Origin of the sequence: Pseudomonas sp. K8, from assembly GCF_014889455.1 — a bacterium.
In the GTDB taxonomy this organism is placed as follows: domain Bacteria; phylum Pseudomonadota; class Gammaproteobacteria; order Pseudomonadales; family Pseudomonadaceae; genus Aquipseudomonas; species Aquipseudomonas veronii.
In genome coordinates this window covers 1-57,671 of record NZ_VJWO01000013.1, presented here as the reverse complement: position 1 = coordinate 57,671, position 57,671 = coordinate 1, and the positions used below count along the sequence as shown (strand labels likewise).

Sequence of the window (57,671 nt, the reverse complement as noted above, 5' to 3'; positions counted from 1 at the left end):
TTCGATGTGGCCGGTCTCGCCACGCCCGGCACGCTGGGCACTGCGCTGGGCAAATTCGAATTGACGCACGGTGGCTTCAGCCTCGACCAGCAGCGCGGCGCCGGCTTCGGTCAGGCTGACTTCGCGCTGCTGACGGATAAACAAGCGCGTGCCCAGGCTGGTTTCCATGTCCTGGATCTGCCGGCTCAAGGTCGGCGGGGCGATGCCCAACTGCTCGGCGGCGCGAGTGAAGTTGCGCTGTCGGGCCACGGCCAGGAAGTAGCGAAAATGGCGGATGTCCATACGAGGATTAGCTCAAAGGTAATGAAGTGCTTCGCCGTGGCTAACAAAGGCAGCAGCGTGCGGGGATAAGCTCAAGGTACTTCAACAGTAGAGAGCCCTTGCGATGTCCGTCAACTGCCTTTTCCATATTGCCTGTAGGGTAATTACAGCATGAGCCGGGTCAGTCCACGCCTGACACTGCTGACCGCTTCCGGCGTCTGCTCGCTGATCGTGCTCGACACCAATATCGTCGCCGTCACCCTGCCGAGTATCGCCCGCGACCTGGGGGCCAACTTCGCGGATATCGAGTGGGTGGTCAGCGCCTATATGCTCGCCTTCTCCGCGCTGTTGTTGCCCGCCGGCAGCGTCGCCGACCGCTTCGGCCGCAAGAGGAGCCTGACCTGGGGCCTGGGTATTTTCATCCTCGCCTCCCTCGGCTGCGGCGCCGCGCCCAGCGCGCTGTGGCTGGATATCGCGCGCGCCGTCAAAGGCGTCGGTGCCGCGCTGCTGCTCACCTCGGCGCTCGCCTCCATTGGCCACACCTTCCACGACGAAGTGGAGCGGGCCAAGGCCTGGGCGTTCTGGGGCGCGTGCATGGGCGTGGCAATGACCGCCGCACCGACCCTCGGCGGCTTGATCACCGAGTACCTGGGCTGGCGCTGGATTTTCTACCTCAACCTGCCGGTGGGCCTGGGGTTGATGGCGCTGGTGCTGCACGCCATCCCCGAGTCCCGCGATACCCTGGCTGCGCGGCTCGACCCGTGGGGCAGCCTGGCGTTCAGCGCCAGCCTGCTGTGTTTGATCTGGGGGTTGATCGAGGCCAACCGCATCGGCTGGGACAACCCGCTGACCTACGCGCGCCTGCTCGGTGGCGGGTTGCTCCTGGGCGTGTTCGTGCTGGTCGAGCGGCTGCAGCAGCGGCCGATGGTCGACCTGCAACTGTTCCGTCACCCGCGCTTTATCGGCGCCCTGCTGGGCATGTTCGCCTACGCCGGCTGCGCCCAAGTGATGATGACGTTGCTGCCGTTTTACCTGCAGAACGGCCTGGGCTTTTCGGCGATTGCCTCGGGCCTGGGCATGCTGCCGTTCGCGCTGACAATGCTGATTGGCCCACGGATCGGCGCACGCCTGGCGCAACGCTTGGCGCCGGCAACCATGATGGCCAGCGGTTTGACCCTCGTCGGCTGCGGCAACCTGTTGAGCGCCTGGGCGCTGAATGTCGGCGGCTACCTGCCCTTTGCCCTGGCGATTGCAGTCACCGGGGCCGGGGCCGGTTTGCTCAACGGCGATACGCAGAAAAACATCATGGCCTGCGTGCCACGGGAGCGTGCGGGGATGGCCTCGGGCATGAGCACCACCATGCGCTTCAGCGCGATCATGCTGGCCATCGGCGTGTATGGGGCACTGCTGAGCAGCCACAGCGAACAGCTGTTGCGCGCAAGTATCGACCCGCAATGGCAGGCGCAGGTGGCGGGAATCGCTTCGCGGGTGGTGGCGGGTGATATGCCTGCGGCGCTGAACCTGGTGCCTGAGTCGGCACGGGTGATGGTGCAACCGCTGGCGCGGCAGGCGTTTGTGGACGGGTTCAGCGGGGTGTTGTGGGTGGCAGGGTTATTGGGATTGCTCGGAGCGCTGGTGGTGGGGAGGCTGATGCGCAAGCCGATACCCACACCGAACTAAATGTGGGAGGGGGTAAGCTCCCTCCCACAGGTATTACCTATACCCCAAAAAGGCTTACCAGAACCGCTGCTGGGTCAACCGGCTCCACCAGGTCAGCAGCACGCGGTCCACCGAACCGCTGGCCGCCAGGCCCACGCGCTCTTGCAGGCTCTTGCGCTCAGAGTAATGCAGGTGGAATACCTCGGCGGTCTTGGCCTTGGTGGCCAGGTATTCGTCGCTGGTTTGCAGCTCGTCGACCAGTTGCTTGTCGAGGGCTGCAACACCCAGCCACACTTCCCCGGTCGCCACTTCGTCGATCGCCAGCTGCGGGCGATAGCGCGACACGAAGTTCTTGAACAACTGGTGGGTGATGTCCAGGTCTTCCTGGAACTTCTCCCGGCCCTTCTCGGTGTTTTCGCCAAACACGGTGAGGGTGCGTTTGTATTCGCCGGCGGTCAGCACTTCAAAGTCGATATCGTGCTTTTTCAACAGGCGGTTGACGTTGGGCAACTGCGCCACCACCCCGATGGAACCGAGGATCGCGAACGGTGCGCTGATGATCTTCTCGCCGATGCACGCCATCATGTAGCCGCCGCTGGCCGCGACCTTGTCGATGCACACGGTCAACGGCACGCCCGCCTGGCGAATCCGCGCCAGTTGCGACGACGCCAAACCGTAGCTGTGAACCATGCCGCCGCCGCTTTCCAGGCGCAGCACCACTTCGTCCTTGGGCGTGGCCAGGCTCAGCAAGCCAGTGATTTCATGACGCAGGCTCTCGGTGGCCGAGGCCTTGATGTCGCCGTCGAAGTCGAGCACGAACACCCGTGGCTTGGCCTCGGGTTTCTTTTTGCTGTTCTTCTTTTCGGCTTTGCTTTCAGACTTGCGCAGGGCCTTGAGCTGATCCTTGTCGAGCACGGTCGATTCAAGGCGCTCGCGCAGGCCTTTGTAGAAATCATTCAGCTTGCTGACCTGCAACTGGCCAGCCGATTTGCGACGGCCTTTGCTGCGCAGTGCCGCGAAGCTGATCAGTACCACCAGAATCGCGACCACCAGGGTGACGGTCTTCGCCAGAAAGCTCGCGTATTCAGCCAAAAAATCCATGTGTCTCCTTAACAATGCACGGCGCCAGGCGCGGATCGCCCAAGCATACCGACGGGACCGCCGGGGAGCCAGTGCTCAAACCGCCAGCAGGCAGGCGCTCTAACACGCTTTTAAAACAAGCGTATGTTTTTTCATTGACAGCTCGCAGGCATCCTCATAACCTCGCCAGACTTTCAACGTACCGGGAAAACGGACGTGGGCAGCATCTATCTGATTCGACATGGCCAGGCCTCCTTCGGTGCAGACGACTATGACGTCCTGTCGCCCGTCGGCGTGGAACAAGCGCAAATCCTCGGTCGCCACCTGGCAGACATGGGCGTGACGTTCGACCGCTGCGTCGCCGGCGACCTACGCCGCCAGCAGCACACCGCCACGGCCGCGTTCGATCAATACAGCGCCCTCGGCCTGGCGGTTCCAGCCCTGGAAGTCGACAGCGCCTTCAACGAATTCGACGCCGACGCGATCATCCGCGCCCTGCTCCCCGACCTGCTCACCCGCGAACCCGACGCCCTGGACATCCTGCGCAACGCCGCGCAGAACCGCAGCGAATTCCAGCGCATCTTCGCCCTGATCATCGAGCGCTGGGTGGCCGGCACTTACGATACGCCGGGGCTGGAAAGCTGGCTGGGGTTTGTCGAGCGCGTCCAGGGTGGCCTGCAGCGTCTGCTGGAAGCGGCCGACAACACGCACAAGATCGCCGTGTTTACCTCCGGCGGCACTATTACCGCCCTGCTCCACCTGATTACCCGGATGCCGGCCGCCCAGGCCTTCGAACTGAACTGGCAAATTGTTAACACCTCGCTCAACCAGCTGAAATTCCGCGGTCGCGAGGTGGCACTGGCTTCCTTCAACAGTCATACCCACTTGCAACTGTTGAAGGCGCCGCAGCTCATCACTTTCCGATGAAGTGCGGCCAACCGTGACCCCAAGGTCGCTGGACTCTACCCTAAAGGATCGAAACCATGACTGACGTAGCTAAAGCCGTAGAAGCAATGAAAGCCAAATTCAACCCAGCCGCTGCTGCCGGCCTGGACCTGGTATTCGGTTTCTGTATCGATGACAGCAAACACTTCTCGCTGAGCGTCAAAGACGGCACCTGTGAACTGCAGGAAGGCGAAAACCCTGACGCCCAGGTGACCCTGGTCATGAACGGCGAAACACTGGAAGGCATCGTCAGCGGCGACACCGACGGCATGCAGGCCTTCATGAGCGGCAACCTGCGCACCGAAGGCGACATGATGCTGGCGATGAAGCTGAGCGATCTGTTCCCTTCCTGAGAACGCTGGCTGTAACGCACGCATTGAAACGACAAATCCCGCCAATGGCGGGATTTGTCGTTTCTCGGCCGGCGATCAGCGGCGTCGACTTTCTTGAACTGCTCCAAATCTGGTGGGGGATGGCAGCGTTCGCCATGATCTACATCCTTGTAAAACTCGGGGCGGCGAATTTACCCGATTCAAGGCATGGACGGTACATGCAACAGCAACGCCACCAACGCACTCCACCCCGTCTGGTGTGACGCCCCCAACCCGCGCCCGGTCTCCCCATGGAAATACTCATGGAACAACACCAGATCACGGCTGGCCGGGTCCGCCTCCAACTGCGCATACCCGGCCATCGACGGACGCAGGCCATTGTCATCCCTGAGGACCAATCGGCTCAGGCGCTGGCTGAGGCTGTCGGCGACTTCCTCCAGGGACGACAGATAACCACTGCCCGTCGGGTACTCCACCGAGAAGTTATCCGCGTAGTACCGATGAAACTCGCGCAACGATTCGATCAGCATGTAATTCACCGGCATCCACAACGGCCCGCGCCAGTTGGAATTGCCGCCGTACAGACGCGAATCGGACTCACCGGGTTGGTAGCGCGCGCACAACGTGTCGCCGTTCATCTTCAGCGCCAGGGGCTGCTCGGCGAAGGCCTTGGACATTGAGCGCACGCCAAACGCCGAAAGAAACTCACCGTCATCCAGCATCCGCCGCAGCAAGTCCTTGGTGCGCTCGCCGCGCAATAACGCCAGCAACAGGCGATTGCCCTGCCCCGGTTCGTTCCAGCGCGAGACCAGCTTGGCCAGGTCCGGCCGGTGGTGCATGAAGCCCAACAACCGCTCACGCAAGCCTTCGAGGCCCTCATGCTCGCGCTGTTCCAGTACCAGCACGGCGAACAGCGGCATCAGGCCGACGATGGAACGCAGGCGCACCGGTTCGTTCTGACCGTCGGGACGGTGCAGTACGTCGTAGAAGAACAGGTCCTGTTCGTCCCACAGGCCCTCGGCGCTGTCGTCGACACGGTTGATCGCGCCGGCGATATACAGGAAGTGCTCGAAAAACTTCACCGCGATATCGACGTACACGACATTGCGCTTGGCCAGTTCCAGCGCGATACGCATCAGGTCCAGCGCATACGCCGCCACCCACGCCGTGCCGTCGGCCTGATCCAGTTGGTAGCCCGGCGGCAGCGCGGCCGAGCGGTCGAACAAGGCGATATTGTCCAGGCCGAGGAACCCACCCTGGAACAGGTTGCGCCCTTCGGCATCCTTGCGGTTGACCCACCAGGAGAAATTCAACAGCAACTTGTGGAAGATCCGCTCCAGGAAATCCATGTCGCCGACGCCGGTCAACGCCTTGTCCTGCTGATACACCCGCCAACAGGCCCAGGCATGCACCGGCGGGTTGGCGTCGTCGAAGCGCCATTCATAGGCCGGCAACTGGCCGTTGGGGTGCATGAAGCGGTCCTTCACCAGCAGCAACAGTTGTTGCTTGGCATACCCCGGATCGATCAGCGCCATGGCCACCGCCTGAAAGCCCTGGTCCCAGGAGGCATACCACGGGTATTCCCAGGTGTCGGGCATGGAGAGGATGTCGAAGTTGGACAGGTGCCGCCAATGGCTATTGCGCCGTTGCAGGCGTTCGGGCGGCGGCGCGGGTTGGGTCGGGTCGCCGTCGAGCCATTGGTTCACGTCGAAATAATAGAGCTGCTTGGACCACAGCAAACCGGCCAGGGCCTGGCGCTGCACATTGCGCGCATCGGCATCGGCGATACCCTGTTGCAACGCGGCGTAGAAGTCATCGGCTTCCTGGCGGCGCTGTTCAAACAGCTTGCGCGCATTGACCTCGGGCGCGTCCTTGGGCGCAAAACGCAGATACACGACTTTGCGCTCCAGCCCCGCCAACTCCAGGATGAAACGCGCGGCCGCCTTGGTGCCGCTGTCGCGGCGAATCGCGGTTTCCTGCCCCGCCACCACGTAATCGTTGATCCCATCCTTGAACGGCCCCGGCGCCGGTTGCCCGTCCAGCTTGGGGGCGTTGCTTTCGTTTTCGCAGAACAGCCATTCGACGCCGTCCTGGCCCCAGGCACTGAGGTGGCGGTCCGGCAATTCATGATGCCGCGCCAGCACGCGCTCGCCGTCCAGCCGCAACTGCGGTTTCGGCGCGCCGACGGCCCAGCTCCAATCATTGCGCGCCCACACCTGCGGCAGCACTTGCAGGCGTGTCGGCTGGTCGGAGCGGTTGTGGACGCTGACGCGCATGAAGATATCGTCGGGCTGGTGCTTGGCGTATTCGACGCTGACATCGCAATACCGGTTGTCTTCGAACACGCCGGTATCGAGGATTTCGTACTCGGCGTCCGCCAGCCCGCGCTGGGCGTTTTCGGCGATCAGGTCGGCGTAGGGAAACGCCGCGTGGGGATATTTGTAGAGCATACGCATGTAGGCATGACTCGGCACACCGTCGACGAAAAAGTACAGTTCCTTGACGTCCTCACCGTGGTTGCCCTCGGCGTTGTTCAGGCCGAACAGGCGCTCCTTGATGATCGCGTCATGCTCGTTCCACAGCGCCAGGCCCAGGCACCAGCGTTGCGCCTTGTCACTGAACCCGGCCAGGCCATCCTCGCCCCAGCGGTAAGCGCGGCTGCGCGCATGTTCGTGCGGGAAGTAACGCCAGGCATCGCCGTCGGCGCTGTAGTCCTCGCGCACCGTGCCCCATTGGCGTTCGCTCAGGTACGGGCCCCACTCGCGCCAGCACTCGGCGGAATCGGCGGCCAGGCGCTGGCCTTCAGTGGTTTGCACAATAGTGGCGCTCATCCAATCCTCCCTCAGCCATCGCGTAAGGCCAGTGTAGAACCCATTCCCGGCGGGATGCACATGAAGACGGTTTTACCCCACTCATTCGTTTGCAGAATGAAGTCCAGAGGAATCTTCGTTTGCGCGGGCCTGCGGCGCCCAACAGAATCGGGGGTAACGGCATTCATTACTCTTACCGCAGCCAGGAATTTTTCTATGCCCAGCACCGCGTTTATCAGCCCCGACGACATCCGCAAAGGTTTTTCCAAGGCCATGTCCGACATGTACCGCGATGAAGTGCCCCTGTACGGCGCGCTGATGGAGCTGGTGGCCGACATCAACCGCCGCGTGCTCGACGCCGACCCGAGCCTGGCGCAACAACTGCAACGGACCGGCGAAATCCAGCGCCTGGACATGGAACGCCACGGCGCCATTCGCCTGGGTACCGCCGCCGAACTGGCGACCATCCGCCGCCTGTTCGCGGTGATGGGCATGCAACCGGTGGGCTACTACGACCTGACCCCGGCCGGCGTGCCGGTGCATTCCACCGCATTTCGCGCCGTGCATGAATGCGCGCTGCAAACCAGCCCGTTTCGCGTATTCACCTCGTTGCTGCGCCTGGAACTGATCGAGAACCCCGAACTGCGCGCCTTCGCCGAAGCCGCCCTGGCCAAGCGTTCGATCTTCACCTCCGGCGCCCTCGCCCTGATCGAACAAGCGGAACGCGATGGCGGCCTCAACGCTGACGACGCCGAGGCATTCATCCGCCAGGCCCTGGAAACCTTCCGCTGGCACCACACCGCCACCGTCACCGCCGCGCAGTACCGGCAACTGAGCGACCAGCATCGCCTGATCGCCGACGTGGTGGCCTTCAAGGGCCCGCACATCAACCACCTGACCCCGCGCACCCTGGATATCGACCAGGTCCAGGCCGCCATGCCCGACAAAGGCATCACCCCCAAAGCCGTGATCGAAGGCCCGCCGCGCCGCCACTGCCCGATCCTGCTGCGCCAGACCAGCTTCAAGGCCCTCGACGAAACCATCGCCTTCACCGACGCCCAAGGCAGCCACAGCGCACGTTTCGGCGAAATCGAACAACGCGGCGTCGCCCTCACACCCAAAGGCCGCGCGCTGTACGACCAACTGCTGAATGCCGCCCGCGACGCACTCGGCGCCTTCCCCAACGAAGCCAACGCCGCGCATTACATGCACTTGATGGAACAGCACTTCCAGGCCTTCCCGGACGACCACACACAAATGCGCGAACAAGGCCTGGCCTACTTCCGCTACTTCGCCACCGACAAAGGCCTCGCGGCACGCGGCCAAGCCGACCAACCGCGCACGCTGGACGCGCTGATCGCCGCCGGTCACGTCGATGTAGAACCGCTGGTGTATGAGGATTTTCTGCCGGTGAGTGCCGCGGGGATTTTCCAGTCGAACCTGGGGGATGCAGCGCAAAGTCACTACGCAGCCAATTCGAACCAGGCCGAATTCGAACAGGCACTGGGGCGCAAGACCCTTGATGAGTTGGCGCTGTATGCCGAGACGCAACAACGCTCGATGGATGAATGCACTCACACGCTACTGGCCTGAAACAAACTGCCCGCCCGGCTCAGCAGCGCAATCCTCGCGCCCTATAACCCCCCAGAGCCGGGTGGACGGCGGGCATCATAAGTATCGGAGGGAAGGATGTCGTTCAGCCAAATCTGAAAAAATGTGCAAGGGAGCGACTGACGCGCTCCCTGCGGGGTGAATGGATCGCGCGCTTTACTCCAGCAAACCCTTGATCTCATCTTTAACCAACAAGCGTTTTTCCTTTAACTTCTTCAGCTCCTCATCGCTGCCGGCCGCCTTTTCAGCGCTCACCACCAGTTCGTCGACGGCGTTGTATTTATCAAACAGCGCGTTCAGACGCGGATTTTTCGCCCGGTGTCCATCGACTTCGTCCTTGCTCAAACCCAAGTCCTGATACAGGTCGTGTTTCACTGGCATGGCCTACCTCCGCAAGTTGATCAATGATTACGCCCTTGAAGCTAGCCCATTCCAGGGGGTCTTGTCATGTTTGCGGGCAAACCAATTCCGTTCGTCGCTACACCGGCGATGGAATCAAACCTTTGCCGCGCCCTGCCCTCCACTGTAGATCGCCACCCGAGGGAGACCGGTTTCATGAATCACGCCGCCACCGCTGTCGACACCCAATGCATCAACACCCTGCGCACCCTGGCCATGGATGCCGTGCAGAAGGCCAATTCCGGCCACCCCGGCACGCCCATGGGCCTGGCGCCGGTGGGGTATACGTTGTGGAGTCGCTTCCTGCGTTATCACCCGGAGCATCCCGACTGGCCCAACCGCGACCGTTTTGTATTGTCGGTGGGGCATGCGTCGATGCTGCTGTATTCGTTGCTGCACCTGGCCGGCGTGGTCGAGATCGATGCCCAGGGCCAGCGCTCGGGGCAGCCGGCGATCAGCCTGGACGATATCAAGCAGTTCCGGCAGATGGGCTCCAAGACCCCAGGCCACCCCGAGTACCGCATGACCACCGGCGTAGAAACCACCACTGGCCCCCTCGGCCAGGGGTGCGCCAACAGCGTCGGCATGGCCATGGCCGGGCGCTGGTTGGGCGAGCGCTTCAACCGCGACGGCCAGGTGCTGTTCGACTACAACGTCTACACCCTGTGCGGCGACGGCGACATGATGGAAGGCATCAGCAGCGAAGCCGCCTCCCTGGCCGGGCATTTGCGGTTGGACAACCTGTGTTGGATCTATGACAACAACACCATCAGCATCGAAGGCCACACCGAACTGGCCTTCAGCGAGGACGTGATCCAGCGCTTCCAGGCCTATGGCTGGCACACCTTGCATGTGACCGATGCCAACGATCTGAGTGCTCTGAGCACGGCGCTGCAGACCTTCCAGCGCAATACCGGTGCGCCGACCCTGATCGTGGTCGACAGCGTGATCGGCTACGGCTCGCCGCACAAACACAACACCGCCGCCGCCCATGGCGAGCCGCTGGGCGAGGCGGAGATCCGCCTGACCAAGGCCGCGTATGGCTGGCCGGAAGACGCCAGCTTCCTGGTGCCCGAGGAGGCGCGCACGGTGTTGCGTGATGCATTGCACGCGCGGGCCGAGCCGTTGTACCGACAGTGGCAGCAAACCCTGGCGTCCCTCGACCCGCAACTGGCCGACGAACTGCAACGCATGCGCGCCGGGAACATGCCCGAGCAATGGCAAGCTGAACTGCCCAGCTTCGACCCCGACGCCAAGGGCGTGGCCAGCCGTGCCGCCGGCGGCGCGGTGCTGAATGCCTTCGCCCGGCAGATTCCCTGGCTGCTGGGCGGCTCGGCGGATTTGTCGCCGTCGACCAAAACCAACCTGACCTTCGACGGCGCCGGACGTTTCAGTGCCGACGACTACAGCGGACGCAACCTGCACTTCGGCATCCGTGAACATGCCATGGGGGCGATCGCCAATGGCATGGCGCTGTCCTACCTGCGCCCGTACACCTCGACGTTCCTGGTGTTCAGCGACTACATGAAGCCGCCGATCCGCCTCGCGGCAATCATGGAATTGCCGGTGGTGTTCGTGTTTACCCATGACTCGATCGGCGTCGGCGAAGACGGCCCGACGCACCAGCCGATCGAACACCTGAGCCAACTGCGCGCCACGCCGGGGTTGCTGACCCTGCGTCCCGGCGACGCGAATGAAACCCTGGAACTGTGGAAGGTTGCCCTGGCCCAGACTCACCGGCCGAGCTGCATGGTGTTGTCGCGCCAACCGCTGCCGACTCTGGACCGCACGCAGTACGCAGCCGCGTCCGGTGCCGCCAAGGGAGCCTATGTGCTGGCCGGCGCCGCACACCCCGAGGTCATCCTGCTGGCAACCGGCAGCGAAGTCAGCCTGGCGGTGGCGGCGTATGAACAGCTCAAAGGCGAAGGCATTGCCGCGCAGGTGGTCTCGATGCCCAGCTGGGAGCTGTTCGAAGAGCAGCCCACCGCCTACCGCGACAGCGTAATGCCGCCAGCGGTGACCGCGCGGGTGGTGGTGGAACAGGCCGGTCCGTTGGGCTGGGACCGCTATGTCGGACAGACCGGCGCCAAAGTGGTGATGAACAGCTTTGGCGCATCGGCGCCCCTGGCCAAGTTGCAGGAGAAGTTCGGGTTTACCGTGGAGAATGTGGTGAAGCTGGCCAAGCAACAGATCCAACGGCAGGAACATTGATCACAACGGTGACTGACACTCCGCTATCGGGGGCAAGCCCCCTCCCACATGGGAGAGTGGGGCTCACCGCCGGCACCCGAGCATGAGCAAATGCCACTAACCCCGCCGATCAACCAAGGGAATGCGGTCAATGTGGGAGGGGGCTTGCCCCCGATAGCGGTGCATCAGTCACTGCATGAGTACCTGAACCACTGAAGTGCGCCCCATTGATGGTCAGACCAGCTCCCGGGCGAGAAACGGCGCGGTGCGGCTTTTCTTGCTCTTCGCCACCTGTCGCGGCGTGCCGCTGGCAACCACCTTGCCGCCCAGGTCCCCAGCGCCCGGCCCGATATCGATCACCCAGTCACTCTGGGCCACCACGCGCATTTCATGCTCCACCACAACCACCGTATGCCCGGCGTCGACCAGATGGTTCAGCTGGCGGAGCAAGCGGTCCACATCCCGTGGGTGCAGGCCGGTCGTCGGCTCGTCCAGCACATACAAGGTGGCGCCCCGGGCATTGCGTTGCAACTCGGTGGCCAGCTTGATGCGCTGCGCTTCGCCCCCGGACAGTTCCGTCGCCGGTTGGCCGAGGCGCAGATAGCCCAGGCCGATGTCGCGCAGCACCAGCAACGACCGCAGCACCCCCGGCTGCTCGGCGAACACCGCCACCGCCTGCTCGACGGTCAAGCCGAGCACTTGGGCAATGTTCAAACCTTGCCATTGGATCGCCAGGGTCTCGGGGTTGTAGCGCGCCCCGTGGCAGGTCGGGCACGGCGCATACACGCTGGGCATGAACAGCAACTCAACGCTGACGAACCCTTCGCCCTCGCAATTCGCGCAGCGGCCCTTGGCGACGTTGAAAGAAAACTGCCCCGCATCGTAATCACGCTGCTTCGCGGCCGGTGTGGCAGCGAACAGTTTGCGCACGTTGTCGAACAGCCCGGTGTAGGTCGCCAGGTTGGAGCGCGGGGTGCGGCCGATGGGTTTCTGGTCCACCTGCACCAGCCGGTGAATCCGTTCCAGCCCGGCGCTGATGCACCCGCCGCTGGTGGGCGGGGCGTCATCTTCCAGGCTCGGCTCGTCGTCGCTTTCCGGCACGCGGCCGAGGCCGCTGCCCACCAACTCCAGCAGCGCCTGGCTGACCAGGCTGGATTTGCCCGAGCCGGAAATACCGGTCACCGCAGTGAAGCAACCCAGCGGGAAATCGACACTCAAATCCTTGAGATTATTACGTGTGACGCCCTCCAGGCTCAGCCAGCCGGTCGGCTCGCGGCGCCGGGGATTGGCCGGGCGCCGTTCGGCAAACAGGTACTCACGGGTCTGCGACGCTTCAACCTGCGCCAAACCCGCCGGCGGTCCGCTGTACAGCACTTGCCCGCCGTGTTCACCGGCCGCCGGGCCGACGTCGATCAGCCAGTCGGCGCGGCGCATGGTTTCCAGGTCGTGTTCCACCACAAACAACGAATTGCCGGCGGCTTTCAAACGCGCCAGCGCAGTGAACAGCGCCTCGCCATCCGCCGGATGCAGCCCCGCCGACGGCTCATCCAGCACATAGATCACGCCGAACAACTGCGAACCCAATTGCGTGGCCAGGCGCAAGCGCTGCAACTCGCCGGACGACAAGGTCGGCGTGCTGCGCTCCAGGGACAGATAGCCCAGCCCCAGCTCGGTCAGGGTGCTGACCCGTTCGAGCAGATCCTCGGCGATGCGCTGGGCGGCCAGGCGCTTTTCCAGCGACAGTTTCATCGTGTCCTGCCCCGCCGCCACCGGCCGCAGCAGCTCGGCCAATTGAGTCAGCGACAGTTGCGAGAGTTCGCCGATGTCCACCCCGGCAAACTTCACCGACAACGCCGCCTGGGTCAGCCGCTTGCCGTCGCACAACGGGCAGGCGCTGCCCTGCATGAACTGCGCGACACGCTTTTTCATCAGCGCACTTTGGGTGTGGCTGAAGGTGTGCAGGATATAGCGCCGCGCGCCGCTGAACGTGCCCTGGTAGCTCGGCTCCAGCTTGCGTTTCAGCGCCTCGCGGGTCTGCTCCGGGGTGAAACCGGCGTACACCGGCACGGTCGGGGTTTCTTCGGTGAACAGGATCCAGTCGCGCTGCTTCTTCGGCAAATCACGCCACGGGATGTCGACGTCATAGCCCAGGGTCACCAGGATGTCGCGCAGGTTCTGGCCTTGCCACGCCAAGGGCCAGGACGCGACCGCACGCTGGCGGATGGTCAGCGAGGGATCGGGCACCATCAGCGCCTCGGTCACCTCATACACGCGGCCCAGGCCGTGGCATTGCGGGCAGGCACCCTGGGGCAGGTTCGGCGAAAAGTCCTCGGCATACAGCATCGCCTGCCCCGGAGGATAACTGCCGGCGCGCGAATAGAGCATGCGGATCAGGCTGGACAACGTCGTGACACTGCCCACCGACGAACGCGCACTCGGCGTGCCGCGCTGTTGTTGCAGGGCCACGGCAGGCGGCAGGCCTTCGATGGAGTCCACATCGGGCACGCCGACCTGATCGATCAGGCGTCGCGCATAGGGCGCCACCGATTCGAAATAGCGCCGCTGGGCCTCGGCATACACCGTGGAAAAAGCCAGGGACGACTTGCCGGAACCCGACACGCCGGTAAACACCACCAGGGCATCCCGCGGGATATCCACATCGACGTTACGCAGGTTATGTTCGCGAGCGCCGCGAACCCGGACGAACCCAAGGTGTTGGGCAGTGATCTGAGGGATGTTGCGCGATGAAGTCATGGTCAACCTTGTGGCGCGGCAAGCACGCGGCGCACCCGATGCGTCTGGGTTTCGGGGTTATAGGGCTTGCTCAGCAGATGAATGTCGGGGCTCAGCAGGTGCGGAATTGGCTAAAAAATGCATCGGTTGGCTCTTGGCGAAGAGAAGCGTGGGTTGGTGGTACAGCACCACGCATAGAAAATAGGAGCCTGCCGACAATCATTCGTTTCATTGCATATAGCTTATCCACGCAGGCCAGGGCAACTGCGCTCAGTGAAAATCCCGGCTGCGCACAGCGATGCCTTGCAGCAACGGCGACAGGTCGGTGAGGCGCCCGGCGATCAGGTGCCGCACCTCGCCCACCGCCTCCCAGCGCCCGTCCACCTTGAGCAGGCGCGAGCCGACCAGGGCCTGGCGCTGACGTTCTGCCAGATCGCGCCAGACCACCACATTCAGGTTGCCGAATTCATCCTCCAAGGTGACAAAGGTCACACCGCTGGCGGTGCCGGGGCGCTGGCGACCGGTCACCAGGCCGGCGACGCTGACAGTGCGGCCATGCTCCACCGCCATCAGCTCACGGGAACTGCGGCAGCGCCGTTTGCGCAATTCATCGCGCAACAACGCCAATGGATGCGGGCCCAGGGTGGTGCCGAGCGTGGCGTAATCGGCCTGCAGGTCTTCGCCCACCGTGGGTGTCGGCAACTCCACCCGCGCTTCGTCGGGGCTGGGCAGGCCGGCGAACAGCCCGAGTTGTTTGTGTACCCCCGCCACTTCCCAGCGCGCCGTGTGCCGGTTGCCGGCCAACGCCCGCAAGGCTCCGGCATCCGCCAGCAAGGCTTGGGCGCGGGGATCCAGCCCGGCGCGTCGGTCGAGGTCGGCAATGTCGCTGAATGCACGGTGCTCGCGCGCCGCTTCGATCCGTCGCCCATCCTCTTCGCGAAATCCCGCGATCATGCGCAACCCCAGGCGAATCGCCGGTTGCGCGCCGCTGATGGGTTCCAGGCTGCAATCCCAGTCACTGGCCTGCACGTCCACCGGGCGGATCTGCAAACGATGGCGCCGCGCGTCCTGCAGGATCTGGTCCGGGCTGTAGAACCCCATGGGCCAACTGTTGATCAACGCACAGGCGAAGGCCGCCGGTTCATGGCATTTGAGCCAGCAACTGGCGTAGGTCAACAAGGCAAAACTGGCGGCGTGGGATTCCGGAAAGCCATAGCTGCCAAAACCCTTGATCTGCTCGAAGATCTGCGCGGCGAAGGCTTCGCTGTAGCCGTTTTTGAGCATGCCGGTGCGCAAGCGTTGCTGGTGCGGTTCAAGGCCGCCGTGACGCTTCCAGGCCGCCATGGAACGGCGCAACTGATCAGCTTCACCGGGGCTGTAATCGGCGGCAACCATGGCGATCTGCATCACCTGTTCCTGGAACAACGGCACGCCGAGGGTGCGTTCGAGCACCGCTTCAAGCTGCGGCGACGGATAGGTGGTGGGCTCCTCTTTGTTCCGCCGCCGCAGGTACGGATGCACCATGCCGCCCTGGATCGGCCCCGGGCGCACGATGGCGACTTCAATCACCAGGTCGTAAAAGGTCTGCGGCTTGAGCCTGGGCAACATCGACATCTGCGCCCGCGACTCGATCTGGAACACGCCGAGGGTGTCGGCCTTGCTGATCATTGCGTAGGTGGCCGGGTCTTCCTTGGGGATCGTCGCCAGGCACAGGTCGTGGCCACGGTGGCGACGCAGCAGGTCGAAACAGCGGCGGATCGCGCTGAGCATGCCCAGGGCGAGGATATCCACCTTGAGCAGGCCGACGGCGTCGAGGTCGTCCTTGTCCCACTGGATGATGGTGCGCTCGGCCATCGCCGCATTTTCCACCGGCACCAGGGTGTCCAGCGGGTGTTCGGAAATCACGAAGCCGCCGGGGTGCTGAGAGAGGTGCCGGGGGAAACCGATCAGTTGCTGGGTCAGCGCGAGTATGCGGCGCAGCACCGGGCTGTCGGGGTCGAAACCGCCTTCACGCAGGCGTTCCAGGGGCGGCGCTTGGTCACTCCAGCGCCCGCAGCACTCGGCCAGGGCATTGACCTGGTCCGGCGGCAACCCCAGGGCCTTGGCCACATCGCGCACCGCGCCGGCACCGTGGTAGCTGCTGACCACCGCCGTCAGTGCTGCGCGGGTGCGGCCGTAGCGCTGGAATACGTATTGCAGCACCTCTTCGCGGCGTTCGTGCTCGAAGTCGACGTCGATGTCCGGCGGCTCGTTACGCTCCCGGGACAGGAAGCGCTCGAACAGCATGTTCATCAGGCTCGGGTTGATCTCGGTGATGCCCAAGGCGAAACACACCGCCGAGTTGGCCGCCGAACCCCGGCCCTGGCACAGGATCGAACGGCTGCGAGCAAAGCGCACGATGTCATGCACCGTGAGGAAATAGCTTTCATAGCCCAGCTCGCTGATCAGTTCCAACTCGCGGTCGATCTGCTGCCGGGTCTTGGCGTCGACCCCTTGCGGCCAGCGCCGGGCGATGCCTTCTTCGGTGACGGCGCGCAGCCAGGATCGGGCGTCATGGCCGGCGGGCACCAGCTCACGCGGATAGTGGTAGCGCAGTTGGCTGAGGTCGAAGGTACAACGGCGCGCGATGGCCAGGGTTTCGTCGAGCAACGACGGCGGATACAACGCCTGTAACGCCGACAGGCTGCGCAGATGCCGCTCGCCATTGGGATGCAGGCGCGTGCCGGCTTCGGCCACCGGTACGTGATGGCGGATGGCGGTCATGGTGTCTTGCAGGGCGCGGCGGCCGCGGGCATGCATATGCACATCGCCGCAGGCCACCGCCGGGAGCTGCAGGCTGGCGGCCAGGGCCAGGCGTTGCTCCAGGTGACGCGCATCGTCCTGCCCGCAATGCAGATGCACCGCCAGCCACAGGCGCTCGGCGAAGGTACGGCGCAGCCATTGGATCGAGGCCTGGGTGTCGCTGTCTTCGGCAATCCAGAGCGCCAACAGGCCGGGCAGCGGTTGGTCGAAGTCTTCTGGCAGCAGGCGATAACGGCCCTTCTCCGCCCGTCGTCGGGCCAGGGTGATCAAGCGGCACAGGTGCTGGTAGCCGCTGAGGTCTTCCACCAGCAGTAGCAGTTTCGGGCCGTTTTCGACGCGCATCTCACTGCCGATGATCAGCGGCAAACCCACCGCTTTCGCCGCCTGCCAGGCGCGCACGATGCCGGCCAGGGTGCATTCGTCAGTGATCGCCAGGGCGCTGTAGCCCTCGCGCTTGGCCCGCTCGAACAACTCCAGCGCCGTGGAGGCGCCGCGCTGGAAGCTGAAGTTGGACAGGCAATGCAGCTCGGCGTAACTCATGCGAACCAGCCTTGCAGCCACAACCCGTCGCATTGCCCCACGGTGCGGTAGGCCCAGCCTTGCTGGCCGGCGCGGGTCTGGATCAGGTAATAGTCGCGGCGGATATCGGCGCCATCCCACCAGCCCGATTCGATGCGCTCCGGGCCCTTCAGGATCTGCACGCCCGCCTCGGCCAGCAAGGTCGGCTCGGCGAGCAGCCAGCCGGGGCGTTGCACGTTGTTCAAAGTGGGGCACGGGTTTTTATCGGTCGCCGCTTGCCAGGCGCATTCGGGGCGGTGGTCGGCGTGAAAACGCAGGCCGTGTACCGCCTCATCGCCAAGCCGGGCGCGCAGGCGTTCGCGCAGTTGCGCCCAGGGCAGGGTCTGTTGCGGGCGGTCGTCGAACAGGTCCTGGCGTTGCGGCACGAACACCGGCAGGTCCTGGGCCACCAGGCGAACACCGCGCACGGGGGACGTCACTTGCACCTGCTCCAGACGCCCGCGGGCCAGTTCGAACAGCATCGGCGCTTCACGCTCGGCGCTGAGCAGGCCGACCGGGATCACGCTGTCGGGGGCCTGGGTGTGTTCCAGGTGCAGGGCGAAACGCTGGACGCCACTGTCGCGGCCACAGAGGAAGGCGGACAGGTCGCCGGTCAGGCGACGCAGCGGGAATAACAGGGCCTGGTGGGATTGCACGTCGTAGTTCAGCTCGATGCGTACATCGAAGCGGTCCGGCGGCTGATAGAAGCCCAGCGCCAACGGCCGCTGCCCGCTCAGGGCATCCAGATGCTTGAGCAACGCCGCATCGAAGCGCCGCGCCAGGGTGTGCCGAGGCAACGCCTGCACCTGGGCCAGGCTGCGCAAGCCCATCCGCGACAAAGCGATGGCGGCCTGCGGGTCCAGGCCGGCGCGGTCGATGGGCAGTGGCGCCAAGGCCTGCATCAACGCGTGATCATCGGCCACGGCCAGGCCATCGTAGCGGTTCGCCAGCACCCGCGCCGCCACCGGGTTGGGCGCGGCGACGATGCGATGACGAAAGCCCAGTTCGCTCAGTTCTTTGCGCAGACGGGCCTCGAAGCGCGGCCAGGGCCCGAACAGGCCCAGGCTCGACTCGATCTCAAACAGCAAGGCGCGCGGGTAAAACACGCTGACCTGGGAACTGAACTGGTAGGCCCAGGCCGCCAGAAACTGCTGCCAGCGTTCGATCTCCACGGGGTCGTATTCGGCGCAGGCAAAGGTTTTGACCAGCGCATGCGCCGCCGTCAGCGATTGACCGGGGCGCAGGCCCAAGGCATGCGCGGCCGCGTTGACGGTTTGCAGGACGCGCCGCTGCGGCGTGCCGGCCAGCAGCGCCAGCGGCTCGTGCGGCGTCGGATGCATACGCTGCACCGCGTCCAGCGCCAATTGCGGGAAGACAATACACACCCAGCGCATGCCAACCTCAGTGCCCGGCCAGCGCAATCGGCGCCGGGTGGGCCAGCCCGCCCCGGCACTTGAGCACCCGCACTTGCGCGGGCCGGGCGTCGACCGCCAGGCGCAGAGCGGCCGGCGAGGCGTTGAGCGCGTCACTCAGGGCGCGCCAGGCAAACGCCAGGGTCTGCCCGGTTTCCGCCGCCACCTGCAAGCGCCGCAAGGCACGATCATCGGCCTTGCGCGGCCAGCACAACACCGCACCGCAACTGCCCGAACGCAGGCACTGCTCGACCGCCCACAACGCATCCCGCTCCTCGGCCCGGACCACCGCGAGCTGACGCAAATCCACCCCGGCGTTCTGCCAGGCGTGGGGGTACGGCGTGTAGGGCGGCGCCACCAGCACTATGCGCTCCCCCGCCGCTGACAAACGCGCCAGGGTCGGCAACACCAGTTGCAGTTCGCCCACGCCGTCCTTGGCCATGAGGATTTCGCTGAGGGCCGACTCCGGCCAGCCGCCCGTGGGCAGCACCGCATCCAGCGCCGCCAGCCCCGTGGGGTGGACACTGGCCGGTGGCGCGGCGGGCCGGCCCTTCCACACACGCCCGCCATTGAACAGCGCGTCCAGGGCAACGACGGCGCCCATCAGCCTTGCCTCACCAGGCCGCAGAACACGCCTTCGATGGCCAGGTCCTGATCGGGCCCGACCACGATGGGTTGATACGCGGGGTTGCGCGGCAGCAGCCGCACGCTGTCGCCATTGCGTTCGAAACGCTTGATGGTGACTTCACCGTCCAGGCGCGCCACCACAATCTGCCCGTTCACGGCTTCGGCACTGCGGCGCACGCCCACCAAATCGCCGTCGAGGATGCCGTCTTCGATCATTGAGTCGCCCTGCACCCGCAACAGATAGTCCGGGGTTTTCGCGAAAGTGGCCGGGTCGAGTTGCAGGCGGCTGTGGACTTCGGCATCGGCGCCGATGGGCAAGCCGGCGGCGACACGGCCCAGGACCGGGACGTCCAGCCATTCGGGCCGCGCTGGCGGGTTGAGCAGGCGAATGCCACGGGCCTGGTTGGGGTTGACTTCGATGAAGCCGGCTTCGGTCAGGGCCACAACGTGTTTGCGGGCGACGCTGCGGGAGGCGAAGCCGAATGCCTCGGCGATCTCGGCGAGGCTGGGGGATTGGCCTTGTTGCGCGATGCGGTCGCGGATGAAGGTCAGGATGGCGGTGCGGCGGGGGGTTAGGGTTGTCATGGAGTACATTTGTACTCTTGTGGGAAATTTCTGACAAGAGCCGGTAGTCGGGGGTTGGGGTTGTGTGTATATCCGTTATTTAGGTAACGGCAGCTATTGGTTCCGCCCTTACGGCGGGTCACTTTGGAAAAGCCCCAAAGTAACCAAAGGGCTCTTGCCCCACCACTCGGCACCTCGCTAGTGCTCGGTGTGCCCTCACTCCGGCTTGAATCCGTGGGCCGCCGTCATGGGCCATCCCTGGCCCAGGACGGCTAACCCGGCGTCCTGCCGGGTTACCCACGGATTCAAGCCTGCGTTCGGCCAGCGTGGTTTTACGGGGCGCCTAAGATCAAGATCAAAAGCCAGAGCCAGAGCCAGAGCCAGAGCAAGAGCAGAATGAGCTCTATCTGATCCATGGAGATCAAAATGTGGGAGGGGGCTTGCCCCCGATAGCGGTGGATCAGTCATGCATGTAGTGACTGACACACTGCCATCGGGGGCAAGCCCCCTCCCACATTTCTGACCGAGTTCGGCTTGCAGGATCAGGTTGGCTATAAGGCCGCGCCCAAGAGCAAGAGCAGAACGAGTCCTATCTGATCCATGGAGATCAAAATGTGGGAGGGGGCTTGCCCCCGATGGCGGTGGATCAGTCATGCATGTAGTGACTGACACACTGCTATCGGGGGCAAGCCCCCTCCCACATTTCTGACCGAGTTCGACTTGCAGGATCAGGTCGAATATAAGGCCGCGCCCAAGAGCAAGAGCCAGAGCAGAACGAGTTCTATCTGATCCATGGGGATCAAAATGTGAGAGGGGGCAAGCCCCCTCCCACACTTTTTTGACCGCGTTGGGCTTTCAGGATCAGGTCGGCTATAAGGCCGCCGCGCGTTGGTTACTTTTCGGGTTGGCCATTACCGAAGAAACGCATCGCCACACCACCTAAACCTTAAACCGCGCCACCGTCTGATGCAGTTCCCCCGCCATCCCTGCCAGATCATGCCCCGCCGTTTCGGTATGCAAGGCCCCTTGCAATACCTGTTGCGACAGGTTCCGAATCCCCACCAGGTTGCGATCCACTTCCCGCGCCACCAGTGCCTGTTCTTCGGTGGCGCTGGCAATCATCAAGTTGCGCTCATTGATCTGCGAAATCGAGCGGGTGATTTCATCCAGCGCCTCCCCCGAGCGTTGCGCCACGCCCAAGGTCGCCTGCACCCGTTCGCTGCTGCTGTGCATGGCGGCCACGGCGTGTTCGGTGTCCTGGCGGATGTTGCCGATCATCTGCTCGATCTCCTGGGTCGAGGTCTGGGTACGATGGGCCAGGGCGCGCACTTCATCGGCGACCACCGCAAAACCGCGCCCGGCATCGCCGGCCCGGGCCGCTTCGATCGCGGCGTTGAGGGCCAGCAGATTGGTCTGGTCGGCGATGCTGCGGATCACGTCCAGCACGCCGCTGATGTCTTGCACGCGGCCGGCGAGTTGCTGGATGCGTTCGGAGGTTTCCACCACACCGGTGGCCAGGGTGTTGATCGAGGCCACGGTTTCCTGCACCTGCGCCCGCCCAAGCTGGGCGGTCTGTTCCGACAGGCGCGAGGCTTCGCTGGTGCTCACCGCGTTGCGCGCGACTTCATCGACGGCGGCGGTCATTTCGTTCACCGCGGTGGCGGCCTGTTCGATTTCCTGGCCCTGCAACTGCAGGCTGCTGCTGGTCTGGCTGCTGACTGCGCTCAACTCTTCGGATGAACTGGCCACGCCATCCACCGAGGCGGCGATCTGCCGGACCATCTGGTTGAGGTTCTGCTGCATCTGGTGCAGGTTGCGCATCACGCTGCCGTCGGCACTGTTGCCCAGCGGCACCTCGATGGTCAGGTCGCCCTGGGCGATATGGCTGAGCACCCGCGCCACCTCGTCCGGCTCGCCGCCCAAAGGCCGGGTGACGCTGCGCGTGACGATCACGGCGGCCGCCACGACCAGGCTCACGCATAGCAGGAATAATCCGATCATCGTGCGGCGCGCATCGTCGTAGAGAATTTGCGCAGCCTGCTCGCGCTCGACGAACAGTCGGCCTTGCATGGCCATCAACGCATCGAGGCTCTTGAACACCTCAAGCTCGGCCGGCACCACCTGCTGTTTGAGCTGGGCCAGGCCCTGCTCGCGGGCGCCCTGCTTGATCAGCGCCTGCACCTGGGTAAAGGCCGCGACGTAGGTTTCCCGATGGGTTTTCAACGCGGCATAGGCCGCCTTGCCTTCGGTGGTATCGAACAGTGGCTCCAGGGTGGCGAACGCCTGGGTAATGCGCTGCCGGGTGGTGCCAATGGCCTCTTGGGCCTGCTGGTTATCCTGGTCGATCAGCAGGTCGCGGGTGTTGCGCCCGTTATCGCGCACGCCGGTGGCGATCACCATGATCGGTGCGATTTTCGGCCAGTCCTGCTGCACGATCTGTTCGGACTGTTGCTTGAGGGTTGCCAGGTCGTGCAAGGCGTAAAACACCAAACCGACCAGAGCCAGCGGCGCAATCGCGAAGCCGATGACAATGCGTTGTGCCGTGGTTAACTGCGTCATTCTAAACATTCCTTGATGAATACCTGCCCGAAACGGGCAGCATCTTTAAAAATCCTGGAAGGGCGATCGGTCACCCTCGTAATACAAAAGCCGGAAACAACTCGCGCATGTGGCCCCACAACTCCGGCAATGCCATCTGTGCCGGGGCAATCGGCAATTGCTCATCGAGCATGCTTGCCGTGCGGACCATCTGCACGGCGAAGCGCTTGACACCACTGGCTTGCAAACGCTGGGCCAGGCGCAACAGGCGCGACGTATCGATCAGATGCCAATGCACCGTGGTGCGACACTCGTAGTCCACGCCACTGGCCAGCAAGGTCTCCAAACTGCGCCAATTGGCGGCGCCGCTGCCTTTGACCTGGGTGACCAGTTGATAGTCCTCGACCAGGGCCTTCACATCGAAGCCCACCCAGTCGGCATGGCGCAGCGCATTGGCAAAGCCTGCCGGTTTGATCCCCGCACTGTGCAGGCCCACGCGAAAGCCCATGGCGCGTACCTCGTCCATCGCCGCTGGCAAACCTTCCTGCAAGGTCGGTTCACCGCCGCTGAACACCACTGCGTCCAACAGGTCCTGGCGGCGCTGCAAAAACAGCAAAACCCGGCGCCAATCGATCTCCGCGCTACCGCGCGGTGCAATCAGGTCCGGGTTATGGCAGTAACGACAGCGCCAGGCACAACCCTGGCAGAACAGCACACAGGCGAGCATGCCGGGGTAGTCGAGGGTGGTCAGGGGCACCATGCCCCCAACCCGTAGCATTCGACTCATTGGCGCCCGGCCGCGCAAGCCGCTTCGGTAAAGTGAACACGCTCCTTGTGTTCGGACTGTTTGCCGGGGTTGAACGCGGACACCGGCCGGTGGTAACCCATCACCCGGGTCCAGACTTCGCAGCGCTGACGTTGTGGCTGGGATGTTTGCATGGTGAATCTCCTTGCGGGTTGAAAAACAGGTTCAAGACTGGGCGGCAAGCGCGAGGATCTCATCGCACTTGGGGCAGAACTCGTGTTCGCCGGCGAGGTAGCCGTGTACCGGACAGATCGAGAAGGTCGGGGTCACGGTCAGGTACGGCAGGCGGAAACGCCCCAGCGCTTTGCGCACCAATTGCTTGCAGGCCTGGGCCGAGGAAATCTGTTCGGCCATGTACAGGTGCAGCACAGTACCGCCGGTGTATTTGCATTGCAGTTCGTCTTGCAGCTCGAGGGCTTCGAAGGGGTCTTCGGTGAAGCCCACCGGCAGTTGCGACGAGTTGGTGTAGTACGGCGCATCCAGGCTGCCGGCTTGCAGGATGTCCGGGTAGCGCTTGCGGTCTTCCTTGGCGAAGCGGTAGGTGGTGCCTTCCGCCGGGGTGGCTTCGAGGTTGTAGAGGTGACCGGTTTCTTCCTGGAAGCGCAGTAAGGTGGCGCGCACATGGTCGAGCAGGCGCAGGGCGAACGCGCGGCCTTCTTCGGTGTGCGTGCCCTGCGTGTCATCCGTGAAATTGCGCAGCATCTCGTGCATGCCGTTGAGGCCGATGGTGGAGAAGTGGTTGCGCAACGTCCCCAGGTAACGCTTGGTGTAGGGGTACAACCCGGCGTCCATGTGGTGCTGGATCACCTTGCGCTTGACCTCCAGGCTTTCCATGGCCATTTCCATCAGGCTGTCCAGGCGTTGCAGCAAGCCGCCGGTATCGCCCTTGAACAGGTAACCGAGGCGCGCGCAGTTGATTGTCACCACGCCCAGCGAGCCGGTCTGCTCCGCCGAACCGAACAGCCCGCCGCCGCGCTTGAGCAGCTCGCGCACGTCCAGTTGCAGGCGACAGCACATGGAGCGCACCTGGTTGGGTTGCATGTCCGAATTGAGGAAGTTCTGGAAATACGGCAGGCCATAGCGCGCGGTCATCTCGAACAGGCGGTCGGCGTTCTCGCTGTCCCAGGGGAAATCATGGGTGATGTTGTAGGTCGGAATCGGGAAGGTGAACACCCGCCCCTTGGCATCCCCGGCCTGCATCACTTCGATGTAGGCGCGGTTGATCAGCTCCATTTCCGTTTGCAGGTCGCCATAGGCAAACGGCATTTCCTTACCACCGATCACCGGCACCTGCTCGCGCAAGTCTTCCGGGCAGACCCAATCGAAGGTCAGGTTGGTGAATGGCGTCTGGGTGCCCCAGCGCGACGGCACGTTGAGGTTGTAGATGAACTCCTGCACCGCCTGGCGCACCTCGGGGTAGCTCAACTGGTCTTTGCGCACATAAGGCGCAAGATAGGTGTCGAACGAGCTGAACGCCTGGGCGCCGGCCCATTCGTTTTGCAGGGTGCCGAGGAAGTTGACCATCTGCCCCAGGGCACTGCTCAAATGCTTGGGCGGCCCCGCTTCGACGCGACCCGGCACGCCATTGAGGCCTTCGTGCAGCAACGAGCGCAGCGACCAACCGGCGCAGTAGCCGGCGAGCATGTCGAGGTCGTGGATATGCAGATCCGCCTCACGGTGTGCGCGGCCGATCTGCTGGCTGTAGACCTCGTCCAGCCAGTAATTGGCGGTGACCTTGCCCGACACGTTCAGCACCAGCCCGCCGAGGGAATACCCCTGGTTGGCATTGGCCTGCACGCGCCAGTCTTCACGGTCGAGGTATTCGTTCATCGAGGTGGCGACTTCCACCAGGGTCTTGCGGTCGCGGCGCAAGCGACCGTGCTGTTCGCGGTAGACGATATACGCGCGCATCGACAGGAAGTAACCGGCGTCCATCAACACCCGCTCGACGCTGTCCTGGATCTGCTCCACATCCAGCCGTTCGATGCCGCGCAGCCGCGCCAGTACCGCACCGAGCAACAGGTCGACCTCGGCCTCCCGATACTCGCCGGTGGCATTGCCGGCGGCGATCAGCGCCTGACGGATTTTTTCGGCGTCGAAGGCAACGAGGCTACCGTCGCGTTTGTGCAGGCGGTTACTGACCAGCGGGCTGAGCATGCTTTGCATTGGAAGGCTCCAGACACTACATATAGATTTAATAAATCTTTGAAACACAATATGCAGTGATATTACGGTCAAGCGTTTGGGCTGCCATTGATCAAGGTCAAGTCTGAACGAAGATCAAAATGTGGGAGGGGCGGTGCGACGATTCGACTTGTTCCCGATAGCGGTGGATCAGTCGTGCATGTATTGGCTGACACACTGCTATCGGGGGCAAGCCCCCTCCCACAGTAAGTCTCCTCCCACAGTAAGTTCCCTGCCACAGCAAGTCCCCTGCCACATTCAACCGCCGCTCATATTCATGAAGCGCACCACCTGCACCTCCCCTGCCCCGGTGAAATCATGGCGCAGCGGCTTACCCCGCAATCCCTTGTGCAACGCCTCGATCAACGGCGCGTCGTCCAACGGGTAACGCCGCAGCAAAGCGCGGAAGTCCACCGCGTTGTCCTGCCCCAGGCACAGCAGCAACTGCCCTTCGACGGTCATCCGCACGCGGTTGCAACTGCCGCAGAAGTTGTGGGAGTTGGGCGAGATAAAGCCGATGCGCGTGCCCGGATGCCGCGCCAGGCGCACATAGCGCGCCGGGCCGCCGCTGTTTTCGGTGCTGTCGAGCAAGGCATGGTGACGGGCGATCACGCTGCGTACTTCATCACTGGCACAGAACGTCTCGCCGCGGGAGCGGCCCACGTCGCCCAGGGGCATTTCCTCGATAAAGCTGATGTCGATGCCTTGGTCAATCGCGTACTGCACCAGCGCCGGCACTTCATCGAAGTTGCGCCCTTTCATCACCACGCAGTTGAGCTTGACCCGCTCGAACCCGGCCTCTCGCGCCGCCTCGATACCGTCCAGCACCTGGCGCAGATCACCGTTGCGGGTGATCGCGCGAAAGCGCTGCGCATCCAGGCTGTCGAGGCTGATGTTCATGCGCTTGACCCCGGCGTCCACCAGCGGCTGCGCGAGGCGCGCCAACTGCGAGCCGTTGCTGGTCATCACCAGTTCGCGCAAGCCCGGCAGTGCCGCGATATTGCGGCACAACCCGACAATGCCCGGGCGGATCAACGGCTCGCCGCCGGTCAGGCGGATCTTGCGCACGCCCTGGCCGACGAACAGCGCGGCCAGGCGTTCCAGCTCTTCCAGGGTCAGCACCTGCTGGCGCGGCAGGAACGTCATGTTTTTCGCCATGCAGTACACACAGCGAAAATCACAACGGTCGGTCACCGACAAGCGCAGGTAATCGATCGAACGGCCCACCCCATCCACCAGGCTCATGTCACTGCACCAACGGCGAGTCGGCGCCCTGCAGCGCGATGCCACGAATGTCCGCCGCGCCGATCAGGGTTTGCAGGTACTGCACCAATGCCTTTTGCCACACGCCTTGCTGCAACTGGGTGCGGATCGCCACCGCCACCGCTTCATACGGCAGCGGTTGGCCTTCGATACGCTGATCGACATAGATCACATGCCAGCCATAACGACTCTCCAGCGGCTTGCCGGCCAGGCCCGGCGCGAGGGTGAACAACTGACGCTCCAGCTCGGGCACGGTCTGGCCCTTGCTCACCTGGCCCAGCGAACCGCCCTGGGCCTTGGACGGGCACGCCGAATACTGCAGGGCCAGCTCGGCGAATTGGCCGGGCTGCTCGTTCAGGTTCTGCAGCAGCACTTCCGCCTGGCCGTGCGCCAGATGGCGCGCCTCGGCGTCGTCCGGCGCGCACTCGAGCAGAATGTGCCGCACCGCCAGCAACGGCGCACTGTGAAAGCGCCCGCGGTTGTTCTCGAAGTAGCGCACACAGGTGGCCTCGTCGCACTCAGGCACCTTGACCTCACGCTCGAGCAGCAAGCGCGTGGCGGCTTCTTCTTCGTTCTCGCCGGCGGCGATCTCCACCGCCAGGCCCAGCTCGGCGATCCGCTGCTGCAACAGCTCGCGGATCACCAGCGCACGGGCGGCCAGATACACCGCCTCCTCGCGGCTTTCGGCCGGGTGATATTGCAACTCCAGTGCCATGGCCTCCGGCGTGACAGGCACGCCGTTGACGCTGATGATCGGCCATTCCTGTTCACTGCTGGCGATCAACTCAGGCGCCTTGAGTTCCTCGAACAGAGCCGGGGCCGCAACCTCGGCCACCACCGGTTCTTTGACCGACGAGCCGCAACCGCCGCTGCCGCCATTACCGCCACCACATCCGCATCCAGTTGTCATGACGCTCTCCTCAATACTTCTGCCGCACGATTTGATAACGACGCCCCAGGTACCAGATCGGCGCGCTGACCATATGCACCAAGCGGGTAAACGGGAACAGCACGAACAGGGTCAAGCCCAGCGCCACATGCGCCTTGTAGATCAGGCTGACCGGCTCGATCGACGCCGCCGCGTCCACTGGCCGCAACAGCACCACGTTCTGCGCCCAGTCGGCGAGCATCACCATGACCGAACCGTCCATATGCCCGGTGGACGCGACGATGGTCAGCAAACCGAGCACCAACTGCGCGAGCAGCACCAGCAGGATCAGGATGTCCGACGGGCTCGACGTGGCCCGTACACGCGGGTCGCCCAGACGGCGCTTGACCAGCATCAGCAAACCCACCAGGCACAGCAGGCCGAAGACGCCACCGGAGACCATCGCCAGCAACTGCTTGTGCTCAGTGCTGATCACATGGTGATAGACCGACGCCGGGGTCAGCAGGCCGACAAAGTGCCCGGCCAGCACGAACAGCACGCCAATGTGGAAGAAGTTGCTCGCCACGCGCATGCCACGGTTGTTGAGCATCTGGCTGGAGCCAGCCTTCCAGGTGTACTGCGACAGGTCGAACCGCGCCCAACTGCCCAACAGGCAGATCGCCAGGGCGACATAGGGGTACACCCCGAATACCAGCAAATTCCACTTAGACATTACCCACCTCCGTGGCCGGCACTGCGGCCTGCCCTTCTTGCTGAAAATCCACCCAGTGCAACGGCACCGCGCTTTCTTCGCGGGCTTTGCCCGGTGCGCTGGGCATCGAGCTGCAACGGTCTTGTTGTTCGGCCTGCATAAAGTCCACCGCTTCCTCTTCCCAGATCTTGTCCAGGGCTTCGAGGGAGTCGTCACGCGGCTCGGCGGCGACCTGCGCGCGCAGTTCGGCCACGGCCTGGTGCGGCTCGGCACCCGAGATCTGCAGCAACGCACGGAAGCAACTGGCGTAGCCGCTCTCGCGCTCGTCCAGACGTGCGGCGAGCAGCGCCAGCAAATGCGCCACATCCGCCAGGCCCTCGCGGGCCTCGATGTCTTCGCGGGTCGAGAGGAACTCCAGGTACAGCGGGATATAGTCCGGCAGCTCCTTGACGCCGATGGCAAACCCGGCCTCTTCGTACTGGGCCATCATGTCGACCATGGCCTGGCCACGGTCGCGGGACTCGCCGTGGACGTGTTCGAACAACAGCAACGACAGCGAGCGCCCACGGCCGAACAGCGCGCCGTAGTGTTCCTGGCCGTCCATCAGGTCATTGGCGCAGATCAGCTCGAGCAACTCGAACAACGCGCCGCGCTGCTTGGGGCTGATCTCCCGCGACTCGATGATCGCCTGTTCCAGTTCGTCGCGGCCGTTCACCAGGGTTTCGGTGGGGTAGTCCAGCAGCAACGAAATCACTTTGAGAATACGCATGCTCAGTCCTCCCAGATCTGTACGGTTTTCAACACGTCGCGACGGTTGGCCTTCTTGGCGCCGAACATGTTGGTGTCGGAGCTGCCGCTGCAACCGCTGCCGAAGCTGAAACCACAGCCGGAGCGTTCGGCGAACGCGTCGCTCATGGCGTCTTCACGGTGCGCGCTCGGCACCACAAAGCGGTCTTCGTAGTTGGCGATCGCCAGGTAGCGGTACATCTCTTCCACCTGTTCCACGCTCAGGCCGACGTCTTCGAGCACTTGCAGGTCCTGCACGCCGTCGACTTGCTGGGAGCGTTTGTAGGCACGCATCGCCAACAGGCGTTTGAGCGCACGCTTGACCGGTTTTTCATCGCCGGCGGTGAGCAGGTTGGCCAGGTAACGCAGCGGAATGCGCAGGCTGTCGACATCCGGGATCACCCCGTTCATGCCCACGGTGCCGGCGGCGGCAGCGTTCTGGATCGGCGACAGTGGCGGTACGTACCAAACCATCGGCAAGGTGCGGTATTCCGGGTGCAGCGGCAGTGCGAGTTTCCAATCGACGGCCATTTTGTAGACCGGCGAGCGCTGGGCCGAGTCGATCACCGACTGCGGCACGCCATCGGCCAGGGCCTGGCGAATCACCGCCGGGTCATTCGGGTCGAGGAAAATTTCCAGCTGTTTCTCGTACAGGTCTTGTTCGTTGGCGGTGCTCGCCACTTCGCTGATGCGGTCGGCGTCGTAGAGCAGTACACCGAGGTAGCGAATCCGGCCGACGCAGGTTTCGGCACACACGGTGGGCATGCCAGCTTCGATGCGCGGGTAGCAGAAGATGCACTTCTCGGACTTGCCGCTCTTCCAGTTGAAGTAGATCTTCTTGTACGGGCAGCCGCTGATGCACATGCGCCAGCCGCGGCACTTTTCCTGGTCGATCAGCACGATGCCGTCTTCTTCACGCTTGTAGATCGCACCGCTCGGGCACGAGGCCGCGCACGCCGGGTTGAGGCAGTGCTCGCACAGGCGCGGCAGGTACATCATGAAGGTGTTTTCGTACTCGCCATAAATGTCGGCCTGGATCTGGTCGAAGTTCTTGTCCTTGCGGCGCTTGGCGAACTCGGTGCCGAGGATTTCTTCCCAGTTCGGGCCCCACTCGATTTTCTGCATGCGCTTGCCGGACACCAGCGAGCGCGGACGCGCGGTCGGTTGGTGCTCGCCCAAAGGCGCGGTGTGCAGGTGCTGGTAGTCGAAGTCGAACGGCTCGTAGTAGTCGTCCAGGCTCGGCAGGTCGGGGTTGGCGAAAATGTTCGCCAACACGCGGAACTTGCCGCCGATGCGCGGGTTGATCGAGCCGTTAGCGTTGCGCACCCAGCCGCCCTTCCACTTGTCCTGGTTTTCCCATTCTTTCGGGTAACCGATGCCGGGCTTGGACTCGACGTTGTTGAACCAGGCGTATTCCATGCCTTCACGGCTGGTCCAGACGTTTTTGCAGGTGATGGAACAGGTGTGGCAGCCGATGCATTTGTCCAGGTTCAGGACCATGCCGATCTGTGAGCGAATCTTCATCTCAGTTCTCCTCGATATCAGTCGGCAATGGGCGCGGCAAGTCATCGCCGGTGGAACCATCGAGCCAGTCGACCTTGGCCATTTTGCGCACCACGACAAACTCGTCGCGGTTGCAACCGACCGTGCCGTAGTAGTTGAAACCGTAGGCTTGCTGGGCATAGCCGCCGATCATGTGGGTCGGTTTGAGCACCACGCGGGTCACCGAGTTGTGGTGGCCGCCGCGGGTCTTGGTGGTTTCCGAACCCGGCACGTTCACGATGCGTTCCTGAGCGTGGTACATCATCACCATGCCTTCCTTGACGCGCTGGCTGACCACCGCACGGGCGGTCAGTGCGCCGTTGACGTTGAAGCACTCGATCCAGTCGTTGTCCTCGATCCCGGCGCGCTTGGCGTCGATCTCCGAGAGCCACACAATCGGCCCGCCGCGGCTCAAGGTGAGCATCAGCAAGTTGTCGCTGTAGGTGCTGTGGATGCCCCACTTCTGGTGCGGAGTGATCCAGTTCAGCACGATCTCGGTTTCGCCATTGCTGCGCTTGCCCTTCACGCCTTCGATGGTCTTGGTGTTGACCGGTGGCCGGTAGCTCATCAACTGCTCGCCGAACGCCTGCATCCACGGGTGATCCTGGTAGAACTGCTGGCGGCCGGTGATGGTGCGCCATGGGATGTTTTCATGGACGTTGGTGTAGCCGGCGTTGTAGCTCACGTGTTCGTCTTCCAGGCCGGACCAGGTCGGGCTGGAGATGATCTTGCGCGGCTGCGCCTGGATATCGCGGAAGCGGATCGCTTCATGGGCCTTGGAAATCGCCAGGTGGCTGTGGTCGATGCCGGTGAATTCCGACAGCGCGGCCCAGGCTTTCAAGGCCACCTTGCCGTTGGTTTCCGGGGCCAGGGACAGGATCACCTCGGCGGCATCGATAGCGGTGTCGATTTTTGGCCGGCCATGGCTGATCCCGGCATCGTTTTCGTGATGGTTCAGTTCGCCGAGGAACTCGACTTCTTCATCAGTGTTCCAGTTGATGCCCTTGCCGCCGTTGCCGAGTTTTTCCAGCATCGGGCCCAGCGACGAGAACTGCTTGTAGATGTTCGGGTAGTCGCGTTCCACCACTGCGATGTTCGGCGCGTTCTTGCCGGGTACCGGGGCCACGCGTGCGCTTTTCCAGTCGGTGCCGCCAAACGGTTGGGCCAGTTCGCCGACGCTGTCGTGCATCAGCGGTACGGTGACCAGGTCTTGTTCCACACCCAGGTGACCGACCGACATGGCCGAGAACGCCTTGGCGATGCCTTTGTAGATTTCCCAATCGGAACGCGATTCCCACGCCGGGTCGATAGCCGCCGACAACGGGTGGATGAACGGGTGCATGTCCGAGGTGTTCATGTCGTCTTTTTCGTACCAGGTGGCGGTCGGCAAGACGATGTCGGAATACACGCAGGTGGAGGACATGCGGAAGTCCAGCGTGGTCACCAGATCGAGCTTGCCGATGGCGCCGTCCTCGACCCATTCGGCCTCGGTGGGCTTGCATTCGGTGCTGTGGCCGATGTCTTCGTTCATCACGCCGTTCTTGGTGCCCAACAGGTACTTGAGCATGTACTCATGGCCCTTGCCCGACGAACCGAGCAGGTTGGAGCGCCAGATGAACATGTTGCGCGGGAAGTTCACCGGGCTGTCCGGCTGTTCGCAGGCAAAACGCAGGCTGCCGTCCTGCCAGGATTTGACCACGTAGTCTTTCGGCGTCATGCCGGCTGCGGCCGCCTCACGGCAGATGTGCAGCGGGTTGGTGTTGAGCTGCGGCGCGCTGGGCAACCAGCCGGCGCGTTCGGCGCGGATGTTGTAGTCCAGGGCGTGTTCGGGGAACTGCGACTTGTCGGCCAGAGGCGAGAGCACATCGTGCATGCTCATTTTTTCGTGGCGCCATTGCGAGCTGTGGCCGTAGAAGAAGCTGGTGCCGTTCATCTGGCGCGGTGGGCGGTTCCAGTCCAGGCCGAAGGCCAGGGGCAGCCAGCCGCACTGCGGGCGCAGTTTTTCCTGGCCGACGTAGTGGGCCCAGCCGCCGCCGGTCTGGCCGACGCAACCGCAGAGCATGAGCATGTTGATCAGCCCGCGGTAGTTCATGTCCATGTGGTACCAGTGATTCATCGCCGCGCCGACGATGATCATTGAGCGACCCTTGGTCTTGTCGGCGTTGTCGGCGAACTCACGGGCGATCTGGATGGCTTTCTCGCGGCTGACGCCGGTGATCGCTTCCTGCCACGCCGGGGTGCCCGGCACGCTGGCGTCGTCGTAGTCCTTGGCCACGTTGTGGCCGCCCAGGCCACGGTCGATGGCCAGGTTGGCCGCCGACAGGTCGAACACGGTCGCCACCTTGGCCACGCTGCCGTCGGCCAGGGTCACGTTATGCACCGGCACGCGGCGGTACTGCACCGCCTCGCCAGCGACGTGCTGGAAATGCTCCTGGACTTCGCCGGCGAAGTACGGGAACGCCACTTCGGCGACGTCGTCACCGATCAGGCTGAGTTTCAGGTCGATCGCGCGGCCTTCACCGCCCTCTTTGGCGAGGATGTTCCACTTGCCCTTCTCGCCCCAGCGATAGCCGATGGAGCCTTGCGGCGAGACCAGTTCGCCGCTCTCGTCGAGGGCGATGGTTTTCCATTCCGGGTTGTTGTCCTGGCCGAGGTTGCCGGTGAGGTCCGAGGCGCGCAGGAAGCGGTCCGGCTGGAAGCCTGCGCCGGGAGCGAAACCGGTCATCGGCTTGAGCATCACCAGCACCGGCAAGTCGGTGAAGCGCTTGGCGTAGTCGGTGAAGTAGGCGCTCGGCTTGTCCAGGTGAAATTCTTTGAAGATCACATGGTTGAAAGCCTGGGCCAACGCGGCGTCGGTGCCCTGCTTGGGGTTGAGCCACAGGTCGGTGAGCTTGGCCACTTCCGAATAGTCGGGGGTGATCGCCACGGTCTTGGTGCCCTTGTAGCGCACCTCGGTGAAGAAGTGCGCGTCCGGGGTACGGGTCTGCGGGACGTTGGAACCCCAGGCGATGATGTAGTTGGAGTTGTACCAGTCGGCCGATTCCGGCACGTCGGTCTGCTCGCCCCACACCATCGGCGAGGCCGGTGGCAGGTCGCAGTACCAGTCGTAGAAGCTCAGGCACACGCCGCCGATCAGCGACAGGTAACGCGAACCCGCCGCGTAGCTGACCATCGACATGGCCGGGATCGGCGAGAAGCCGACGATGCGGTCCGGGCCGTATTGTTTGATGGTGTAGACGTTGGAGGCGGCGATGATTTCATTCACCTCCTCCCAGTTCGAGCGAATGAAACCGCCCATGCCGCGCTTGCTCTTGTAGGAGTCGGCCTTGGCCTTGTCCTCGACAATGCTCGCCCAGGCTTCCACCGGCGCCAGGGTCTGGCGCGCTTCACGCCACAGCTTGAGCAGCGGCTTGCGGATCTTCGGGTACTTGAGCCGGTTGGCGCTGTAGATGTACCAGCTGTAGCTCGCACCGCGCGGGCAGCCACGGGGTTCGTGGTTGGGCAGGTCGTTGCGGGTGCGCGGGTAGTCGGTCTGCTGGGTTTCCCAGGTGATCAGGCCGTTCTTCACGTAGATCTTCCACGAGCAGGAGCCGGTGCAGTTCACGCCATGGGTGGAACGCACGATCTTGTCGTACTGCCAGCGCGAACGGTAGACGTTTTCCCAGTCGCGGGACTCTTTACGGGTCTCGCCGTGGCCGTCGGAAAATTCGTTTTGTTTGCGGTTGAAGAACCGCAGTTGATCCAACAAATGACTCATGGTGCTTTCCTCATCAGGCGTGCTGCGGGGTGCGTTGCCCCGCGAATTCAGGTCGGACTAGCAGGGGGTGGCGCAACCTTTGCGGGCATACCACCACCAGGTCACGACAATGCAGCTCAGGTAGAAACCGACAAACATGTAGAAGGCCATCGCCGGGCTACCGGTGGCGGCCATGGAGGTGCCGAAGGACTTGGGAATGAAGAACGCACCGAAGGCGCCCATGGCCGAACTGAACCCCAGTACGGCGGCGGATTCCTTGCCGGCATTCTTGATGGCCTGCTCGCGCTCGGCGGCGGATTTACCGGCGCTGGCTTTCTCGTGCTGGGTGCGGAAGATCACCGGGATCATGCGGAAGGTGGAGCCGTTGCCCACGCCTGTGGTGATGAACAGCAACATGAACAGGCCGAGGAAGCCGTAGAAGTTGCCGCCCTGGCCGTTCTGCGGCAGGAAGTGCAGCACGCCGAATACCATCACGATCATCAGCACGAAGTTCCACAGGGTCACTCGCGCGCCGCCCAGTTTGTCCGCCAGCCAGCCGCCCAGTGGGCGCACCAGGGCGCCGACCAGCGGGCCGAGGAAGGCGAACTTCAACGCTACTACGTCCGGAAACGAGGTTTTGATCAGCAGCGGGAACGCCGCCGAAAAACCGATGAACGAACCGAAGGTCGCCAGGTACAACCAGCACATCAGCCAGTTGTGCTTGCGTTTGAAGATCACCGCCTGCTCGCTGAACGAAGCGCGGGCGCTGGACAGGTCATTCATGCCGAACCAGGCCGCCACGGTGACGGTGAGGATGAACGGCACCCAGATGAACCCGGCGTTCTGCAGCCACAGCTGGCTACCGTCGGGCAGGGTTTGCGCTTGCCCGCCGACCATGCCGAACACCCCGAAGGTGATCACCAGCGGCACGCAAAACTGCATCACCGACACGCCCAGGTTACCGAGGCCGGCGTTCAAGCCCAGGGCCGTGCCTTGCTGCGCCTTGGGGTAGAAGAAGCTGATGTTGGACATGCTGGAGGCGAAGTTGCCGCCGCCAAAGCCGCACAACAAGGCGATCAGCACGAACACGCTGTAAGGGGTGTTGGGGTCTTGCACCGCGAAGCCCATCCACAGCGCCGGCAGCAACAGCGACGCGGTACTCAGGGCAGTCCAGCGACGCCCGCCGAAGATCGGCACCATGAACGAATAGAACACCCGCAAGGTCGCGCCGGACAGGCCGGGCAACGCCGCCAGCCAGAACAGCTGGTCGGTGGTGAAGCTGAAGCCGATGGCGTTGAGGCGCACGATCACCGTGCTCCACACCATCCACACGGCGAAGGCCAGCAGCAGCGCGGGAATCGAGATCCACAGGTTGCGGGTAGCGGTCTTTTTGCCGCTGGCCCCCCAGAACGCGGGGTCCTCGGGGCGCCAGTCGTGAATCACCGGGCCCGAATCGGGCTTTTGCGCGATGGACATGTTCATTCTCCTTGGAGACGTTGGGCGGTGTTGCCCAGCAGCGGTTGTTTGCGGATTTCGCTGAGGTACATCCAGGTCAGGGACACCCAGACCACGCCGTACATCAACATGAAGCAGGACGAGCGCACGCCGGTGAGGTCCACCAGGGCGCCAAACAGAATCGGCAGCACAAAGCCCCCCAGGCCACCGGCCAGGCCGACGATGCCGGACACCGCGCCCATGTTCTGCGGGTAGTCATTGGCGATGTACTTGAACACCGAGGCTTTGCCGAACGCGAAGGCGATGCCCATCACGAACAGCAGCACGGTGAACAGGGTGGGGTTGAGGCCGATGTGCAAATCCAGGGGACCGTTGACGGTCTGCACCTGCAATTGAGTCTGCGGGTAGCTGAGCAGGAACAGGCAGACCCAGCTCACCCACAACACCCACCAGGTCACGCTCTGGGCGCCCCAGCGGTCGGACATCCAACCGCCGACCGCGCGCAGCACACCGCCGGGCAGGGAGAAACAGGCGGCCAGCAGCGCCGCGCTTTGCAGGCTGAAACCGTATTCCTGCACGTAGTACTTGGTCATCCACAATGCCAGGCCGACGTAGCCGCCGAAGACAATCGAGTAGTACTGGCAGTAGCGCCACACGGCCGGGTCTTTCAGGCACCGCAGTTGCTCGCGCAAGGTGGCGCCGCCGGCACTGCGGTGGGCCTTGTTCTCGCTGGTGAGGAACCAGAACAACAGCGCGGTGATGAACAGGATCGCGCCGAACACCTTGGGCACCAGATGCCAGGTGCCGAGGGCGATCAGCGCCGGGGCGAGGAACTTGGTGACCGCGGCCCCGGCGTTACCGGCGCCGAACACGCCCATGGCAAAGCCCTGGTTGTCCTTGTCGAACCACTTGGCGACGTAGGCGATGCCCACCGAGAACGAACCGCCGGCCAGGCCGACAAACAGGCCCAGCACCAGGAACTGCCAATAAGCGGTGGCGTAGGTGATCAGGTACAGCGGCAGCACGCAGGCCAGCATCAACAGGAAGAACACGATGCGCCCGCCGAAGCGGTCAGTCAGCAAGCCCAGGGGCAGGCGCACCAGGGAACCGGTCAAGACCGGCGTGGCGGCCAGCAGGCCAAACTGGGTTTCGTTGAGTTGCAGCAGCTCTTTGATGGGCACGCCCAACACGGCGAACATCATCCACACCATAAAGCAGACGGTGAAGGCCAGCGTGCTCATGCCCAGCACCAAGCCTTGTCTTATACGGGGTTGAGTCACGGTATGCGCTCCGAAAGGTGATTTCATGAGCGCAGGTTAGGGGCGACACCCCCTTGGAACTTGACGCAGATCAACGTCGGCCAGGTGGGTATAAGGCTATGCTGATCCCATATACCTCTAAGGAGGTAGTTCCTATAACAAGAGAAAGTCTTTATTTATCAATGGATTGATCTCTTGTGCCGGCGTTTTCCCGTGGGAGGGTTTGCCGGCAACTCTTTAGAGGTAGTGCGCCAGGGATCACCGTTTTCCAGCTCGTTTTTCCTTTTCAGGTGCCGCCATGCAGGCTTTCTCCCCCCTCCGACTACGCCGTGATGTTTAGCTGGCTACGCAGCTCCCTGCCCGCACGCGCCGGCTTGGCTGTGATCCTGATCGCTATCCTGGCCCTTGCCAGTTCCTTGAGTGCGGGGCTGATCGCCTGGTTCAGCCAGGGCGACGCCGCCGCAATCAACACCGCCGGCTCCGTGCGTATGGAGACCTACCACCTCAGCTGGCGGCTCGCCGCCGCCGCGCCGGCCGAAGAGATCGACAGCATCACCCAGAGCCTGCAAGGGCGCCTCGACAGCGACTCGCTCAAGGCGGTGCTGGAAGACGGCCCGAACAGCGCCCTGCTGCAGAGCTACCAACAGATCCAGCAACGCTGGAACGACGAGCTGCGCCCGGCCCTGACGCGCGGTGATACGGCACAGTTCCAGGCCAGCGCGCCGACATTCGTCGAGCAAATGAATCAATTCGTCAGCCTGTTGCAGCAACAGAGCGAACGCAAACAAAGCTGGCAGCAAGGCATCCAGGGCCTGGCGCTGTTCAGCACGTTGATCATCCTGTTGATCGGCCTGTATGAGTTGCAGTACGGCGTGGTCAACCCTTTGCAGGAACTGGTACAGGCCACCCGGCGCTTTCGCGACGGCGATTTCAAGACCCGGGTCAACCACCGCTCCGAAGATGAGCTGGGGCAACTGGCCCTGAGCTTCAACACCATGGCCGAGACCATCGAGGCGTCCCACCGCACCCTGGAAAGCCAGGTGCGCCTCAAGACCCTCAACCTGCAACAAGCCAACGCCGCCCTCGAACTGCTGTACCAGAGCAGCAGCAGCCTGGCCACGCGCCTGGCCAATGCCGAGGGCCTGGACGAATTGATCCGGCGCTTCCAGAAACGCCTGCCGGGGTTGCGCCTGTCGTTGTGCCTGCAAGGCCACTTCCTCGCACCGGCCCAGCAGATGCTCGCCTTGCACGGCGGCGACAGCCGTAACATCTGCGCCATCGGCGATTGCGCGAGCTGCCATAAACACAAAGTGGCGCCGCCGCAGATATTCAGCATCAGCAACCAGGGCTCGGAACTGGGCGAACTCAAGGCCCACTTCGACGATGGCCACCCTCCGCAAGACTGGGAAAAGCAATTGATCCAGGCCCTGGCCAACCTGATCGGCACTTCGCTGTCGCTCAAACGCCAGCGCGAACAGGACCATCGTTTGCTGCTGCTCGACGAGCGCACCATCATCGCCCGGGAACTGCACGACTCCCTGGCGCAGGCGCTGTCGTACATGAAGCTGCAAGTCAGCCGCATGCAAACCCTGATCCGCCGGGGCGAACCCGTGGAAACCCTGGCCACCGTCACCGCCGAACTGCGCGACGGCCTGAACAACGCCTACCGCCAACTGCGCGAGCTGCTGACCACCTTCCGCCTGCAAATCCACGATGCCGGGTTGGTACAGGAGCTATCGGAAACCGCCGAAGAGTTCTCCCGGCGCGGCGAATTCCAGGTCCACCTGCACGTCGACGCCCTCGCCTTCCAATTGTCGGCCAGCGAACAGATCCACTTGCTGCAGATCACCCGCGAAGCCCTGTCCAACTGCCTGCGCCACGCCCATGCGCAAAACGCCTGGCTGCAACTGCGCCAGGAGGGCGAGACCGTGAGCCTGAGCATCGAGGACGACGGCCGTGGCTTTTGCGGCGCCGTCGACCAACGCGAACACCACGGCCTGACCATCATGGACGAACGCGCGCGCAGCCTGCACGGCCAACTCGACATCAGCCCCCGCGAGCCCCAGGGCACACGGGTGCATTTACGTTTTCAACCGGAATTTCTCGGGCAACCTCTACAAGGTAACCTCCCATGAGCACACTCCCCCGCCACCGCATTTTGCTGGTCGACGATCACCCGATGATGCGCCACGGCATGCGTCAGATACTCGAACTCGAAGACGATCTGCAGGTGGTCGGCGAAGCCGGCAATGGCCAGGAAGCCCTGGACCAGATCGAAACCCTGCAACCGGACCTGGTGCTGCTGGACAACAACATGCCGCAGATGAACGGCCTGGAAACCCTGCGCCGCCTGCGCGCCATGAACTATGCGGGCAAGGTGCTGCTGTTTACCGTGTCCGATGCCGAGGATGACATTCGCGATGCATTGCGCCTGGATGCCAACGGGTATCTGCTCAAAGACATGGAGCCGGAGTTGGTGGTGGAGTTCATCCGTGATGCGTTACATGGAGCGCTGGTGATCAGCCCCGGGTTGACGCGGGTGCTGGCCCAGGCACTGCGCTCGCCGCAACCCCATGCGGCAGTGGACTTGACGGAACGGGAACGGCAGGTGCTGCGCACGATTGCCAGTGGCTACAGCAATAAGGTGATCGGGCATAAGTTGGGGATTACCGAAGGGACGGTGAAGGTGCATGTGAAGAATCTGCTGCATAAGTTGGGGTTGCGGTCACGGGTGGAGGCGGCGGTTTGGGCGATGGAGCACTTGCGGCAGGCGGGTTGATGGTTTTTCTGGGGATTGGGTACATATCTGTTTCTTCGGTAGCGGCGGCTGGTGGCTCCGCTCTTGCCCCAACACTCGGCACCTCACTAATGCTCGGTGTGCCTAAGATCAAGATCACGAACCAGAGCCAGAATGAGGTCTATTTGACCCATGGAGATCCAAATGTGGGAGGGGGCTTGCCCCCGATAGCAGTCTGTCAGCCACTACATGCATGACTGCTCCACCGCCATCGGGGGCAAGCCCCCTCCCACATTTTTGACCACGTTCGGCTTGCAGGATCAGGTTGGCTATAAGGCCGCGTCTAAGAGCAAGAGCAAATACAGAATGAGGTCTATCTGACCTATGGAGATCCAAATGTGGGAGGGGGCTTGCCCCCGATAGCAGTGTGTCAGCCACTACATGCATGACTGATCCACCGCCATCGGGGGCAAGCCCCCTCCCACATTTTTGACCGAGTCCAGCTTCCAGGATCAGGTTGGCTATAAGGCCGCGCCTAAGAGCAAGAGCAAATACAGAACGAGGTCTATCTGACCCATGGAGATCCAAATGTGGGAGGGGGCTTGCCCCCGATAGCAGTGTGTCAGCCACTACATGCATGACCGCTCCACCGCCATCGGGGGCAAGCCCCCTCTCACATTTTTGACCGCGTTCGGCTTGCAGGATCAGATTGGCTATAAGGCCGCGCCTAAGAGCAAGAGCAAATACAGAACGAGGTCTATCTGACCCATGGAGATCCAAATGTGAGAGGGGGCTTGCCCCCGATAGCAGTGTGTCAGCCACTGCATGCATAAGTGATCCACCACCATCGGGGGCAAGCCCCCTCCCACATTTTTGACCGCGTTCGGCTTGCAGGATCAGGTTGGCTATAAGGCCGCGCCTAAGAGCAAGAGCAAATACAGAACGAGGTCTATCTGACCCATGGAGATCCAAATGTGAGAGGGGGCTTGCCCCCGATAGCAGTGTGTCAGCCACTGCATGCATGACTGCTCCACCGCCATCGGGGGCAAGCCCCCTCTCACATTTTTGACCGCGTTCGGCTTCCAGGATCAGGTTGGCTATAAGGCCGCGCCTAAGAGCAAGAGCAAATACAGAATGAGGTCTATCTGACCCATAGAGATCCAAATGTGGGAGGGGGCTTGCCCCCTCCCACATTTTTGACCGAGTCCAGCTTCCAGGATCAGGTTGGCTATAAGTCCGCCCCTAAGAGCAAGAGCAAATACAGAATGAGGTCTATCTGACCCATGGAGATCCAAATGTGGGAGGGGGCTTGCCCCCGATGGCAGTGTGTCAGCCACTACATGCATAAGTGATCCACCGCCATCGGGGGCAAGCCCCCTCTCACATTAAGGCCGTCTCTTTAACCCAAGCTGACCGAACATGGGAAGAGGTACCCCCTTCGAGGCATATCCCCAAACCCCGGGCCGCCCTACCCTGATGAACCGCGGAGGCCCTTATGCTCACCCATCCCAACATCGTTCTAACCCTGCGCAGGCATCACCTGTTCAGCCGGCTGCCTGAAAAAACCTTCCAGGATGTCTGCACCCTGGCCAGTCTCAAGCGTTTGCCCAATCACACCCCGCTCATGCACCAGGGCGATCCCGCCGATCGGTTCTTCCTGCTGGTCAGCGGCCAGATCAAGCTGCACCGGGTCACTGGCGAAGGTCAGGAGCATCTGGTGGAAGTCATCCGCCCCGGCCAGACGTTTGCCGAAGCGCTGCTGTTCACCCAGGCCAAGGCGTACCCGGTGAGTGGCACCGCGCTCAAGGACAGCGTGCTGGTGAGTATCGAAGGCCAACACTATCGCCGCGCCCTGGAAGACCAACCGGCCATTTGCCTGGCGATTCTGGCGAGCATGAGTATTCACCTGCATCAGCGCCTCCAGGACATCGACACCCTGACCCTGGCCAATGCCAGTCGCCGGGTGATCAATTTCCTGTTCCAGGAGCGCGACGACGTGAGCGGTGAGGTGGTGTTGCAGGTGCCCAAGCGCCTGGTGGCGTCGAAGCTGGGGATTCAGCCGGAGACGTTTTCGAGGATTCTGCATCGGCTGGTGGAAGGCGGGTTGATCGAGGTGCGCCAACGCACCATTCGAATCCTGAACGCAGAACAGTTGATGGGGTATCAAGCCGGTTGATACCCCCTCGCGGTCAATGCCCGCTGTGCATCATCGGCATCGGTTGCTGCAACAGCGCCAGGTCGATCTGCTCGAAACGCAACAGCCGACCACCGGTGTCCGCCGCGACTTTCTGCGCTTTGGCCTCATCGGCAAACGAAGCCAGGACCACGCCCATGGCGCCCTTGAGCCCGGTGCCGATCACGTAGTACGCGGTGCGGGCGTCGATCAGGTGCTTGTCGTCCGGGGCATTCCATTGGCTGCGGCCCATGTCGTGTACGTACAGCTTCGCGTCGTCGTGCCGGTTTTCCGGTTGCAGCCACCAGCCGAGCATTTCGGCGGTAGAACAGAATTTCTTCACCCCGCCCCGCTCCACCACTTGGCCCTTGGGCCCGGGGAATTCGTTGATCACCATACCGCACACGTGGCACTCGTCGTTGGGATGAAACGCCACCGGCGCGTCACTGAAGCTCGACTCCGGCGCCTTGTCGCAGGCGCTCATCAACAAGCCGACCAACAAGGCCGCCACTACCCGTGTCTTGAAACCCATTTCACTCACTCCAGCAGTCATAAAAAATCCTCACGCCGCACGGCGGCGGAACAGCCCATAGGCCAGCGCCAGCGGCACGGCCACCCACGCCAGCAGGCACGCCCACAGGGCCAGCGGCGGCACGTCCAGGTCTGAACCCAGGGCCATGACCCCGACGGACTGGGTGCCCGTACCGAAACCCGAGAGGTTGATCAACCGATACACGTCGGTGGGGTTGAGCAGCAGCAACCAGGGCAGCCCCTGCGGGTTGAACTGGCCTTTGCTGAGCACCAGCAAGGCCAGCAGCGCCAGGTCGAAGACCAGCACGAAGAAGAACCACACGCCGAGCGCCAGCCCGGCGGCGGTGGATTTTTCCGCGCACAGGCTGCTCAGGCCATAAGCCAGCCCGAGAAAGCACCAGCCAAGCAGGGCCGAGGTCAGCATGAACCGGCCAAAGGCCCAGAGCAGCATGGCGAAGTCCACGTCGTCGACCAGCAACGCAATGGCGAGCATCGCGCAGCCGAAGCCGAGGACCGTGGCCAGCGCGAGGATCAGCCCATGGCCGACGAACTTGCCGAGCAGGATCTGCCCGCGCCCCAACGGATAGGTGAGCAACAGCAACAAGGTGCCGCTCTCGTCTTCGCCGACGATCGCGTCGTAGGCCAGCAACAGCGCGATCAGCGGCATCAGAAACGTCGCCAGGCTGGCCAGGCTGGCGCTGGTCGCCGGGATCGAGGTGAAGCCCAGTTGCCCGGCGGCGGCGGCGCCCAGCCAGGCGATGCCGATGGCCAGCACCGCGAACAACAGGCTGATCGCCAACAGCCAACGGTTGCGCAGGCCGTCGCAGAACTCTTTGCGGGCCATGTTCCAGATCGGGTTCATAAGGCCGCCTCCTGTGCCGTGACCATCGCGCTGTCCATGTAATGCCGGTAGATGTCTTCAAGGGACGGCGGCAGGATTTCCACGTCGCTGGGGCTGTCCTCGGCCAGCAGTTGGCGCAGCAGTTGCACTTTGCTGCCGTTGTGCGCCGCCACTTGCAGCCCTTCGACGCCCCAGCGCCGGGTGACATGGCCGGCGGCGCTCCAGCGTTGTTGCAGCGATTCGACGCGCTGCAAGCCGCAGGTGCGGATCAGCGTCGGCAAGCCGGCCTCGGCGCGCAACTGCGCCAGGCTGCCCAAGGCCAGCAGGCGGCCCTGGGTCAGGATCGCCGCACGGTTGATGTGCGCCTCGACGCCCGGCAGCACGTGGGAGCACAGGATGGTGCTGGTGCCGGCCGCACGCAGGCGGTCGAGCAGGCGATACAAGTCCTGGGTAGCGAACGGGTCGAGGCCCACGGTAGGTTCGTCGAGCAGCAACAGGCGCGGCTCGCCGAGCAAGGCCTGGGCCAACCCTAGGCGCTGGCGCATGCCCTTGGAATAGGTCTTGACCCGCCGCCCTGCCGCCGCGGTCAGGCCGACGTCGTCCAGCAGGCTGTCGACCTGATGCATCGGCGCGCCCTTGAGCCGGGCGAAGTGACGCAGGGTTTCGACGCCGCTCAACTGTGCATAGAACGTGACGTTTTCCGGCAGGTAACCGAGCCAGCGGCGCACGTGGGGATCACTCGGCGCACGGCCGAACACCCGCACCTCGCCGGCGCTGGCGCGCAGCAGGCCGAGCACCAGCTTCATCGCCGTGGTCTTGCCCGCGCCGTTGTGCCCGAACAACCCCAGGACTTCGCCGGGGGCCAGGCTCAGGTTCAGGTCGTGCAGCACCGTGGCACGCCCATAGCGCTGGCTGACGCCTTCGATCTCGACGACATTCATCATGCAGGTTCCTTCTGAGTGGGGGCTTGCATCAGGGGGTGGCTGTCCATCACACCCGGCGACTTCATCACCGGAAACGCACGTTGCACCCAGCGCAGCAACTCGATGCCGGGGCTGTTCATCAACAGCCGCACCTGGGGGTACAACCACAGCAGGCGGTCGACGTTGTCGTTCGGCTCGTAAGCCACATCGCCGAGGCCATCGCCGTTGCGGTCCCAGCCGAGGTAGTCACTCCAGTAGTTGCCCCGGCCGGCCGCCGACCATTCCTGCAAGCGGCTGGCGACGTATTTGACCTGGCGCTGGTTGTCGATGAAGGCGTTGCCGGCGATGCGGTTGTCTTCGGAGCCGGCGGTCAGGTGAATGCCCACCGCGCTGCGCGCGAAGCGGTTGTTTTCGATGCGGTTGAACAGCGAGTTGTAGATGAACAGTGCCTTGCCTTCGCCGCCGGCGATCATGGTGTCGCCGGTGGAGCCGTCGCGCACATCGGTGACGACGTTGTCCTGCAAGGTCGAATAGGTGATGTAGTTCATCAGGATGCCGTAGTTCTGGTCCTGCTCGGAGCGATTGCCGATCACCGTCAGCTTGCGGCTTTGCATCAACGCATAGCCGGTGCGGGTGCGGCGGGTGGTGTTGCCCAGGACCTGGTTGTCGTTGGCAAACATGTAGTGGATGCCGTAGCGCAGGTCTTCCAGGATGTTGCCTTGCAGCAGGTTGCCGTTGGAGGTGTCGATGTAGATGCCGTCGCGGGTGTCGCGCACATGGTTATCGATGACGCGGGCACCGTGTACCGCGTACAGGTGAATGCCGTTGCCCCGGTCCTGCGAACGTACCGAGGTGTCACCCTGGATGCGGTTACCGATCACGCTCACGTCCTGGGTGCCATCGACCCAGATGCCGAAGCCCTGGCCTTGCAGGCGGTTGCCCAGCACTTGCGCGCCGCGCGCCTGGGGCTGGATGAACACAGCGGCGTTCATGGCCGTGAGGTCGTCGCCCCAATCGAGGAACGTGCAGCCTTGGACGCTGACATCCGGCGCGCTGATCAGCAGGCCGTTGCCCTGCCCTTCGGCCTGGAAGATGGCGCCGGGGGCGCAGGTCAATTGCAGCGGTTGGTCGATGCGGAACGAGCCCCGGTACTCGCCAGCAGGCAAGCGCCAACGGTTGGGGCCGTCGGCTTGCAGGGGTAAGTCGGTGATGGGGCGAACGGCGGCGACCGCTCCCGCCGAAGCCACTATCAGCATCACCAGGATGACGAGTGATCGAGCCACGATGATGTCCTCTTAAAGGAAATGCGGCTAAAAGTGGGAGGGACGGTGCGACGATTCGACTTGCTCCCGATGAGGGTCTGTCAGTTGATGCATCTGTGACTGATTCACCGCCATCGGGAGCGAATCGAATCGTCGCACCATCCCTCCCACATTTGCCTTGTGTCGTTTCTCAAACAGCGTGTCAGGCGGGCTCGACCTTCATCCGCCCGACCATTTCCATGTGCAGGGCATGGCAGAACCAGCTGCAGTAGTACCAATGCAGCCCGGGCTTGTCGGCAATGAACGTGATCGACGAGGTCTGCTGCGGGCTGATCTCCATGCTCGCGCCGTGGTTGACCATGACAAAGCCGTGAGTCACGTCTTCGATCATGTCGATATTGGTGATGGTCACGGTGACTTCATTGCCCTGTTTGACGGTGAACTCCGAAAGCCCGTAGGCCGGGGCCATGGAGGTCATGTACACGCGCACCTTGTTGCCGTCGCGGATCACCTTGCTGTCGGTTTCCAGGTTGATCCCGTCCTTCTTGGCGATGGCCACCGTTTCGGCGAAGAATGGATCGTTGCGCTCCCAGATTTTCTTGGTCTTGATCTGGTCGCGGCGCGCCATCACACAGTCATGGGGTTCGGCGAAGGCCGGGCCGTCGTGGACCAGTTTCATTTCATCGCCGGAGATGTCGATCAACTGGTCGTTTTCCGGGTGCAGCGGGCCGGTGGGCAGGAAGCGGTCCTTGGAGAACTTGCTCAAGACCACCAGCCACTGGCCGTCGGCGTCGCGGGTTTCGGTCAGCGACGCATGGTTGTGACCGGGCTGGTACTGCACATCGAGCTTCTGCTTGATGTAGTTGACCTTCTCGCCGCCATAGGCACGGATGGCCTCGGCGATGTTCCACTTGACCACCTGGCTGTCGATGAACAGCGTGGTGTAGGCAAAGCCGCGTCCGTCGTAGGTGGTGTGCAGCGGGCCCAGGCCCAGCTCCGGTTCACCGACCACCACACCGCGCGGGTCGCTGATCTTGCCGCTGAACAGGTCGTCGAGTTTGTCGATGGCGATAATGGTGCAGGTCGGCGACAGCTTGCCGTTGGCGATGAAGTACTTGCCATCCGGCGAGGTGTTGCAGCCGTGGGGGTTTTTCGGCACCGGAATGTAGCGGGTGAACTCGCTGTCCTTGCCGTCCTCGGATTTGCGTCCGTCCACCACCGGCACCTTGACGCCGTCCACATTGATGAACTTGCCGGCCTTGATCGCCGCTTCGATGCGCGGGATGTTGAACACCACCACCCAATCGCGCTCATTGCGCATCATGCCGGCCAGGTCGGTGGCCTTTTCCGAGTTGTAGCAGGTGGCCGCTGCGTACTTGCCGGTGTAGTCCATGTCGGCGTTGTCGAGGTTGCCGTCGACGATCACCTGGAAGGCCATCTCCATTTTTTCCGCATCGATGGCGTTGAACATGGTGAAGCTGTTGCGATCCTGCAGGTCGAAGTTTCGGCCGTCATTGGGGTGCGGGATGATGAATTCGGCGTTGCAGAACACGTACTTGGTGTAGGGCACCTTTTGCAGGCGCAGGCCGTGGATGGCCTGGACGTTCGGTACGGTGAGGATTTTGTCGCACTTCATGATGTCCAGGCGGATGCGCGCCACCCGGCTGTTGGCCTTGTCATTGATAAACAGGTACTTGCCGTCGTAGTGGCCGTCGGTGGTGGACAAGTGCGGGTGATGGCAATCGCCGTTGGAGTACTTGGCGCCCTCGCCGAGGATGCGCTTGCTCTCGTTGGTCAGGCCCCAACCGGTGGCCGAATCGACGTTGAACACCGGGATACGCATCAGCTCGCGCATCGACGGGACGCCCATCACCCGCACTTCGCCCTGGTGACCGCCACTCCAGAAGCCGTAGTAATCGTCGAGTTGGCCGGGTTCCACATGGATTTTCGATTTGGCGTCCTTGGCCGCCGCCGCGAAGGATTCACGGGTAAACACCGCGCCGCCGAGGGCCGATGCACCCGCCAGCACGGCGCCGGTCACCGCACCGGTGCCGAGGAAACTGCGCCGGGTCAGGCCGTCATGTTTATCGTCTGTATCGTTCATGGGTTGCTCCTTCAAGCGTTGGGATTTATCTGCACTACGGGAATCTGTTCGGGCGCCGCCTTGTTGCGCTTCTTGCGTTTGTTGATCAGCGGCGGGCATTTGTTTTCGTTGTGCCAGGTCATCTGGCAGTCGAGGCAGTAGTGGCATTCGTTGGCGTTGATATGGCCGTCCGGGTGGATCGCCTGGATCTCGCATTCCTTCGCGCACAGCTGGCACGGGTTACCGCATTCCTGGCGCCGCTTGAGCCAATCGAACAGGCGGAATTTGCTGGGGATCGCCAGGGCGGCGCCGAGGGGACAGAGGTAGCGGCAGTAGACTTTGCGGGTGAACAGGTTGATCACCAGCAACGCCACGGCGTAGAGCACGAACCACCACTGGCGGTCGAACTTGAGCGTGATGGCGGTCTTGAACGGTTCCACTTCGGCAAAGCGTTCGGCGGTGGCCATGGATTCCAGGGAGAGGCCGAACAGCACCAGCAGGATCAGGTACTTGATCGCCCACAGTCGTTCATGCACCGCGAAGGGCAATTCGAACTGGCGGATCTTCAGGCGGCGCGCGGCCTCGTTGAGCAGTTCCTGCAAGGCCCCGAACGGGCACAGCCAGCCGCAGAACACCCCGCGCCCCCAGAGCAGGATGCTGGCGGCGGTGAAGACCCAGAGCATGAAGATCAGCGGGTCGGTGAGAAACAGTTCCCAGCGGAAGTCCTGGACCAGCGCATGCACGAAGGTCAGCACATTGACCACCGACAACTGCCCCAGCGCATACCAGCCGATGAACCCCACGGTAAACACCAGGTAGCCGCGGCGCAGCCAGTGCAGCAGGCGCGGGCGCCGGGCCAGGCTGTCCTGCAGGAACAGGATCGCGGTAAGCAGCAGCAGCGCGACGCCGAGCACCATGACCTGCACCTGTTTCTGGTACCAGATGCTCAACCACAGTGGGCGGCTGGCCTCATCCAGCGCGGCTTGTTCGGCGGCGGTGGGCAGCGGCCGTTCCAGGTACTGTTCGGGCATCTGGTAAGGCAGTTCGAAGCTGCTGAACGTGCCGCTGACCGGGCCGGTCTGGCGCCGCACCAGCAGTTCCAGGGTCCAGGGCGAGCCTGGGTCGAAGCCGGCCTGCGGGCGCACGATGAATACCGACATCTCGTCGAAGGCCGGGATGCCCTCGGCGTAGACATCGTCGATGCGCTGGTGGTCGAGGTCGCGGAAGCTGATCACGTTGCCGAACTGGCGCAACTGCACCCGGTCGAAAATCCCGCCGCGCACATAACCCGAACCCTTGAACGAAAACAGCCCACGGCCGAGCACGGCGATGGCCTGTTCGCCGGGTTTGAGCCCCTGCATCAGGGTGCGGTAGTGCTCTTCGCCCAGCAGGTTGCGGCCGATGCTCGGCGGGTTGATGTCGGCCACATAGAGGTCGATGAAGGTCTCGTCCGCGGCCTCGGCGCCTTCGGCGGCGGTGTCCTTGAAGGCCGCGTCGACCTGGCCCCGGGTCAAATGCAGGCGGCGGATCGCGCCATTGCCGGTCAATTGTGCCCAGGTGGCGGGGTCAAACCGGTCGGTGCGGATCAGCGCGACTTTCTGCGCGGTCGCGGCCTTGCCGTCGATCAGCTTGAGCCACACCGCCACGTCATGGGCCGCCCGCATCACCACTTCATTGACCACCATCGCGGTCACGGTCGCGCCGGCAATCGCGTCCACCGTCACCGCCTTCGGATCGCTGGAACGCCCGACCACCACGCGCTGGCGCACATCGACGCCGGAATAGTGCGCGGTGAATTCGTGCAGTTTGACCTCGGGAATACCGATCAACAGGATCGGCTCGTGGTGTTCCAGCACGTAGGCATCGCGGATCACCCCGACGGCGTCGAGGATCACCAGGGTGTTGATCGGCTTGCCCGAATACGCCGGGATCGCCACCACATCCAGGCTCTGGAACACGTAGCCGATGGGCTTGCCGGCAGTCGAAATGGTTCGCACCTTGAACGGCCCGTCGGGTGCGGAGACCGCATCCTGGGCGGGGAAAGCGCGTTCGATACGCTGCTGTTCGATGTCGCCGTAAGGCAGGGCCTGGGCGGTGAAGCTGGTGATGAGCAACACCACCAGCAGCGTCAGCCAGTGGCGTGTCAAGCGCGCGGAGCGAGTCATGGAGTCCCTTGAGGCGTCGGGCTGAAGATGGGACGGATGGTAGGGGTGGTGATGGCAGGTGGCCCTTGACCAGAATCAAGTCTGGCCGGTAGGTAGTGCGGCAGATACGCACAGCTGGCGTGTTGTCACACCCCTTACTTGAGCTTCAGGCGCCGCGCCAGCTTGTGCAGGTTGCTCGCGTCCACGCCGAGCAAACGCGCGGCACTCGCCCAATTGCCGGCGCAGTGTTCCAGGGCGTGGCGAATGTTCCAGCGCTGGCACTCGTCCACCGCCACCGCCAAGGGTTGGAAGGCCTCGATCGATGACGCGGGCATGGCTCGTTCCACCGCGACGGCGGCCGTGTCCAGGCCCAGAGCGTGCGGTTCCAGGCGGATCACCGAACTGCGCGGTTCGCCACGACTGAGCTGCTTCAACGCGGCGCGACTGATCACATGCTCCAGCTCACGCACATTGCCCGGCCAGGCGTACTCGAGCAGCGCCTGTTGCGCCGTCGGCGACAGTTGCAGGTCATGCAAGCCCAGGCGCTCGCGGTTGAGCTCAGCGAAATGCCGCGCCAGCAGCAACACATCCTCGCCACGCTCGCGCAACGCCGGGATCGGCAGCGGGTACACCGACAGCCGGTGATACAGGTCGGCGCGAAACAGGCCGTCACGCACGCGGTCGGGCAGGTGGCGATTGGTGGCGGCGATGATGCGGACATCCACATGCAATGGCCGATCGGCGCCCAGGCGTTGGATCTCGCCATTCTCCAGGGTGCGCAGCAGCTTGGCCTGGATGCTCAAGGGCAATTCGCCGACCTCATCGAGGAACAAGGTGCCGCCGTTGGCCGCATCGAACCGCCCGGCGCGGTCGTGAGTGGCGCCGGAGAAGGCGCCCTTGACGTGACCGAACAGCTCGCTTTCGGCCAACGCCTCAGGCAGCGCCGCGCAGTTGACCTGCACCAGAGGCTTGTTGCCGCGTTGCGACAGGCGATGCAGGCGCCGCGCGAACAGCTCTTTGCCGACCCCGGTTTCGCCGAGCAACAACACCGGCAACTGCGTTTCGGCCAGCAACGCCAGCTCGTCGAGCAACTCCTGCAACACCGCGCTCTGGCCGAGTATGCCGTCGAGCGGCGCGGTCATTTCGACCCTCCTGGGGTTCAGAGCACCCTGGCAGCGTGTGGTCATGATTACCTTACTCCGGGATAAATCGTTACTTTTCAATGCGTTAAAATTGGCACGCTGCCTGCAATCACTGGTTCATACCCGTACTGCCGATGAGGAAAGCCCGATGACCGTGAGCGACTGGAACACCCAAACCCAGGACCACTTGATCGACCATCTGCTGGCGCGCTACCACGCACGTCATCGCGAGCAATTGCCGGAACTGGTCCGCATGGCGAGCCGCGTCGAACAGGTCCACGGTCAGCACCTGCAATGCCCCAACGGCCTGGCCGACCTGCTGCTCGACATGCAGCAGGAACTGGAGAGCCATATGCTCAAGGAGGAACAGGTATTGTTCCCGATGCTGCAAATGGGCATGGGGCCGCAGGCGTCGACGCCGATCCAGGTGATGCGCTACGAGCACGACCAACACGCCGAGGCCCTGGAGCAGTTGTTGAGCCTGACGAACCAGATCACCCCGCCGGCCGAGGCCTGTAATACCTGGCGCAGCCTGTACCGCGAGCTGAGCGCCTTTCATGCCGACCTGCGCGAACACATCCGCCTGGAGAACGACATATTGTTTGCCCGGGCCGCGCCCAGCCTCGCCGCGGCCCGCGCATAGCGCACTTTCGCAAGCGTTCACTGCGACGATCGTGCAGCGTTGCCTGTGCGCTGCCCTTGTCGTAGATCAAGTACGGCCGACGCCAACAGGATTAACCTTGGGTATCCCTTCCCGATATTCCCCGAGGTCAAGATGGTGCTCCATCGTGTTCATCACCAGATCCTGCGCAGCCACCACTTGTTCGAACCCCTGGACGAGGCGCAGTTGAACGAGCTGATGAGCAGCAGCCAATTGCTCAGTGTCGACAAAGGCGAACCGCTGTTCCGCCAGGGCGAACCGGCCGATGCGTTCTACTTCGTGATCGCCGGCGCGGTGAAAATCTACCGCCTCACCCCGGACGGCCAGGAGAAGGTGTTCGAGGTGATCGGCGAACGGCAGACCTTCGCTGAAGCCATGATGCTGATGGATACGCCCAACTACGTAGCGTGCGCCGAAGCGGTGTGCCCCACGCAGTTGTACCGGCTGTCCAATGCCACCTACATGCGTTTGCTGCAGAGCAACAGCCGCCTGACCTTCGCCCTGCTCGGCAAGTTGTGCGTGCGCCTGCACCAGCGGGTCAACGAGATCGAAACCCTGTCGCTGAAAAACGCCACCCACCGCGTGGTGCGCTACCTGCTCACGCAACTGGTGCGCTTGCAAAGCACCACCGACTGCAGCTTCGAGCTGCCGATGGCCAAGCAGTTGATTGCCGGGCACCTGTCGATCCAGCCGGAGACGTTTTCGCGGATTATCCGACGCTTGATCGACGAGAAAATCATCACCCAGGACGGCCGGCAGATCGCAATTCTCGACCGCCCGCGCCTGGAGCAATTCGAGTGAAAACCTGCCTGGTCTGCCAGCACGGCAATGCCGTGGAGCGCGACCTGTGCGAGCGTTGCGCCACACCGCTGCCCGAGGCCCACGCCAGCACCCAGGCGCGCCGACTGAAGCGTTTCCAGTGGTTCTGCCTGGGCCTGACGCTGTTCTGCGTGGCGATGTTCTTCTGGTTGCCCAGGGACTTTTACTGAGTCTCGGTCAACTGCCGATACAGCTGCGGCAGGCGTTGCGGTAATTGTTCGGGGCGATGGATCAGGGTAAAACCATGGGCGCCGAACATGTACGGCAGATAGTCGCCGGCCTGTTTGTCGATGGTGATGCAGAACGGAATCAAGCCCTGGCGCCGCGCTTCGACCACCGCCTGGCGCGTGTCCTCCACGCCGTAACGTCCCTCATACAGGTCCAGGTCATTGGGCTTGCCGTCGGTGATCAACAACAGCAACTTACGCCGCTGCGGGCAGGCGCCCAGCAACTGGGTAGCCTGACGGATAGCCGCGCCCATGCGCGTGTAGTAGCCCGGTTTGAGGCCCTGGATCGCGCCGCGCGTGCGGTCGTCATAGGCTTGCTGGAACGTTTTGAGCACCTGCAAGCGCACCTGGTGCCGCCGCAGTGAAGAAAACCCATACAACGCAAAGCGATCCCCTGCCCCGGCCAGGCTTTCGCCGAACAGCAGCAGGCTGTCGCGTATCACATCGATGACCTTTTGCTCATCGTTGACATGGGCATCGGTGGACATCGACAGATCGGCCAGCAACAGGCACGCCAGGTCGCGGTGGGTGTGGCGTTGTTCAAGGAACAGCCCGCGTTCGGCGCAGGCACCCTGCTGGCGCTGCACATGAAAATCCAGCCAGGCCTGCAGGTCGACCTCTGACCCCTGGGGCTGCTGGCGCTGCCATTGGCGGTCGGTGCGCAGGCTCTGGAATTGCCGGCGCAAGCGCTGGGCCTGGGCCTGCAACCGCGCGGGCAAGGGTTGCGGTGCGTCGCAACGCGGCTGCATCAATTGCAGGTTGACGAAGCCTTCCTGCAAGCACTGCCGGCGGTAATCCCACTCGGGCAACTTGATGCCGTCGCCCAAGGGGATGTCGTCGACATCGGCGGGCGGCAGATCCAGGTGCAGCTTGAGCCCGCCGCTCTTGCGCACGCGCTGGCGCGACAGGCTCAACTGGTCGAGGTCTTCGGCGACGCGGGCGGCGTCCGGGTCCTGGCTGTCGTCGGACCAGCGATCGAGGTCGACGTGTTCGCTCCAACTGAACAGGTTTTCCAGGCGCACCACCAGCAGGCCGCCATCGCGGCTCGCGTCGTCAACGCGGGTGGCATGCTTGGGCCCGCCTTGCTGCTCGCCGGGCGGGGCTGAGAGGTCGTCGCCCTCCTCTTCCAGGTCGGTATTTTGCGCGGTGTCCAACTGCAGCGCCGGGTACAGCCATAACGGCAACGGCCAGGCGGCCCGTGAACTGCGCGGCAAGTGACGCACGCTGCCGGGTTCGCGCAGGGCCTTGCGCAAGGCCCGCTCCAGGGCGGCTTCGTCGGGTTTGAGGCTGGCGGGGTCGGGGCGCAGTTGCAGGTGCGCCTCCACCAGGCGTTGGTAGCGCGGCAGCATCGCCGGGTAGCGCTGCAACAGCAGCCAGGTCCAGCGTTGGTTGTCGCGGGCCCAGTGGCTCATCGGCCCGGCGTGGGCCGCGAGCAGCGCCAGCCAGCGGTACAACTCGTGATTCAGCGCCGCGTCGGGAAATACCGCCAGGCGTGCCGGCAAGCGCAAGCGGTTACCGTCGCAGGACGCCAGGGGGGCTTGCTTGCAGGTGCCGGCGATACGCATCAACAGGTTGCGGCGCAGCAACAGGTCGCGCTCGCAAGCCGCCTCCAGCGCCATCCCGCCAGCGCCGCCCAGGGCGCGGAACAACAGGGCCAGGCTGCGCTGATGGTCCGTCAGCGCGACCTGCGCCTCGGGGAAATCGACATTGGCACGGCGGGTGATGAAGCGGTGCCAGACGCTGCCGACCCACTCTTCCAATTCCAGGGTAAAGGCCATGAGCCGTGCTCCAAACGTAAAACGGCCCGCTGTACCAGCCGGGCCGCCGTCTTAGGGATTGACGATCAATACACAATCGGCGCCGGCGCACCGGCGACGGCTTGGCGTTGGCGGAAGCTGTACAGGTAGCAGAGCAGCCCCAGCAGGAACACCACGCCACTGGCCAACCGGGCCCAGAACAAGACGGTCAAATGCTCGACCGTGGCCATGAACGGCAAGGCCACACCGTCCGCCGGCCAGCGCTGCAACCACACCTGCACCACACCGGCTGCGGTGAGGAGCAAGGTGATCATCACCATCGACAGCACCATCAGCCAGAAGCCCCAGATTTCAATGGTCTGCGAACGCGCATCGGGCGCTTCGCCGAGGCCGCGCAAGCGTGGCATGGCGTAGCTGATCAGGGTCATCACGATCATCGCGTAGGCCCCGAAGAACGCCAGGTGACCGTGGGCCGCCGTGAGCTGGGTACCGTGGGTGTAGAAGTTGACCGGTGCCAGCGTATGCAGGAAGCCCCAGACCCCGGCGCCGAAGAACGCCGTCACCGTGGTGCCCTTGGCCCACAAGGTCGCCGCGCGGTTCGGGTGCTGGCGCCGCCGACGTTTGACCATGGTGAAGGCAAACATCACCATCGCCAGGAACGGCAGCGGCTCCAGGGCCGAGAAGATCGAGCCGACCCACAGCCACACCTCGGGTGCGCCGATCCAGAAGAAGTGGTGCCCGGTGCCGATGATCCCGGTGATCAAAGCCATGGCGATGATCACGTACAGCCATTTCTCCACCACTTCGCGGTCGACGCCGGTGACCTTGATCAGCACGAACGCCAGCATCGAGCCCATGATCAGTTCCCACACGCCTTCTACCCAAAGATGCACCACCCACCACCAGTAGAACTTGTCACGTGCGAGGTTGCCGGGGTTGTAGAAGGAGAACAGGAAGAACACCGCGAGGCCGATCAGGCCGGTCATCATCACCATGCTGACCGTGGTTTTGCGGCCCTTGAGCAGGGTCATGCCGATGTTGTAGAGAAAGCCCAGGCACACCACCACGATGCCCATTTTGGTAATGGTCGGTTGCTCGAGGAACTCGCGGCCCATGGTCGGCAGCAGTTCGTTATGGGTCAGCTTGGCCAGTGCCGCATAGGGCACCAACAGGTAACCGAGGATGGTCAACACCCCGGCTGCGGCAAACACCCAGAACAGCAAGATCGCCAGTTTGGGGCTGTGCAGCTCGCGGTCGGCCTCCTCGGGTATCAGGTAATAGGCGGCGCCCATGAAGCCGAACAACAGCCAGACGATCAACAGGTTGGTATGGACCATCCGCGCCACGTTGAAGGGGATCAACGGGAACAGAAAGTCGCCCACCACGTATTGCAGGCCCATGATCAGGCCAAACAGCACCTGGCCGACGAACAGGATCAAGGCAAACACAAAGTAGGGTTTGGCCACGGCCTGGGATTGGAATTTCAGATAGGGATTGGCGCTGCGCATGGCTCAGCCCTCCTTGTTGGGTGGCCAGTTATTGGTATCGATCTTCGAGCTCCATTTGAGGAACTCGGCCATATCGTCCACCTCCTGGTCGCTGAGGTTGAATTGCGGCATGGCGCGACGCCCCGGCACCCCAAGGGGCTGCATTTTCATCCAGGCGTGCAGGAACGGCTTGAACCCTTCGTCACCCCCACGACGCTTGAACACATTGCCCAGCTCCGGCGCAAAGTACGCGCCTTCGCCCAACAGGGTGTGGCAACCGACGCAGTTATTACGCTCCCAGACGCTCTTGCCTCGGATCACGGATTCAGTGAGCTGGTCGACATTGCTACGGGCGGGAAAGGTTTGTTCGGTGTGGTAGGTCAAGGCCAGGAAAATCAGGAAGAAGAACACGCTTCCTCCGAAATAGATGTTCCTGGCCATGCCCTTGGTGAAGGTCTCTGACATGGTCGCTTCCTCATGGCTTGGCGGGGGTCATGATAGGAAGGTGGAGGGTGAAAACCGCTTGATGGCGATCAAGAATTGTTGATCGGGTTGGTCAGGTATTCTTGGGGGGGGATTGAGTAGCAGTCGGTTTGGCTCCGTGTGATTCAGGGTGTGGCGAAGAAGCTAAGCGTGCTCTTTAGCGTTGCCCAGTGAGCCGCTTCGGCGGGCCCGAGGGGTTGGGTCTTGACGTAACTCAACGCGATCAGGCGGCGTGTGCCCGGTAGTTGCAGCGCCAACTGGTACTGGTAAAAGCTGTCGCTGCCTTTGTTGAAACTGTTCTGCACTTCATAGGCATCGACATCCAGTGCGGCCCCCACCTTTATGGCTTGCACTGGCGAGTAACGAAGGTACTTCTCCTGTTGTTCGAGCGTCTTGAGCTGCGCTTCGAAGTTACTTTGCAACGTTTCGCCGTCCGCCAGCGGGCTACGGCTGACGACCAGCGTGGTGCCCAGGTGGGCGAACTTGAGGATATTGATCGAGGCATCCTGTAAGGCTGCATCGGGCAAGGTGAATTGGGCTTCATTGATCAAGTAGTTCATGGTGCAAGTATCTCGTTATTGGCCGGCGCCCGGCTTGTCCGCAAATGTTGATTCGACGGCGTTATGGATAGTGGCTCGCACACCCTGCTGACCGGGTGATGTGCCCTCGTCACTGCCCTGGTTGATATCCAGTTTGCCTTGTGTCTGGATCTTGCTGCTGCCGGAGGAAAACAGATTGAACGAGCCACAGGTCAGGTTGATGGCTCCGTCTGCCGTGAGCTCAATCACACTGTCGCCGCACACCAGGCGAATACTGTCTCCAGCTTCGATGGTATAGCGCGTGGCGGCGCTGTCAGACTTGGCGCCGCCCACCAGCACGGTGTCGTTGTTGCGCACTACGCGCAGGCGATTAGCGCCAATCGTCACCGTCTCGTTGTGCCCGATGCGCTTGTTGCGGTCATGCCCCACCGAATGGCTTTCGTCCACTTCGACGACGACGTCCTGATTCCTCTCGGCATGGATATACACCTGCTCCGACCCCTTCTTGTCCTCCATGCGAATTTCATTGAAGTTGGCCGGCGTGCCGCCCTTGCTCGAGCGACTTTTCATGCCGCTCTGGGTCGCGTTCTCCGGCAAATCGTAAGGCACCGTCTGCTCCGCGTTGTACACCCGCCCAGTAATAATCGGCCGGTCCGGGTCGCCTTCCAGAAAGCTCACAATCACCTCCTGGCCGATTCGTGGGATCTGCATCGAGCCCCAGTTCTTGCCGG

At 63.2% G+C, this 57,671-nt stretch carries 42 protein-coding genes and 2 pseudogenes (1 of these 44 running past the window's edge); 11 read left to right on the top strand and 33 right to left on the bottom strand.

Going from position 1 to position 57,671, the window contains the following annotated elements:
• A protein-coding gene (locus INT12_RS12085) for a LysR family transcriptional regulator (protein ID WP_046383104.1) crosses the window boundary here: on the bottom strand, window positions 1-282 show its 5' end (the start). Its footprint begins 591 nt before the window's first position; the window shows 282 of its 873 coding nt (coding positions 1-282); its start codon is at window positions 280-282; its stop codon lies off the left edge, out of view.
• Between the two features lie 150 nt (window positions 283-432).
• On the opposite strand from INT12_RS12085, the gene INT12_RS12080 reads away from it, so the two are divergent.
• Window positions 433-1,941, top strand: a complete 1,509-nt coding sequence (locus INT12_RS12080) for an MFS transporter (protein WP_193039740.1) — start codon at window positions 433-435, stop codon at window positions 1,939-1,941.
• A gap of 54 nt (window positions 1,942-1,995) precedes the next feature.
• On the opposite strand, the gene sohB is transcribed toward INT12_RS12080, so the two are convergent.
• Window positions 1,996-3,021, bottom strand: a complete 1,026-nt coding sequence (gene sohB, locus INT12_RS12075; RefSeq protein WP_046383102.1) for a protease SohB — start codon at window positions 3,019-3,021, stop codon at window positions 1,996-1,998.
• A gap of 195 nt (window positions 3,022-3,216) precedes the next feature.
• On the opposite strand from sohB, the gene INT12_RS12070 reads away from it, so the two are divergent.
• The gene (locus tag INT12_RS12070) at window positions 3,217-3,927 is read left to right on the top strand and encodes a histidine phosphatase family protein (RefSeq protein ID WP_017846668.1); all 711 of its coding nucleotides are present in this window, start codon (window positions 3,217-3,219) and stop codon (window positions 3,925-3,927) included.
• A gap of 56 nt (window positions 3,928-3,983) precedes the next feature.
• Window positions 3,984-4,298, top strand: coding sequence for an SCP2 sterol-binding domain-containing protein (locus INT12_RS12065; protein WP_193058860.1), 315 nt, complete (start codon window positions 3,984-3,986; stop codon window positions 4,296-4,298).
• A gap of 179 nt (window positions 4,299-4,477) precedes the next feature.
• Here INT12_RS12065 and INT12_RS12060 read toward each other — a convergent pair whose 3' ends face one another.
• Window positions 4,478-7,108 carry an MGH1-like glycoside hydrolase domain-containing protein gene (locus INT12_RS12060; RefSeq protein ID WP_193039739.1) on the bottom strand — a complete coding sequence of 877 codons (2,631 nt, stop codon included), beginning with the start codon at window positions 7,106-7,108 and terminating at the stop codon, window positions 4,478-4,480.
• Between the two features lie 195 nt (window positions 7,109-7,303).
• Between INT12_RS12060 and INT12_RS12055 the strand changes: the two genes are divergently transcribed.
• The gene (locus INT12_RS12055) at window positions 7,304-8,680 is read left to right on the top strand and encodes a VOC family protein (RefSeq protein WP_193039738.1); all 1,377 of its coding nucleotides are present in this window, start codon (window positions 7,304-7,306) and stop codon (window positions 8,678-8,680) included.
• A gap of 174 nt (window positions 8,681-8,854) precedes the next feature.
• Here the strand turns inward: INT12_RS12055 and INT12_RS12050 are convergent, their stop codons facing one another.
• Entirely contained in the window at window positions 8,855-9,079 is a 225-nt protein-coding gene (locus INT12_RS12050) for a DUF465 domain-containing protein (RefSeq protein ID WP_046383097.1), read from the bottom strand.
• Between the two features lie 174 nt (window positions 9,080-9,253).
• On the opposite strand from INT12_RS12050, the gene tkt reads away from it, so the two are divergent.
• On the top strand, window positions 9,254-11,308 hold the full coding sequence (tkt, locus tag INT12_RS12045; protein WP_193039737.1) for a transketolase: 2,055 nt from the start codon (window positions 9,254-9,256) through the stop codon (window positions 11,306-11,308).
• A 213-nt stretch (window positions 11,309-11,521) separates the two neighbouring features.
• Here tkt and uvrA read toward each other — a convergent pair whose 3' ends face one another.
• The 17 genes from uvrA to INT12_RS11960 form a co-directional block, all read right to left on the bottom strand.
• Window positions 11,522-14,041, bottom strand: coding sequence for an excinuclease ABC subunit UvrA (gene uvrA, locus INT12_RS12040; RefSeq protein ID WP_193039736.1), 2,520 nt, complete (start codon window positions 14,039-14,041; stop codon window positions 11,522-11,524).
• Window positions 14,042-14,290: 249 nt separating this feature from the next.
• Entirely contained in the window at window positions 14,291-17,383 is a 3,093-nt protein-coding gene (locus INT12_RS12035; protein ID WP_193039735.1) for an error-prone DNA polymerase, read from the bottom strand.
• Window positions 17,359-18,774 carry a Y-family DNA polymerase gene (locus tag INT12_RS12030; protein WP_104903008.1) on the bottom strand — a complete coding sequence of 472 codons (1,416 nt, stop codon included), beginning with the start codon at window positions 18,772-18,774 and terminating at the stop codon, window positions 17,359-17,361. Before INT12_RS12030 ends, INT12_RS12035 begins: the two co-directional genes overlap by 25 nt.
• Before the next feature lie 7 nt (window positions 18,775-18,781).
• On the bottom strand, window positions 18,782-19,396 hold the full coding sequence (gene imuA, locus INT12_RS12025) for a translesion DNA synthesis-associated protein ImuA (RefSeq protein ID WP_017846677.1): 615 nt from the start codon (window positions 19,394-19,396) through the stop codon (window positions 18,782-18,784).
• A complete protein-coding gene (gene lexA / locus INT12_RS12020) occupies window positions 19,396-20,013 on the bottom strand; it encodes a transcriptional repressor LexA (RefSeq protein ID WP_017846678.1) in 618 nt (205 codons plus the stop codon). The genes imuA and lexA overlap by 1 nt, the downstream gene beginning before the upstream one ends.
• 909 nt (window positions 20,014-20,922) lie before the next feature.
• The gene (locus INT12_RS12015; RefSeq protein WP_017849315.1) at window positions 20,923-22,542 is read right to left on the bottom strand and encodes a methyl-accepting chemotaxis protein; all 1,620 of its coding nucleotides are present in this window, start codon (window positions 22,540-22,542) and stop codon (window positions 20,923-20,925) included.
• A 70-nt stretch (window positions 22,543-22,612) separates the two neighbouring features.
• Window positions 22,613-23,308, bottom strand: a complete 696-nt coding sequence (locus tag INT12_RS12010; protein ID WP_169883988.1) for an anaerobic ribonucleoside-triphosphate reductase activating protein — start codon at window positions 23,306-23,308, stop codon at window positions 22,613-22,615.
• Complete coding sequence (gene nrdD, locus INT12_RS31645; protein WP_017849317.1) at window positions 23,305-23,460, bottom strand: anaerobic ribonucleoside-triphosphate reductase; 156 nt, start codon at window positions 23,458-23,460, stop codon at window positions 23,305-23,307. Before nrdD ends, INT12_RS12010 begins: the two co-directional genes overlap by 4 nt.
• Before the next feature lie 31 nt (window positions 23,461-23,491).
• On the bottom strand, window positions 23,492-25,492 hold the full coding sequence (locus INT12_RS12000) for a ribonucleoside triphosphate reductase (protein WP_193039734.1): 2,001 nt from the start codon (window positions 25,490-25,492) through the stop codon (window positions 23,492-23,494).
• A gap of 276 nt (window positions 25,493-25,768) precedes the next feature.
• Entirely contained in the window at window positions 25,769-26,755 is a 987-nt protein-coding gene (moaA, locus tag INT12_RS11995; RefSeq protein ID WP_017849319.1) for a GTP 3',8-cyclase MoaA, read from the bottom strand.
• Between the two features lies 1 nt (window position 26,756).
• Complete coding sequence (locus tag INT12_RS11990) at window positions 26,757-27,683, bottom strand: peptidylprolyl isomerase (protein WP_046383086.1); 927 nt, start codon at window positions 27,681-27,683, stop codon at window positions 26,757-26,759.
• A gap of 10 nt (window positions 27,684-27,693) precedes the next feature.
• Window positions 27,694-28,374, bottom strand: a complete 681-nt coding sequence (gene narI, locus INT12_RS11985) for a respiratory nitrate reductase subunit gamma (protein ID WP_017849321.1) — start codon at window positions 28,372-28,374, stop codon at window positions 27,694-27,696.
• Window positions 28,367-29,122 carry a nitrate reductase molybdenum cofactor assembly chaperone gene (narJ, locus tag INT12_RS11980; RefSeq protein WP_017849322.1) on the bottom strand — a complete coding sequence of 252 codons (756 nt, stop codon included), beginning with the start codon at window positions 29,120-29,122 and terminating at the stop codon, window positions 28,367-28,369. The genes narI and narJ overlap by 8 nt, the downstream gene beginning before the upstream one ends.
• A gap of 2 nt (window positions 29,123-29,124) precedes the next feature.
• On the bottom strand, window positions 29,125-30,663 hold the full coding sequence (narH, locus tag INT12_RS11975) for a nitrate reductase subunit beta (RefSeq protein WP_017849323.1): 1,539 nt from the start codon (window positions 30,661-30,663) through the stop codon (window positions 29,125-29,127).
• Between the two features lies 1 nt (window position 30,664).
• The gene (locus tag INT12_RS11970; RefSeq protein WP_017849324.1) at window positions 30,665-34,438 is read right to left on the bottom strand and encodes a nitrate reductase subunit alpha; all 3,774 of its coding nucleotides are present in this window, start codon (window positions 34,436-34,438) and stop codon (window positions 30,665-30,667) included.
• Between the two features lie 57 nt (window positions 34,439-34,495).
• Window positions 34,496-35,893: a NarK family nitrate/nitrite MFS transporter gene (locus tag INT12_RS11965; protein ID WP_046489190.1), complete on the bottom strand. Its 1,398-nt coding sequence runs from the start codon at window positions 35,891-35,893 to the stop codon at window positions 34,496-34,498.
• Window positions 35,894-35,895: 2 nt separating this feature from the next.
• A complete protein-coding gene (locus INT12_RS11960; protein WP_032804979.1) occupies window positions 35,896-37,152 on the bottom strand; it encodes an MFS transporter in 1,257 nt (418 codons plus the stop codon).
• 311 nt (window positions 37,153-37,463) lie between these two features.
• On the opposite strand from INT12_RS11960, the gene INT12_RS11955 reads away from it, so the two are divergent.
• The 3 genes from INT12_RS11955 (at window position 37,464) to INT12_RS11945 (ending at window position 42,044) form a co-directional block, all read left to right on the top strand.
• Complete coding sequence (locus INT12_RS11955) at window positions 37,464-39,266, top strand: HAMP domain-containing protein (RefSeq protein ID WP_126587235.1); 1,803 nt, start codon at window positions 37,464-37,466, stop codon at window positions 39,264-39,266.
• Entirely contained in the window at window positions 39,263-39,910 is a 648-nt protein-coding gene (gene narL / locus INT12_RS11950) for a two-component system response regulator NarL (RefSeq protein WP_017849328.1), read from the top strand. The genes INT12_RS11955 and narL overlap by 4 nt, the downstream gene beginning before the upstream one ends.
• 1,453 nt (window positions 39,911-41,363) lie before the next feature.
• Window positions 41,364-42,044: a Crp/Fnr family transcriptional regulator gene (locus INT12_RS11945; protein WP_046383082.1), complete on the top strand. Its 681-nt coding sequence runs from the start codon at window positions 41,364-41,366 to the stop codon at window positions 42,042-42,044.
• Window positions 42,045-42,057: 13 nt separating this feature from the next.
• Here the strand turns inward: INT12_RS11945 and INT12_RS11940 are convergent, their stop codons facing one another.
• The 7 genes and pseudogenes from INT12_RS11940 to INT12_RS11910 form a co-directional block, all read right to left on the bottom strand.
• The gene (locus INT12_RS11940) at window positions 42,058-42,573 is read right to left on the bottom strand and encodes a nitrous oxide reductase accessory protein NosL (RefSeq protein WP_017849330.1); all 516 of its coding nucleotides are present in this window, start codon (window positions 42,571-42,573) and stop codon (window positions 42,058-42,060) included.
• A 30-nt stretch (window positions 42,574-42,603) separates the two neighbouring features.
• Window positions 42,604-43,434, bottom strand: coding sequence for an ABC transporter permease (locus INT12_RS11935; protein ID WP_193058859.1), 831 nt, complete (start codon window positions 43,432-43,434; stop codon window positions 42,604-42,606).
• Entirely contained in the window at window positions 43,431-44,354 is a 924-nt protein-coding gene (locus tag INT12_RS11930) for an ABC transporter ATP-binding protein (protein WP_017849332.1), read from the bottom strand. Before INT12_RS11930 ends, INT12_RS11935 begins: the two co-directional genes overlap by 4 nt.
• Entirely contained in the window at window positions 44,354-45,592 is a 1,239-nt protein-coding gene (locus INT12_RS11925) for a nitrous oxide reductase family maturation protein NosD (RefSeq protein ID WP_193039742.1), read from the bottom strand. Before INT12_RS11925 ends, INT12_RS11930 begins: the two co-directional genes overlap by 1 nt.
• A 208-nt stretch (window positions 45,593-45,800) precedes the next feature.
• A complete protein-coding gene (nosZ, locus tag INT12_RS11920) occupies window positions 45,801-47,702 on the bottom strand; it encodes a TAT-dependent nitrous-oxide reductase (RefSeq protein ID WP_017849334.1) in 1,902 nt (633 codons plus the stop codon).
• An 11-nt stretch (window positions 47,703-47,713) separates the two neighbouring features.
• Complete coding sequence (gene nosR, locus INT12_RS11915; protein WP_193039733.1) at window positions 47,714-49,846, bottom strand: transcriptional regulator NosR; 2,133 nt, start codon at window positions 49,844-49,846, stop codon at window positions 47,714-47,716.
• A 134-nt stretch (window positions 49,847-49,980) separates the two neighbouring features.
• Window positions 49,981-50,946: pseudogene (locus INT12_RS11910) on the bottom strand (sigma 54-interacting transcriptional regulator); the annotation flags it as partial.
• Window positions 50,947-51,154: 208 nt separating this feature from the next.
• Here INT12_RS11910 and INT12_RS11905 point away from each other — a divergent pair.
• From INT12_RS11905 to INT12_RS11895, 3 genes and pseudogenes are all read left to right on the top strand, one after another.
• Window positions 51,155-51,610: pseudogene (locus INT12_RS11905) on the top strand (hemerythrin domain-containing protein); the annotation flags it as partial.
• A 132-nt stretch (window positions 51,611-51,742) separates the two neighbouring features.
• Entirely contained in the window at window positions 51,743-52,429 is a 687-nt protein-coding gene (locus tag INT12_RS11900) for a Crp/Fnr family transcriptional regulator (RefSeq protein WP_017849338.1), read from the top strand.
• Window positions 52,426-52,617, top strand: a complete 192-nt coding sequence (locus INT12_RS11895) for a protein DnrP (RefSeq protein ID WP_193039732.1) — start codon at window positions 52,426-52,428, stop codon at window positions 52,615-52,617. The genes INT12_RS11900 and INT12_RS11895 overlap by 4 nt, the downstream gene beginning before the upstream one ends.
• On the opposite strand, the gene INT12_RS11890 is transcribed toward INT12_RS11895, so the two are convergent.
• The 5 genes from INT12_RS11890 to INT12_RS11870 all read right to left on the bottom strand — a co-directional run.
• The gene (locus tag INT12_RS11890) at window positions 52,611-54,452 is read right to left on the bottom strand and encodes a nitric oxide reductase activation protein NorD (RefSeq protein WP_193058858.1); all 1,842 of its coding nucleotides are present in this window, start codon (window positions 54,450-54,452) and stop codon (window positions 52,611-52,613) included. The two genes, INT12_RS11895 and INT12_RS11890, sit on opposite strands and share 7 nt — an antisense overlap.
• Before the next feature lie 65 nt (window positions 54,453-54,517).
• Entirely contained in the window at window positions 54,518-55,939 is a 1,422-nt protein-coding gene (locus tag INT12_RS11885; RefSeq protein ID WP_046383075.1) for a cbb3-type cytochrome c oxidase subunit I, read from the bottom strand.
• Between the two features lie 3 nt (window positions 55,940-55,942).
• Window positions 55,943-56,383, bottom strand: coding sequence for a c-type cytochrome (locus INT12_RS11880; RefSeq protein WP_017849342.1), 441 nt, complete (start codon window positions 56,381-56,383; stop codon window positions 55,943-55,945).
• A 143-nt stretch (window positions 56,384-56,526) separates the two neighbouring features.
• Window positions 56,527-56,961 carry a DcrB-related protein gene (locus INT12_RS11875; RefSeq protein WP_046489201.1) on the bottom strand — a complete coding sequence of 145 codons (435 nt, stop codon included), beginning with the start codon at window positions 56,959-56,961 and terminating at the stop codon, window positions 56,527-56,529.
• A 15-nt stretch (window positions 56,962-56,976) separates the two neighbouring features.
• Window positions 56,977-57,671: type VI secretion system Vgr family protein (locus tag INT12_RS11870; protein ID WP_169883993.1), on the bottom strand; the 695-nt coding region annotated here is incomplete at its 5' end.

Bases quoted from the DNA above. Each gene is read 5' to 3' on its own strand.
- INT12_RS11890 (WP_193058858.1), bottom strand. From the start codon at position 54,452: ATGGCCTTTACCCTGGAATTGGAAGAGTGGGTCGGCAGCGTCTGGCAC.
- imuA (WP_017846677.1), bottom strand. From the start codon at position 19,396: ATGGGCGCCGTCGTTGCCCTGGACGCGCTGTTCAATGGCGGGCGTGTG.
- INT12_RS12030 (WP_104903008.1), bottom strand. From the start codon at position 18,774: ATGCGCTGGGTGTGTATTGTCTTCCCGCAATTGGCGCTGGACGCGGTG.
- INT12_RS11930 (WP_017849332.1), bottom strand. From the start codon at position 44,354: ATGAATGTCGTCGAGATCGAAGGCGTCAGCCAGCGCTATGGGCGTGCC.
- narI (WP_017849321.1), bottom strand. From the start codon at position 28,374: ATGTCTAAGTGGAATTTGCTGGTATTCGGGGTGTACCCCTATGTCGCC.
- INT12_RS11925 (WP_193039742.1), bottom strand. From the start codon at position 45,592: ATGCTGATAGTGGCTTCGGCGGGAGCGGTCGCCGCCGTTCGCCCCATC.
- INT12_RS11945 (WP_046383082.1), top strand. From the start codon at position 41,364: ATGCTCACCCATCCCAACATCGTTCTAACCCTGCGCAGGCATCACCTG.
- INT12_RS12060 (WP_193039739.1), bottom strand. From the start codon at position 7,108: ATGAGCGCCACTATTGTGCAAACCACTGAAGGCCAGCGCCTGGCCGCC.
- INT12_RS11990 (WP_046383086.1), bottom strand. From the start codon at position 27,683: ATGACAACTGGATGCGGATGTGGTGGCGGTAATGGCGGCAGCGGCGGT.
- nosZ (WP_017849334.1), bottom strand. From the start codon at position 47,702: ATGAACGATACAGACGATAAACATGACGGCCTGACCCGGCGCAGTTTC.
- INT12_RS11955 (WP_126587235.1), top strand. From the start codon at position 37,464: ATGTTTAGCTGGCTACGCAGCTCCCTGCCCGCACGCGCCGGCTTGGCT.
- lexA (WP_017846678.1), bottom strand. From the start codon at position 20,013: ATGTACTCCATGACAACCCTAACCCCCCGCCGCACCGCCATCCTGACC.
- nosR (WP_193039733.1), bottom strand. From the start codon at position 49,846: ATGACTCGCTCCGCGCGCTTGACACGCCACTGGCTGACGCTGCTGGTG.
- INT12_RS12000 (WP_193039734.1), bottom strand. From the start codon at position 25,492: ATGCAAAGCATGCTCAGCCCGCTGGTCAGTAACCGCCTGCACAAACGC.
- narL (WP_017849328.1), top strand. From the start codon at position 39,263: ATGAGCACACTCCCCCGCCACCGCATTTTGCTGGTCGACGATCACCCG.
- INT12_RS12065 (WP_193058860.1), top strand. From the start codon at position 3,984: ATGACTGACGTAGCTAAAGCCGTAGAAGCAATGAAAGCCAAATTCAAC.
- INT12_RS11935 (WP_193058859.1), bottom strand. From the start codon at position 43,434: ATGAACCCGATCTGGAACATGGCCCGCAAAGAGTTCTGCGACGGCCTG.
- narH (WP_017849323.1), bottom strand. From the start codon at position 30,663: ATGAAGATTCGCTCACAGATCGGCATGGTCCTGAACCTGGACAAATGC.
- nrdD (WP_017849317.1), bottom strand. From the start codon at position 23,460: ATGCAAACATCCCAGCCACAACGTCAGCGCTGCGAAGTCTGGACCCGG.
- INT12_RS11875 (WP_046489201.1), bottom strand. From the start codon at position 56,961: ATGAACTACTTGATCAATGAAGCCCAATTCACCTTGCCCGATGCAGCC.
- narJ (WP_017849322.1), bottom strand. From the start codon at position 29,122: ATGCGTATTCTCAAAGTGATTTCGTTGCTGCTGGACTACCCCACCGAA.
- uvrA (WP_193039736.1), bottom strand. From the start codon at position 14,041: ATGACTTCATCGCGCAACATCCCTCAGATCACTGCCCAACACCTTGGG.
- INT12_RS12015 (WP_017849315.1), bottom strand. From the start codon at position 22,542: ATGACGCAGTTAACCACGGCACAACGCATTGTCATCGGCTTCGCGATT.
- moaA (WP_017849319.1), bottom strand. From the start codon at position 26,755: ATGAGCCTGGTGGATGGGGTGGGCCGTTCGATCGATTACCTGCGCTTG.
- INT12_RS11940 (WP_017849330.1), bottom strand. From the start codon at position 42,573: ATGGGTTTCAAGACACGGGTAGTGGCGGCCTTGTTGGTCGGCTTGTTG.
- sohB (WP_046383102.1), bottom strand. From the start codon at position 3,021: ATGGATTTTTTGGCTGAATACGCGAGCTTTCTGGCGAAGACCGTCACC.
- INT12_RS11970 (WP_017849324.1), bottom strand. From the start codon at position 34,438: ATGAGTCATTTGTTGGATCAACTGCGGTTCTTCAACCGCAAACAAAAC.
- INT12_RS11880 (WP_017849342.1), bottom strand. From the start codon at position 56,383: ATGTCAGAGACCTTCACCAAGGGCATGGCCAGGAACATCTATTTCGGA.
- INT12_RS11900 (WP_017849338.1), top strand. From the start codon at position 51,743: ATGGTGCTCCATCGTGTTCATCACCAGATCCTGCGCAGCCACCACTTG.
- INT12_RS12055 (WP_193039738.1), top strand. From the start codon at position 7,304: ATGCCCAGCACCGCGTTTATCAGCCCCGACGACATCCGCAAAGGTTTT.
- tkt (WP_193039737.1), top strand. From the start codon at position 9,254: ATGAATCACGCCGCCACCGCTGTCGACACCCAATGCATCAACACCCTG.
- INT12_RS11885 (WP_046383075.1), bottom strand. From the start codon at position 55,939: ATGCGCAGCGCCAATCCCTATCTGAAATTCCAATCCCAGGCCGTGGCC.
- INT12_RS12010 (WP_169883988.1), bottom strand. From the start codon at position 23,308: ATGAGTCGAATGCTACGGGTTGGGGGCATGGTGCCCCTGACCACCCTC.
- INT12_RS12050 (WP_046383097.1), bottom strand. From the start codon at position 9,079: ATGCCAGTGAAACACGACCTGTATCAGGACTTGGGTTTGAGCAAGGAC.
- INT12_RS12080 (WP_193039740.1), top strand. From the start codon at position 433: ATGAGCCGGGTCAGTCCACGCCTGACACTGCTGACCGCTTCCGGCGTC.
- INT12_RS11965 (WP_046489190.1), bottom strand. From the start codon at position 35,893: ATGTCCATCGCGCAAAAGCCCGATTCGGGCCCGGTGATTCACGACTGG.